Consider the following 57,671-nt stretch of genomic DNA (forward strand, 5'->3'; position numbering starts at 1 on the left):
TATCTGTTTTCACAGATCTACTGTTTTAAGGTTGTTCTGTCGCACTAGTTTTACTTATGCTAAGAACTTATATTTTACTAAGATATGAAACAAACTTTTGCTTATTTATATCAAGTAAAAATGCATCTGAAACTTCATCATATTTATATTATATGTAACACCGTCGTCTCGCTACGCTCGACGAGGTGCGCTATTTTTCTAAATTCAAGTTTCGCTTACGCTCACTTTCATTAAGAAAAATATGCGAAATATGCAAATTTTCAGGGTTGTGTGTACTGTTTAATCTTAAATTATCAAGGTTCATTATTGCTGTTTCAAAACAGCCTGTGTATTATATCAAGCTCATTTTATCTTGTCAACAACTTTTTAAGTTATTTTCAAAAGTTTTCTTTAAGCCTGTTTGCTCTCCTTGAGCAACTTTTGTATAATACCAAATTCTTAAATCTTTGTCAATAACTTTTTTAATTTTTTATTTCAAAAATTTTGATTTTCCTTTAAAAATTTGTCCGCCTCAAAAGCGGTGAATGTAGTATATACTTTATCTCATACTCTGTCAATAACTTTTTAAAAATATTTTTAAAGGTTTGTCAAACCTAACTTAAGCCACATTTTGCTGAAATACTCTCAGTTTACACTGGAGCCTTTTTCTCATTCATGTTATAATCTTCCACATGAAAGTATTAAATAATGATTTGAAAACTTCCACATTCAAAGGCATTTATGTACTGTCAGGTGATGATGAATTTTTGAAGAACAGCTATAAGAAAAGGCTTAAATCAGCTATTGTAGGTGAAGACCAAATGAACTTTGCTTATTTTGAGGGAAAAGGAATAGATGTAGACGTTGTTATCGAATTTGCCAATACTCTTCCTTTCTTTTCAGAATATCGATGTATTCTTATAGAAGAAAGTCTATGGTTCAAATCAGGCAACGAAAAATTTTTAAACTATATATCAGCCAAGCCTGATAGCACAAAAATCATTTTTGTGGAAAAGGACTTGGATAAACGCTCCAAGCTCTACAAAAAGGTAAAAGAACTGGGATATATTACAGAACTGAATCATCCTACCAATGATGAACTGATGAACTGGACAGGTAATATCATAAATAAATCCGGTAAAAAGATTACCGTTTCAAATATGAACCTCTTTATCGCCAGAGTCGGGAATGATATGGAAAGACTAAAGAGCGAATTGGATAAGCTGTTGTCATTTACCCTTGACAAAGATATTATAGAAGAGGAAGATATAATTGCTGTAACAAGTATAAGTCTGACCAATAGAATCTTTGAATTGGTAAAATCAATTACCAACAATAAGATACAGGATGCATTGGATATATATGAAGATTTGGTCGCTTTAAAGGAACCTCCACTGAAGATAATGATTCTCATCACAAGACAGTTTAACCAACTCTTGCAAATCAAAGAATTGGCAACAGCCGGTTTTAGTGAAAAGGATATAATCTCAAGTATGAAATTAAATCCGTATGTGGTCAAGAATCTGATGCGCAGGGCAAGAGGTTTTGATATGGCTATGCTTTTGTCATATGTAAAAAATGCAATTGAGTTGGAGGAAGCTATAAAACAAGGTAATATTAACGATAAGCTGGCACTTGAGATGCTGATGCTTACAAGATAAACACTTATGTGTTTTTTAGGAGAGGATTTTTCATGAAACTGTTAGAAGAGCGTATCAGAAAAGATGGAGTTATCAAAGAGGGCAATGTCTTAAAAGTGGATTCCTTTTTAAACCATCAGATGGATATACAACTCTTTTTAGAGATGGCAAAGGAGTTTAAGTCAAAGTTTGCTTCCAAAGATATAAACAAGATTTTGACAATAGAGTCTTCAGGCATAGGCATTGCGGCTATAGTCGCATTGGAATTTGATGTACCTGTAGTATTTGCCAAAAAATCAAAATCCATCAATATTGATGGAGATATGTATACCGCAGAAGTGGAAAGCTTTACACATAAATGCAAGAATCAGGTAATTGTTTCAAAGAAGTTCTTAAGTCCAAATGACAGAGTACTTATCATTGACGACTTCCTTGCAAACGGCTGTGCATTACAGGGACTTATCTCTATAGTTAATGAGTCAGGTGCCGATATAGAGGGTATAGGTATTGCAATCGAAAAGGGCTTCCAGAGCGGAGGTCGTGCTATAAGAAACTTAGGTTTTCACCTTGAATCACTTGCAATAGTAGATTCTATGGATGCCGCTACACAGACAATTGATTTCAGACAGCAGGAAGCATAATATGAGATATTTTTTTGCATCAGATATTCATGGCTCATCATTTTATACAAAGAAGATTATTGAAAAGTACAAGGAAAGTAATGCTTCAAAGCTGATACTGCTTGGTGACCTTCTATACCATGGTCCAAGAAATGACTTACCGAAAGACTACTGTCCGAAAGAAGTCTTTACACTGCTCAATGAATTCAAAGATGATATTATTGCGGTCAGAGGAAACTGTGATTCTGAAGTTGATCAGATGGTTTTGGATTTTCCTATGCAAGCCGACTACTGTATCGGTATATTTAATGATATCTACTTCTTTATAACACATGGACATATCTATGGTGAGGAACATATGCCGAATCTTGCCAAAGGAAGTGCATTCATATATGGTCATGTACATCTCCCGATAGCAAAAAAAGTAGACGGTATCTATATACTGAATCCGGGATCAGCATCACTGCCAAAGGAACAAAATCCTAATTCCTATGCAATACTTGATAATGATATTTTTACCATATATGACTTTAACGGCAATGTATTAAAGGAGATAAAACTTGAAAAAGATATTTGAGCTATATGCACCATGCCACTTCGGTCTTGAAGCTGTTCTTAAAAAAGAAGTCATAGATATAGGTTATGATATCACAAAAGTAGAGGACGGAAGAGTGTACTTTGAAGGTGATGATGAAGCCGTTGCCAGAGCTAATATGTGGCTTAGAACTGCGGAAAGAGTATTAATCAATATTGCACAGTTTAAGGCAATATCTTTTAGTGAATTGTTTGACCGGGTTGCGGATATCCCATGGGAAGAATATATACCTGCTGACGGAAAGTTTTGGGTCAGTAAAGCCACCTCCGTAAAAAGCAAGTTGTTTTCTCCCTCCGATATTCAGTCAATCGTAAAGAAAGCAATTGTTGAAAGACTTAAGCGTATCTATAAAAAAGAATGGTTTGAAGAAACCGGTGCCGATTATCCGCTTCGAGTTTCTATAAATAAAGATATAGTCACTATCGGTCTTGATACTACCGGCGTATCACTTCACAAAAGAGGTTATAGAACAATGACTGCCAAGGCTCCTATCACAGAGACTCTTGCAGCCGCACTTATTATGCTTACTCCATGGAAAAAGGGCAGGATACTGGTAGATCCTTTTTGTGGAAGCGGCACATTTGTTATAGAGGCAGCTATGATAGCCGCCAATATTGCCCCCGGACTAAGGAGAGGATTCTTAAGCGGTAAATGGTCAAATCTTATTCCAAAAAAAGTTTGGGATAATACTTATGAAGAAGCTAAAGAAATGGTATATATCGATACCGATACAGATATTCAAGGCTATGATATTGACAGAAATATTGTAGAGGCGGCCAGAAGCAATGCCGCAAGAGCCGGTGTCACAGATATGTTGCACCTCCAGTGCAGAGATGTTTCAAATCTTTCACATCCCAAAAAATACGGCTTTATCATTACGAATCCGCCTTATGGAGAAAGACTTGAAGAAAAGGAAAATCTCCCGGCTATATACAAATCACTGGGTGAGAGGTATGCAAATCTTGACTCCTGGTCACTTTATCTTATAACTTCATATAATGATGCCTGTAAATATATCGGCAAAGAGCCTGACAAAAATCGAAAGATTTACAACGGTATGCTGCAAACAAGATTTTATCAATATATGGGTCCTCGTCCACCTAAGAAAAATAAATAGAGGTTGTTGTGCATATGAAAAGAATTATTTTTGCAACCGGAAATCAACATAAATTAGAAGAAATCAGAGCTATTTTGCCTACATTTGATATAATCTCTGCAAAAGAGGCAGGTATATCACTTGATATTGAAGAAACCGGAACCACATTCAAGGAAAACGCCTATATAAAGGCCAAAGCCATTTGGAATATTACAGGCGGAATAGTGCTGTCTGACGATTCAGGGCTTGAAGTAGACTATATCGGTGGCGAACCCGGAGTGTACTCATCAAGATATATGGGTGAGGATACCTCCTATACTGTAAAGAATCAAAATATTATTGAAAGACTACATAATGCCAAAGGTACTGAAAGAAGTGCAAGATTCAGAGCCTGTATTTGTGCTATACTTGAGGACGGCAGTACGATATTTACTGAAGGAATTATGGAAGGTCTGATAGCTGACTATATCTTGGGAACAAGCGGCTTCGGATATGATCCGATACTTTACTTACCCGAATATAATAAAACAAGTGCCGAAATAAGTCCTGAAGAGAAAAATAAGATAAGCCACAGAGGTAAAGCACTTATAGCAATGAAGCAAAAACTAGAGGAAAACTATGAAAATATTGATTGTTAGTGATACACATAGAGTGGATGATATTTTGAAGAAAGTAATATCAATAGAAAAGCCTTTTGATATGTTCATCCACCTGGGTGACGGTGAAGGCAGTGAAACCAAGATCAGCCTAATGCTTGACCCGACATGTTCCTGTCTTATGGTACAGGGAAACAATGATTTCTTTTCACAACTTCCCAGAGAAAAAGAAATCAGTATAAAGAATCACAAGGCACTTCTTGTCCATGGCCACCAATATGGCGTAAGCATGGGTGTCGAAATATTAAAAGATGAGGCAATCTCAAGAGGTTGTGACTTTGCAATGTTCGGACATACTCACAGACCATATCTAAAGACTATAGACGGAGTGACTGTCCTAAATCCCGGTTCACTCGGCTATCCAAGGCAGGCAGGCCATATCCCTACATACATGGTTATGAATGTAGATGATGACGGCAAATTCACAATAGAAACCAAGGAAATAATGGGAGCATAATAAAAGGGGCTGCACGCTTTGTGTAAGCCCCTTTAAAAAGGTTCTATAGCACAAAATAAGAAGAGAGCATTAACCTTTCACATTAATGCTCTCTTCAACACGTTCCTGGCTCCAATGGACTAATCCTCTCTTTCTAAAAAACCAGTTTTTCTATATCCAATGCCATTTAAAAAATATTGACATCCGGTATATTCATCTCTATTCAGTTTTTAAAATTTATCCTCCTATAAGTTTCCTTTCACTTCTAATACATGGTTGTTATCAATCTATCTACACGGTCTACCTCTCGTATGAACCCTACTTTCTCGTCATAAGACTTATACGAATACTATCCTAACCGATTTTTCAGATAGTAACTTTTTAGAGTTTTCAATAATATATTATCTAAATAATCTTCTTATAGGTTCCGGATCAGATCAAAGTCTAATCATTACTTAAGTTTTCTTTGGACTGTACCTCCTTTCATAAATTTCCACTTAGCAAATCTTTTTGCTTTCTCCTCGTGGATGCGTTCATCAAACTTTCTAAGAATATATTCTTTTTTGTTTATGTCTATAGTATATCAGATTTTTTCTTATTGTCAATACTATTTTAAAAAAAATTATTTTAAAACTATATTTTATTTTATTATTATCTTTTACTTTATATTTATATCTGTTTTAATTGTATATATTATTTTAATTATCTGAAAATTATATACAATTCACTCTTCTATGATGCTATACCATATTAAAGGGGCTGTTGCATCGCAACAGCCCTACCTCTTTCTTTTAAAAATCTTCTCTTATTATCTTCCACACAGCATCTATACTGTGCTTATTCTTTACATACTCTATCGCTTCTTGGTGCATATTCTTTAGAGCTTGCTTATTGATATAGAGTGCAACGCACTTTTTTATAAACTCGCTCGACTCATCCGCTACAAGCATCTGATTATATGAGTTGTCAATGCCCTCCGCACCTACACTTGTTGTGATTACCGGGTCGCCGTAGTAGAGTGCCTCTATTACCTTGCCCTTTACTCCTGCTCCATATCTTAGAGGTACTACTACAAGCCTCACCTTCTCATATAGCTCTTTAAGTTCCTCCTCACTGACAAAACCCTTAAAGATAATACCCTTTGCCTCATTGTGCATTGCCTTGATCTCATCTGTAGCATTGGAGCCGACTATATAAAACGGTGCTTTTATCTGTGCGTATATATCATCCCACATATTATCAAGGAAATACTTTAGAGCATCCGCATTCGGCGGATGTGAGAATCCTCCGACAAACAATACGCCCTCTCTGATATCAGGATTGTAATCTATATCCATAAACTTATCAAAGACATAGGCGGTGATTGCCTTGGCATTTATCTTCTTATCAAAGGTATGTATATAGTCCACCTCTACATTTGACGGATAGTAGCTTATGCTTGCCTTTCTCATTATATCAAGCTCCATACTCTTCCAGTATGCACTTGCATTCTTTCTCTCCACATCCCCGGTAAGCTCATACTCACGCCTCTCACGCAGAAAATGTAAATCATGACCATAGTATATAACCTTAATATCCGTATTTTCCTTGATGAAATCAATATATTTTGTTGCAATATGCGGTCTGTTAAGGTAGGCAATATCAATATTTGACTGATTGTTTTTTATCCACTCAAAGATATTTGTCATCATCTCATTGCCGTAGAGTACCTCAACTCCCATCTGCTCCAATACGGTAGTGTACGGCTCCGACTTGGCAAAATTGTCAGGTAGGAATTTCACCACATATCCTCTTTCAATAAACATCTTTATATACTGAAATGTAGTCTTTGAGCCGGCATCCTTGTCAAATGTAGGCACATAGTGATCCACAAACAAAATAACCTTTTTTCCTCTGCTTCTTTCTCTGGCTCTGAAGGCATTCGGCACACCAACATTGTCATATTGATTTTTAAACTCACAGCTCCACTTTTCCTGAAGCTTTTTATTGTTCTCCACCTGATATCTCTTAAGCCCCGTACCGTTGACATCAGTGCCGTTTGACACACCCTCAAAATGAACCACTACGCTAAGAGGCTGATATACCACTCTAAGATTTCTTTTTCTTACCTCAAATGCAAGGTCAGAATCTTCACAGTAGGCAGGTGCATATCTTGTATCAAATCCGCCTATCTCTTCCCAAAGTTTTCTGCTAAGCATTATCGCGGCACCTGATATATAGTCCACATCTCTTACATAGTTGTACTCAGGCTTATTTGGGTCATCACATCTGCCGTAGTTCCATCCGCTGCCGTCACTCCATATAATGCCTCCCGCCTCTTGAAGTCTGCCATCAGGATATATAAGCTTGGAGCCTACCATACCGATACCCTCATCGGACTCAAGCAGCTTTATAAGTGGAGGAAGCCAATTCTTTTCCACTGTCGTATCATTGTTTAAGAAAAATATATATTCTCCTCTTGCTTTTCTTGCAGCATTATTGCAATTTTTTAAAAAGCCTTGATTGGTTTCATTTCTTGCAACTACAAGCCCCGATACAAACTTATCTATTTCAATTGTTGCATCTGTTGAAACATCATCCGCAATGATTATCTCATAACTGTATTCATCGGTATTTTCAAGTATTGATGCAAGACAGGCATATGTATAATGAATCTGGTTGTATACAGGTATTATAATACTTACCTTCGGATTTTCCACATATGGAAAATTCAGCTTACCCTTTTCTCTGTATATATCGCCTATCTTAAATTCACCCTCAATCAGATTCTTTCCCGCTTTTGAATGTGTCAGTCTAAAATACTTTATAGGATGAATAATGCTCATTATCCTATAGTTTAACTTCTTTCTCTCAACACTTCCCTTAGGATACTTTCTGTTATAGATAGTACTGAGCTTTCTTCTGATTCTAAACGGTATGGAGAGATTGCCGTTATACACATTTAAAGTCTTTGCAAGCTCTTCATTCTCATGCCTTAAGTTGTCTATGATTATGCCCAGATTATTGACATGATTATCTGTCAGAGTTTTCAGCCTTGTCATCTCTCTTATAGCCAGCTCTCTGTCCTGATTTATTGCATCAAGCTCAATTATCTTATTCTTTGCAGGCGGCAACTCTTTAAGTGCAATAAGCCCCTCATTTAAAGTATCACGACTTACAGTTTCTACAAAGTAGTTGCCAAGATATACTTCCTGATAATCTCCATGTATATACTCTTGAAACTGCCTTTCAATAAAATCAAATCCGTCAATATCATCTATCTCAAACTTTGATAAGAATTCCTCTTCATTCAGATTAAACTTATCTTTAATCTTCTTTGCATTGTTTTGATAAAAATTATGCAATGCACGATACTTTATAAAATTCTTTCTGTCCTTTATAAAGTCCATCGAGCTGTCATATACCCATTCACAATCTATTGCTGTCAATCTGTCGCCTTCAAGAATAAAGTTGTCAAATATCGCATCAAGGTTTAGTGCATCTTTATCTATTATCTTACCAAGATACTCATCAAGTCTCTTTATAAATGTATCAGGGCTATATTCAATGCACTCGACACATATATTACTTAAAGACTTTCCCTCAATAAATGTGAAGTTTATCTCTCCGGCATTTTTAAAAGTTCCCTCAAGCACCGTTATATTGTCATTTTTTATAAGTTTCGCCTTATCATACATACCTAAGATATGTGGAATGCCTTCTTTTTTAAGGGCGGACTTTACAACATATTTTTTATTATCTCTAAGTCTGATTTCCGTCTTTATCTGATATTTCGGAAGTCTGGTTCTGTTGTATTTGATATATATATTTTCCTCACTGCCACCTGATACTATGACATATGAGTTTGCAAAGCTGTCAAAATCATTTGATTTTGCTGCTTCACAAAATCTTTCTCCTATATCCTTAAATGCAAACTTAGGATAATCATATGCCTTTATTTGTGAAAGTTCATCTGCACCCGGCATCTTATTATCTGAAAAAAGCTTGTACACATACCTGTAATTCGGATACGGATAATATGTGCTGCTCTTGCCAATCCAATTTCTCACATCTTTTACGCTCAGTGCATCCTTATCACCAAACTCGTCTTCAAAGTAATTTATTCCGTACTTGTTATCAAAGACCAGCACAATTTTTTTATCAGGTTTTTTTACGCTCATAAGCTTAGATACCATATTTCCGCCATAGGCAATGACTGTATCAAACTCATTAAAATCTATATTTTCAAAAGCTGAAATATACTCTATATTGTTTTCAAAAACAGCTTTTATACTTTCCAGTTTTTCAAGCTCTTCTTCATAAATATATACTTTCGATTTTTTAATCAAATCATCCAGTATGGCCGTCTGACTTCCCAGAAATAATGTCCTTCCCTCTATATTCAGCCACTCTGTATTTCCAAGTGCCAGAGACGAAAAGAATGACAAATTATAAAGACTCGGATTTTCCTTTAAAAGTCTGTATTCATCTTTTCCATACTTTTTTGCAAGTTCTAAAAGACCCATTTTTTCTCCCATTATCTGCTGTTTTGAGTAAGCTTTACTTTTGATTCCATATCATAGACACCTACCGTATTTTTATTTGAGATAACTGTAATGAATGTAATATCATATAATCTGTGGTATACCACATGCGTACCGTTCTCAAAACCGGTACAGCTCATACTTAGAAGATACTCTCCACCCTGTAAGTTCATCTTTTGCTTAAACTCTACCACCGCATCATCTCCGGACTTTACAGGTTTTACCTCTACACCTTCAAACATTGTATTTGTCCCTGTAAGTTCGGTACCTTTTTTGTCCTTGATGGTAAATGTAAATATCGGTGACTCTATATTTGCATTGAATTTTATCTTCTCTCTGATTGTAAACTCTTCACCTTTCAACAAAAGATTGGTCAACTCACCCTTGGAGTCCAATATTCCAAGGTCATAAATCTCTGCCCTGCCGTCACCATACTCCGTCTTATTCGGATTGATTGACATCTTCTCCTTCATAAGACCGTCATGTTCTTTTACATGAGTTTTATTGATATCATTGTTTAATTCCATCATATCCGCAAAGTTACTGTCAAGTCTCTTTGCAAGATCCGCTTCAAGATCATCCATTCTTCCTGCCAGTATTTTCTTATACAAGTCCACCATTTCTCCGGCAGGACCCTCTGCTAAGAACTTTCCCTTATTAAGAAGTATTACCTTATCACAGTATTTTATTACACTTCCCATATCATGAGTTACCATAAGTATTGTTGTACCTGTCTTTCTTATCTCTTCCATTCTCCTGTAACATTTGGCCTGAAAGAAAACATCTCCTACAGAAAGAGCCTCATCCACTATCAATATTTCAGGTTCTACATTGATTGCAAGTGCAAAGGCAAGTCGCACAAACATACCTGATGAATAGGTCTTTACAGGTTGATATACAAAGTCACCTATATCTGCAAACTCAAGTATCTCATCAAGTTTTTCATCCATCTGTGCTTTTGAAAAACCCATCATAGTGCCGTTCATATAGATATTTTCAATACCTGTATAATCCATGTTAAAACCTGCCCCAAGTTCCAACAGTGCGGATATATTTCCGTCCACTTCCACACTTCCTGTGGTGGGATTTAATACACCTGTTATTATTTTCAGTATAGTGGACTTTCCCGAACCGTTTGTTCCGATAATGCCCACTGTAGAACCTTTCTCCACGCAAAAGGATATTTTATCCAAGGCAAAAAACTCTTTATGATATTTTTTATGTGTAAGAGAAATACTCTCCTTTAACCTGTCTATCGGCTTATCATACAGTCTGTAAATTTTTGTCACATCACAGACATTTATTGCTAAATTGCTCTGCATACTTCTCCTTATAATACGTCTGAAAAATGTGGTCTTAACTTATTGAAAAGTCTAAGTCCGATAAATAACAGTACTATGGTAACCGCCCAAAAGTATATTGTAAGTCCCGGCCTCTCAAAAAAGTAGTTCCCTCTAAGGATACTGTCCCTATATCCCACCACCACATAGTAAACAGGATTTAATTTCATTATTTTTTCCACCTTTATCGGGAAATCCTTAAACATTGTAGGATCCCACATAATCGGTGTCATCCACATCCCGAACTGTAGTGCAATACCTACTATCTGTGCCATATCTTTAAAGAATACATTGATTGCACATGTGATATATATAATTGCAAGCGCAAACACTGAGAGGCAGAAACTGTAATATATTATTCCGATCCAGCTAATCATCGGCAGTCTGCCGAATGCCAATGTCATTACAAGCATTATTATCACAAAGATTCCATGTACTATCAGGCATGAAATCACCTTTATAACCGGAAGTATCGAAACATTAAATACTACCTTTTTTACAAGATAATTATATTCCGAAAGTACCGCCGTACCTAAGTTAAGTGTTTCGGCAAAGAAAAACCATGGCACTATTCCCGGCACAAGCCATACTACATAAGGAACTTCCGGCACCGGAGGCACACTTTTAAATCCCATTTGAAAAATCAAAAAGTATATAAGTACCGTGACCACAGGCTGTACAAACATCCATGCCACGCCAAAATAGGACCCGACAAAGCGTTTCCTAAAATCGGCCTTTGCCAAATCCCATATAATATTTTTTGATTTCAGTATTTCACGTATAAGCGATATTATATTCATATCCGTTTCCATTCGTTATTTTATTAGAACTTGAATGTCTCCTTCAGTCCTTTCCACTTTGTATCCTTATCAGACATTATAAGCTTTAATCCTTCTATCGGCCAGTCAATACCTATATCAGGATCATCATACTTGAGTCCGCCCTCATCATTAGGATGATAAAAGTCGGTGCATTTGTATGCAAATACAGCCTCGTCGGAAAGTACTGCAAATCCATGTGCAAAACCTTCAGGTATATAAAACTGCTTCTTGTTCTCATCTGAAAGTATTACACCGAAATATTTGCCGTATGTCTTTGAGTCTTTTCTTAAGTCCACCGCTACATCATAAACCTCACCGCTTAGAACTCTTACAAGCTTACCCTGTGGATGTTCCTTTTGAAAATGCAGTCCGCGAAGTACTCCCTTAGATGATTTTGACTGATTGTCCTGCACAAATTCCATGTTCAAACCGGCTTCTGCAAAATCATTTTTATTATATGTCTCTACAAAGTAACCCCTGTCATCCTTAAATACTGTTGGAGTGATTACACAGAGTCCTTCTATATCACATCTTTCAACTTTAATTTTTCCCATAAATACACCTCGTTATCAGCTTTATTCTGTACTAAATTATACTTCACAGTAGTATTTCCGTCAAATATGAACATAAAAAAACCACGAGGCCGCCCTCGCAGTTTTTATCAAATTATTTATTCATTAATTTACTTATTCATTGCAGCATCAAAAGCCTCAAGTGCAGCCTTCTGTTCTCTTGTAAGCTTGGTAGGCACCGATACCACCAAAGTGATGTAGTGGTCGCCTCGCACATTCTTATTTCTGAGAGAAGGAACACCCTTGCCCTTTAATCTGACTCTGCTGTCCGTCTGTGTACCCGCCTTAACAGATACATCCACCTCACCGTCTACAGTCTTTACTCTGACACTGCCTCCAAGTGCAGCCTTTGTAAAGCTGATCGGCACTGTAGAATATATATTTGTGTCCTGACGTTTGAATATAGGATGTGGACTTACCAATACCTCTACAAGCAGATCGCCTCTGGGTCCGCCGTTTGTTCCCGGCTCGCCTCCGCCTGCAACTCTTACAGACATACCGTTATCCACACCTGCCGGTATATTTACCTCAAAGTTCTTCTTGGTCTGGACATATCCGTTTCCATGGCAGTCAGGACATTTATCCTTGATAATCTTTCCGCTGCCTCCACAATCCGGACATGTCTTTACATTCTGCATAGTTCCGAAAATGGTCTGCTGTGAATATCTTATCTGTCCCTTACCGTTACATTTCGGACAAGTAGTAGGTGAAGTACCTGCCTTTGCACCGCTTCCATGACAGGTAGGACATTCGTCCTTGTAGTTGATCTTAACTTCCCTCTTACATCCGAATACAGCCTCTTCAAATGTAAGTCTTACCGTAACTCCGACATTGGCTCCCTTCATAGGACCGTTTCTTGCAGTTCTACCTGTACCTCCGCCACCGAACATTCCGCCAAAGAGGTCACCGAAGATATCATCACCGCCGAAGTCAAAGCTTGAAAAGCCTCCAAATCCTCCAAAACCGCCGGCACCTGCGCCTGCACCACCGTCAAAGGCAGCATGACCGAATTGGTCATACTGTCTTCTCTTTTCAGGATCGCTTAGTACCGCATATGCCTCACCGGCTTCTTTGAATTTTTTTTCAGCTTCAGGATTGTTAGGATTTGCATCAGGATGATACTTCTTTGCCAGCGCTCTATATGCTTTTTTTATTGCAGAGTCATCAGCGTTTTTGTCAACACCGAGTACTTCATAGTAATCTCTTTTACTCTCTGCCATCCTTTGCTCTCCTTATTATACCTCTTTGTAATCAGCATCTATAACGTCATCATCACTTGATGAGCCTGTTGCCTCGCCGCCTGCCTGTGCAGCACCCCCGGCACCTGTTGCTCCCTGTGCTCCCGACTTCTCATATACCTTTGCAAACAGTTTTTGAGCACTTTCCATAAGCTTCTCTTTGCCTGCCTTGATATCATTTACCTGATCTTCCGTCATTGCATCGATTGGAGCTCTGTTTATAGCTTCCTTAAGTGTATTAAGGTCCGCCTCAACTGCCGCCTTATCACTTGCATCCAAACTCTCTCCGACTTCCTTAAGTGCATTCTCTGTCTGGAATACCATAGAGTCGGCCTCATTTCTTGCATCGATGCCTTCTTTTCTCTTCTTATCCTGAGCCTCAAACTCGGCAGCTTCCTTTACAGCCTTATCTATATCGCTCTCAGACATATTTGAACCTGATGTGATTGTGATATGCTGCTCCTTACCTGTTCCAAGGTCCTTAGCAGAAACATTGACGATACCGTTTGCATCAATATCAAATGTAACTTCAATCTGTGGAACACCTCTCTTTGCAGGAAGGATTCCGTCAAGTCTGAACTGACCCAGAGTCTTATTATCTCTTGCAAACTGTCTCTCACCCTGTACTACATGGATATCAACAGCTTCCTGATTGTCTGCCGCTGTAGAGAATATCTGGCTCTTCTTTGTAGGTATTGTAGTATTTCTCTCGATAAGCTTTGTAGCTACACCGCCCATTGTTTCAATTGAAAGTGAAAGCGGAGTAACATCAAGAAGCAATACATCTCCTGCACCTGAATCACCTGAAAGCTTACCGCCCTGTATACTTGCACCGATTGCAACACCCTCATCAGGGTTAATACTCTTTGAAGGCTCCTTACCTGTAAGAGCTTTTACCTTCTCCTGTGCGTTGATCATTCTTGTAGAACCGCCTACAAGCAATACTTTACCAAGCTCACTTGCTGTAATACCTGCATCCTTAAGTGCGTTCTGTACAGGGACTGCCGTTTTCTCAATAAGGTCACGTGTAAGCTCATCAAACTTGGCTCTTGTAAGAGTCATATCAAGATGCTTAGGTCCCTCAGCTGTAGCTGTGATGAAAGGCAGATTGATATTTGTAGTTGTTGATGTTGAAAGTTCTTTTTTAGCCTTCTCGGCAGCTTCTTTTAATCTCTGAAGTGCCATCTTATCAGCTGAAAGATCTACTCCCTCAGCCTTCTTGAACTCACTTACAAGCCATTCAGTAATCTTATTGTCAAAGTCGTCACCACCTAAGTGTGTATCACCGTTTGTAGCCAAAACTTCTATAACACCTTCACCGATCTCAATGATTGAAACATCAAATGTACCGCCGCCAAGGTCGTATACCATAATCTTTTGCTCGGCATCATTGTCAAGACCGTATGCCAATGCCGCCGCTGTAGGCTCGTTGATAATTCTCTTTACGTCAAGACCTGCAATCTTACCTGCATCCTTTGTTGCCTGACGCTGTGCATCATTAAAATATGCAGGAACCGTGATAACAGCCTCTGTAACCTTCTCACCCAAATAGCTTTCCGCATCCGCCTTAAGCTTTTGAAGAATCATTGCTGAAATCTCCTGCGGTGTGTATGACTTACCGTCAATTGTTACCTTGTAATCTGTACCCATATGTCTCTTAATTGAAGAGATTGTTCTGTCGGCATTTGTAACCGCCTGACGTTTTGCAGGCTCACCTATAAGTCTCTCGCCTGTCTTTGTAAATGCTACAACTGAAGGTGTTGTTCTTGAACCTTCCGAGTTTGGAATAACTACAGGCTTTCCACCCTCCATAACTGCTACACAGCTGTTTGTTGTACCTAAATCTATACCGATAATCTTGCTCATTATAATTTCCTCCAAATAATAAAATATTTAATCTATATAAAATATTTAACACCTTTTACAGTATTAAATATGTTGTCAAATCAGTTCGCAACCTTTACCATACTATGTCTAAGAACACTATCCTTATACATATATCCCTTTAAAAGTTCCTCTGCAACGACATTCTCACCGAGACTTTCATCTTCAACATGCATCACCGCATTGTGAAAATTCGGGTCAAACGGCTGTCCGACACAATCAATAGGCTTCACTCCCAAATCCTCAAGAGTCTTTTTTAATTGATTGTATATCATTGCAATTCCTTCAGCAAACGCCTTACCGTCTCCTTCCTTAGGTGCCGCCGCCATTGCACGCTCAAAATTGTCAACAACCGGCAAAATCTTTTCCGCAATGCTTCCTACACCCATATCAAACATGGTCGCTTTTTCTTTTTCACTTCGCTTTCTGAAATTGTCAAACTCCGCCATGCTTCTTTTAAGTCTGTCTGTCAAATCCGCAATGGCAATATCTTTTTTATCCTGCTTTTCTTCAAGGTTTTCATCACTGAAGGCTTCTTTTACTTCAGCTTCCATAGCCGCCGCCTTTGCAGCCGCCTCCTCAGGCGTTTCTTCAGATTCCAAATCAGGTTGTACCGTTTCTTCGCCTTCCAAAACCTCTTTACTCTCTTCCTGTTCTTTTTTTAAATCTTTTTCTTCCACAGCCCTCTCCTTCTATTCATCATTTTTGAACTGTTCATCGAGTGATGCCATTACAGTTCTTATAGTCTTTAATACCTTCTCATAGTCCATTCTCTTCGGTCCCACTATACCGATGGTACCTCGAAGCCCTTCACCAATCTCATAATTGGCAGTGACTACCGAAAGGTCTTTCATATCTGAAACCGGCACTTCATTCCCTATATATACCTTGACACCGTTCTCACAACCTTCATTTACATCTGAAAGTATTTCCTTTAACTTATCCTTTTCCTCAAAGGCATTTACAAGTCTACTTGCCTTCTCCCTGTCGGAAATCTCAGGATATTTGAAAATATTTGTGGTGCCGCTTGTATATATCTCAAGGTTGTCGGTAGCACTTTCAAATACCGCCGCCACTTCTCGTAAAACCTTGTCCACTATATCACCGTAAACCCCTGCATCAGCTCTCAACTTATTCATAATGCCGAGATTTATTTCCTCTATAGTGAGTCCGTTTAAAGAAGTATTTATAAGCAGATTCAAATTTAAAATCTCACTGTCGGATATTTCACTGTCAATATCTATTATCCTGTTATTGATAATATTTCCTTCAGCTACCGTAACCAACAAAAGCTTAAATCTGTCTATCTTTGAGAGCTGTAAAAACTTGACTTTATTTGAATGAATACTCGGTCCTGATATCATGGCGGCATAGTTGGTATCCCTTGCAATTATCTTTGCCAACTGTTTTAAGAGCGTTTCCAATCTGTCCACCCTTTTGAACATCAGCTCCTTGAATTCGTCAGTCTCTATCTGCTTCTCCCTAAGTATCTCATCTACATAGAACCTATATCCCTTATCTGAAGGAATACGCCCTGCCGAGGTATGCGGTTGTAAAATATAACCCATCTCCTCCAGGTCGCTCATCTCATTTCTGATAGTTGCAGAGCTTAAGTTTAATTCAGGGAGCTTTGAAATAGTTCTTGAACCGACCGGCTCACCGGTTTCCATATAATTCTTTATGATAGCTTTTAAAATAACAGCTTTCCTGTCTTCTGAATCCATTCACACCTCCCCTTTTTATTTGTTAGCACTCATTTGTATAGAGTGCTAATTTCTATTAGCTACTATATTCTATATAAATAGATTTGTCAACAACTTTTTTCAAAAAAATTATACAAAAAACTCTCAACCCTTTTCAGGCTGAGAGTTTTATAAAATATAATAATAAAATCAACCGATTCCGCCATAGAATGCGCCGGCTATAAGTGCCAGCAATGCAAGTCCCGTGTACACATACTTGCCGAGGAAAAACCATGTATCTCCTTTTTGCTTCTTTGCACCGGTATTTACAGCTTCCATTGTATACTTCTTTCCAAATACAAAGAACAACATTACCGAAGCAAGTACCGCACCTATCGGGCAGATATAGATAGATACCGCATCCATCCAGTTTGAAACTATTCCCTGTATAAGCACCGCAACAACTACGCCGATTACTCCTATAATTCCTACAGACTGTATTCTGCCAAGCTTAAACTGCTGCTGCAAAGTGGCTACAGGTGCCTCATACAAGTTTACCAAAGAACTGAGTCCCGCAAATGTAACACATACAAAGAATACTATTCCGACTATCATTCCGCCGGGCATCTGATTCATAATATTTACAAGGTAGATAAACATAAGTCCCGGGCCGCCTTCACTAAGTTCCGCACCTGATGTAGCCATAGCCGGAATGATAACAAGAGCCGCCAAAAGCGCCGCACAGGTATCAAATATAGCTATATTCATTGCGGAAAAAGGTATATCCTCTTTTTTACTCAGGTATGAACCGTAGATAACGGTACCGTTTCCTGCAATAGATAATGAGAAGAATGCCTGTCCGAATGCAAATATCCAAAGTCTGATATCTTTTAATCCTTCCGGGTTTACAGTAAAGATATACTTATATCCGTTAACCGCTCCGGGCTGTATACCTATATAAACAGCCAGACCTATCATCATTACAAAAAGCAGAGGCATCATAAACTTATTTGCCTTCTCAATACCGTCTGCAACTCCAAACGCCATTATTGCAAAGTTTACAACAAGTGCAATGACTATCCACATATTGTTTCCAAAGGCACTTGCCGTAGTACCGAAGGTACTGCCTATAACATCCATATCACTGCCCATTGCAAATACCTTACCTGTAAATGCCATTACTACATATTTGAATATCCAACCGACCACACATGAATATCCGATAGCAAGTGCCAAAGAACCAAGAGTAGGTATGATACCAATGCTCTCACCTACTTTTTTACTTTTACCCGCATGTGCCATAGCCGCACCGAAGGCACCTATAGGACCTTTACCTGTGCTCCTTCCAAGTGCGATTTCCTCAACTACTCCTGTACTTCCTATCAATATAACAAATATAAAGTAAGGAATCAGAAAAGTCATTCCCCCCCAAGCCGACACAAGCACCGGAAATCTCCACAGATTTCCCATACCTACGGCAGAGCCTACACATGCTATAATAAAACCTATTTGTGAGTTAAAACCATCCTGCTTTGCAGGTGTATTATCCAAACTCATAAACTTCCTCCATCTTGTTAAAAACAAGTCTCCCTTTGTCGGATAATGATCCGGCCTCTAAGACCGGATCGCTTTATATCTTATCTGCTTTCCCAGTATTTGAAGTTTGCTTCATCACACATCTCTTCCTTACTTGGAGCATAAGGCTCGGCCCAAGCATGGAAATGTCTCATAGGCAATGTATGTCCGAATGTAATCTTCAGATTCGGAACGGTATCTCTATCCTTATAAAGCTGTGTCAACGCCGCAATGATATAGTCCATATGCTGCTTACTGAACTGGCTTCTGTTGATAGCCAGACGAACAACATTACATACCTCTTTTTGCTGTTCAGGAGACTTAAGATCATACTCCATAGAGAAATCTCCAAGCTCTGAACAACGTATACCGTAGCGATGAATCATCTCAAGTGAAAGTGCCTGACCTGCAAAGCTTTCATGTCCTCTCTTGTAGTCAAAGAACTTATCGACATCAATATAGATTCCATGTCCGCCTGCCGGCTGTACTACAGGAACACCGTTTGCAGTAAGTCCGTCCGCCAGGTACTGGCACTGTCTTACTCTCTCATCCTGATAGTCAAATCTTGCCTCTTCATACATTCCCTGACAAAGTGCCATAATATCATGTCCCGACATTCCGCCATAGGAGTCGTTACCGTAAGCTGATATCTGACGAACCTTTAAAAGATGACCTATATCCGTCTTTACACTGCCGTCCTCATTAAACTCTGAAAACTTCTGCCAGAATAATCCTTTGTCACGGAAAGCTAATATACCGCCCATATTTGCATGTCCGTTTTTCTTAAGTGATGCGGAAACAACATCAAAGTAAGAGAACATCTCTTTTGCAATCTCACAGATTGACTTATCCTTGTATCCCTCTTCATTCATCTTAATGAAGTAGCAATTCTCCGCCCATCTTGCACCGTCCATAACAAAAGGTATATTGTACTTATGTGCAATCTTTGAAACTTCTCTGATATTGCCCATAGATACCGCCTGTCCGCATACCGAGTTATTGGTCACTGTTGAATATATAAGCGGAATATTCTCAACACCTACAGCCTCGATAAGCTGATTCAGTTTATCAATATCCATATCTCCCTTAAAAGGATTCTTCTCATACTTTCCGCTCTTTGGCACCTCAAACAAAATTTCCTTATGGAATAAGTTTCTTGGAATATTTCCCATCTGCTTGATATTGCCCTCTGTTGTATCAAAGTGTGCATTTGACGGAATTGTAAATACTTTGCCGGGCCATCTTCTTGCAAACAGCGGCTTTAACACATCAAATAAAAGTGCTTCCGCGCAGCGTCCCTGCGGAACAATAAATGTATTTGGTCTGGAAAGCTGATACTTACCGCCGTTGATAAATCCTCCCTCATAATCAACCAAATACACTTCATTCATCATCTTTTCCACATCATCCTTATCAACGCCCTCTTTGATATAGTTGATAAGTCTCTTCTGGTCATCACCTCTTTCCCAAACATCTCTGAATGCATCCAGTAAAACATAGTATCCCTTGTTTCTACCATATGACTCATCTGCAAGGAACATAGCCGACCACTGAGTATCTGTCATTGATGTAGTACCTGAGTCTGAAAGACAGTCTATATACAAAAGACCTGCCGGGAAAGCAAACTCATTGTAATGAGTCATCTCTAATGCCTTTTTTCTTTGCTCCTGTGTAACTGTAGGAACTTCCCTGACTACATGTGTCCATGACTTCGGCGCCTCTACACCTAACATTTTCTCATACTCCATTTTAATACCTCCAAATATATTTATTTGATACCCCGGTCATCGTAAATAACGACTGGCGGACGGTATTACAATCAATTTAATACGGCAGACAATACTCATATATGTATATTTATCGAATACTGTATACACATATTTTACAAATTATTTTACTTTTGCGTTTTATTATCCAAATATCTCTATGAGAATAATTTATCACTATTTTCTATTATTGTCAATATTGATTAATTAGAAGTTCTATATAGAGTATTTTTAGTATATTTCTGTGCAATATGCCCTAAAATATGATTCTCTCAATTTTCTCAAAAAGAACAAAACTCTCATGTGATAAAATTTTTGGGATATTATCATCAAAACAATATTTTGAGTTTATAAAAATACGATTTAAAACTCCTCTATATATCTATGTTTTATCTATATTCTATCTATATTTTTACATTCGCCAATAATATACTTTTGACTTCCAAGCTTATATGAGAATTTTTACGAGAATTTTTTTCTTATGTGTTTCTCTTCTTAATTTCTCTTTGTTTTTCTTATTTTATCTATTCTGTACAAATTTTATTTTTCTGTTATATCCTTTCAAATTTTGATATAATAGGTATAGAATATTTATTTTATAATCCGCATTCAACTGACTGAATAAACATATGGGGGTAATATGAATGAATTTGATATAAACAGATATATTGATATTTCAAACTTTTTAGGAACACTGCTTGGACCTGACTATGAAATTATAATATATGACCTTAATTATATATTGCATACAGTAAACGGTGAAATAAGCGGCAGAAAAGCAGGTGATACAATCAGTCCCGCCATGAAAACTATACTGAGTATAAAAAAGTCCTTTGATAAGAAATGGATTTCAAACTACCGCGCCCTCTCGGGCAACGGTAAGATTCTCAGATGTTCCACTTTTTATATAAGAGATACAGGTAATAATCTTGTAGGAGCAATGAATATAAGTTTTGATGATAACAGATATAAGGAGCTTTCAAATCTTGTATTCTCACTATGTCATCCTGACAACTATGTCAGTAAAAATATCTCAATTGAGATAAAGGGAAATACCGAGCAGGAACTTTTTTCAGACAGCATTTCAAATGCTATTGATGAGATACTGCATCGCATTGACAGAGAGCTACCATTCAGTAAGCTGAGCCACATTGAAAAGCTGAATATTATAAAACAGCTCTATCAAAAAGGGATTTTTTCTATGAAAGGTGCTGTAAAAACTGTGGGGCATAGGCTGTCCTGTTCTACTGCAAGTATGTACAGATATCTGGATATAGTAAAGAAAGATAATAAAGTTTAAAAAAGAGTAAACTATATTTAATTAATTTTAATATAAAGTATTGACTTTATATGCTAGAATAGGTCTGTAAGTGTGAGACAAATAGAACTTATAAAAGAAAGGATATTTATGAAGAAACTAATTTTAATGTTATCCATGGTTTTTTCACTCTTTATGAGTATGTCTGTTTTTGCGGCAGGCGACTATTCTATAGGTGGTGCATCATGGGACACAGGAGACAGAGCTCTTGCAACCTGGGATGAAGCTGAGGATAAGACAAAGTACAAGGTACAGCTTTACAAGGGTAATAAGAAAATCGGATCCAACAACAGTACAAGTGCTGCAAAGTATGACTTTACAAAACTTATCAGCGACAATGGTGTCGGAAACTATTCATTTAAGGTTTACCCTCTTAAAGGCGGTCCCGATATGACTATAGAATCCGAATCCGAATATTTTGATTCAGATGTTGTAGCCGGATTTAAGAAGAGCAGAAGCAGCAATACTTCAAATAACAGTACTTCAACCAATAATACTTCCGGTTCTTCAAGTACTACAAACAACGGATGGTATCAGTCTAACGGCTCATGGTATTATAGAAAAGCTGACGGTACACATGCTACAAACTGGTTTATGGTAAACAATCTTTGGTATTACTTTGATGCCAACGGTGTTATGCAGACAGGATGGATTACAGATTCCAAGGGATTTAGATATTACCTCAATCAACCGAACGGAGATATGCCTGTAGGCTGGGCACTTATCAACAACAAGTGGTATTATTTTGATGAATCCGGACTTTACAGAAAAGGCTGGATAGAGGACAAAGGACTTTGGTACTATCTTGATGCCAACGGAGAAATGGTTACAAATACAACCGTTGACGGGTATAATATCAACGCAGACGGTGTATTGGTTAAGTAAGGAGTGGCTATGCTGAAGAAACATTTATTTTGGGCGGCTGTAGCAGTGGTAGGACTTGTTATGTGTTTTATAACAGGTCATGCTATGATAAATAAAGCGGCAAAAACAGTTAATGAATAATTTTTTAATAGTTTTAAAGAAAAGGGCAGCCTATACGGCTGCTCTTTTTAATATGTTAAATACAATTTTTCTATATCATTTCATCATCAAGCCCTTTGCAATAAATGCCATACCTCCGAAAATAAGTACAAGCATCAGCACCCAATCAAACAATGATACGTACTGAAGATAAAATCTGGTAGACTGTATAAGGCTTGCTATAATCAAGATAACACTTAGTACAATAGCTATCTTGGAGCCTTTATTAGGCCTTATAAATAGCCAGATTAAAGAAAATATAAGCGGAACTATTACAAGCCCTGAGTTAACATGTACCCCCATCATGCGAAACCCGCTACCCCAAAACAAATTGGTCACAGTCACCTTTTGTGATAAGAAGAATAAGCCTACCACCATCATTATAAGCCCACCCCAGAAAAATAAATAAAAATCACTTCTTTTACCCATTGTTTTGTCTCCTCTCTATTCTGTTTGTTTCTTATGATTATCTTGGCTTTATTTTATCATAGTATACAAATTATGCAAATTAATTTTTATTTAACTTTTGTATCTACAGTTTTTTATAAATTGTACCTATTGAAGGTTTATCACAATGTATTTTATATATTAAAAGAGACAGGTCTATGACCTGCCTCTCCTTTAAATTAATCAAACTTTTTGTCCGACTATTACTTATTCTGATTTACCAAGATGTTTCCGTTTCCTGCATCCTTACCTGCATTGAACTGATCCCAAAGAAGATCCATTGAAAGCTGGATTCCCTTACCCTGGCTTAACTTATCATCATTATCTTTTCTGTCCTCTACAGTACCTGTTGTGAACTTACCTTCTGCATCAGGATCCATAGCAACACCTACGAACATATCAAGTCTCTGATCTGAAGCAGGAGCACACTTGATAACATTGTTCTGTAATGCCGCCTTTACATCTGCATCATTTAATGCTGACAATCTTACGAAGTCAACACCGCCAACCTTGAAGAACTTGCTTGAATCAACACCGTTGTCTGCAAGTGCCTTAGCAAGCTTAAATGTAGGCTCGTTACCTGTCTTGTTAGGCTCATACTGCTCTCTGTGAAGGAATACTGCAACACCGATCATCTCATCAAGATTACCTGACTCTTTTGCACCGTCAAGATTCTTTGACTCAAACTTGATATTGCTAAGCTTAGCTGCTATATCACCGACATTTACAATATCTGAACGGAATGCCTGAGCATATCCCGGATACATATTGTCAACTGTCAATACAACCTTACCGCTTGCATCTGTAACAGCCTTCTTATAAGCTCTTCCGATATCCTTTGTTAATTTTTCCTTATCCTTTAACTCAGCGTTAAAATCAACATTGTTGCTGCCCTTAGCTCTCTCCTTATAAGCATCAATGCTGCCCGGCTTAGCTATAATGTTGTAATCGCTTGCTCCTCTTAAGAAGAACTGATCACCAACATATGAATTGTCGCCGATACCGTCTACTATAGACCATCCGGCACCCTTGTTTGTCTCATCTCCATACTGTCCATACAATCCTAAGTCAACAAACTTAACACCGAAATCACCTGTTGTAGCCTTGGTTGTTACATTAAGTGAATCTGTCCAATAAGCATATGCTGTACCTGACAATACCAATCCTAATGCTACCATACCTCCAACCAGAGTGTTTCTTCTTGAACGCTTCATACCATCCTCCTGAAATATAAATTCTTTCTTACCTTTGTCGTTAATCATGATATTCATTTTTTTTAAACCAACAATAGGTTTGCTTACTTTGCTATTCTAACTTAATTAATGAATTATTAAAACATACTCAAGATATAATTCAACTACTCTTAAAGTAGTATTTATTATTGCTCTTTTATCCCCATATCATAAATATATACATATTGCTTTGCAAATATATATACTCTTCCGTCTTTGGGCAAATCATTCTCTCCCTCCACGTAAAACAGCGGCTCTCTGATTTGTTCTGAAATCTCCAACATATCCAGTATACCCCTTACTTCTATCAGAGGTCTTTCTCCAAATGCAGGCAAATCTTCTATACATATCATCCTGCTGCCATATTTTCTCATAAACTGTATAAGCTTTTTAACCTTAAGCTCTTCTCCTACAGCCTCCATACTGAAGAATTTTACAAAAGCTATAAGCAGGACGGCTATAAGCAACAGCAGTATATATACCGCATAATCCTTAAATCCCACCTTTGAACTTACTGTAGTGCTTTCCTTTATATCCCCTTTATCAGTAATTACATCATCCTTTTTGATTTGATAGAACTTTTCATTAGAAATAGGAATATACACCTTATAGGAGAATTCCTTTTCTTCACCTCCTATATTATATTTACCGCCAAACTGTATATAAAAGTCCTTCTCAGTTTCACCGCCAAGCTTTCCTTCTATCTCCTGTGCATAATTTTTATAGACCATACGGTCTATATCCAGATTTTTGTCTATCCTTACATTGTCGGTCACATCCTCGTCCAACTTACCGTCCGCAAGCGGATAAACCTTTTCATATATTACACTTTTTTCATCGTTATCACTTGCCTGATAGCCTTGTAAGACTGCGTTTATAGTATACTCTCCGGATATATTTACGGCATTTGTCAATATGGCTTCAGATATAAAATCAATATTTACAGTATCCGTAATTGCACTTGGATAAACTCTTCCCCCCTCTAAAAACTCACCCTCAAATATGTCGTTATTTTGTAAATGCACCTTATACTCCGCCTGTGTAGTAATATTATAGTCATTTACAACCATCTCTTTTGTCTGTTTATGTGGTCTAAGTTTTATAACCAGAGCCGCTACACTTGCTAATAAAAGTATAACACCTACAACATATAGAAGTAACCTTGTTGTTTTTGTCAATTTAATACAGATTTTATTATCAATGCCTATCAATTTGTCTTTTATATTTTTCATTTTTTGTCTACAACTCCTTCCGGGATTTTATCCTGTTCTCTTAGTATTAATGCCGGTAAGCCTATTTTAGGAACCACTTTTATAACAATGCCTTTGACGTCATTAGGTTCAACCTTATTTTCATCAGCAGCACTGTTATTGTCTCCCTTTGTTTCAAAGCTTATATTACCCGCTTTATCTTTTAACACTTTTTTTATTCTATGAGTTATAGTTATATTTCCTCTTTTAAAACTGATAATCTCACCCACAGTAAGAGTATTTATCTGTTCTTCTTTTTCTATTTTTTGTACCAGTACCACATCTCCCGGCATTATCAGAGGCTCCATACTTCCGGTAAGTATTACCGAAGGATAAACCGGGAACACCCCTACATTAAACCATACAAATGCTGTAGCCAGAAGCAATGATACCAAATACTTTATATCGGACTTTCTGTCTGTAATCTCATGACTGCTTCCTGCAAATACATGGTCAACTACAAAAGTTCCATATATTACCGGAAATGCAATACCGATAGAACCCTCAATAAGCCATGACAATGCAGGCAGTACAGGAAAACACTTTTCAAAAAGCTGTATTATACCGATATATACTACACTTGGCAGTACTCCTCCATAAAATACAAGTACCGACATCAAAATATTTCTTGTTATTATCGGCGCTACCGTCTGTATAGTATATATAGACAAATCCTTAACAGTCTTTGTAGTCAATAAACTTCCAAAATTGATTTCTATTAAACAGAATATAACAGTTATAGCGACTATCGCCACTCTCTTATATCTTAATGTCTTATATGCACCGGCAAATGAGTACTGCCTTACCATTTCCCTTGCTAAAATCTGTGGAAATATGGTAATTATATTCATCATTATTCCAAATAAAGATGTATCATAAGGGCTTGCAGCAAGCTTTTTCATCATTACCGCCGTCACAAACTGTAAAGCTATGAAAATTATTCCACCTGAAAATCCATAACCTACCAGATATTTATCTCCCTTTGTCGGAATATACAGCCATGGCAGAATAAAGAATATAATACCTATAATAACACACCAATAGGCCGACATGAGTAAAGGCACACTATTAAGCCTTCCTTTAATATATGGCAAAGACGGCATTACAACACATATTAAAAGCAGGCTTGCATATATAATATATCTTTTTTCAGTGCTTGATTTACTCATGGTTTGCTTCTACTTCTACCTTACTTTCGACATTATATTCATTATCTTTTGTACTCTCTTTTTTATCGGATTCCTCTTTCACACTCTCCTTTTTATCGGATTCTTCTTTCACACTCTCTTTTTTATCGGTTTCTTCTTTCACACTCTCTTTTGTAGCGGATTCTTCCTTTATACTCTCCTTTGTAGCGGATTCCTCTTTTATGCTTTCCGTATTCGATTGTTCACTTTGTTCGGGTTTTATAGTTATATCCTTTTGCTCAGGCACTTCACTTTCATTATTTTTCTGTTCTTTGGCATCACCTTTTACTTCTATTTCCACATTATATAAAAGCGGAATACCGGCCTTTACTTTTAATTCGTCCTTCCAATATGCAAAGGCTGTTATACCGGATACTGTTACCATAAATGCCACCAATATACCTAATACTATTTTTTTCATATCGCCTCCTATTTTGAACTCTTATTTACTTTAGATCCGCTCTGGAATACATCATAAGGAATTTCAAGTGAGTACTTCACCAGTACGCCATTATGTTTATACAAACTTTCACCTGTCATCTCATCAGTATTATCAGCATCCGCATCTATATCAGTATTATCAGCATCCATATCAACATCTTCAGCATCTATATCAAGCTTGGTAGGAAAATTTCTAATCATATCGGCACTGTCTGCACTAAGTTTTAAATAAATCTGACCTATATTGTCATTCGTATTTTCCTTACTCAAAATTTCATATACTTCAAACTGAAGAGGTTGTACAAATGTAGACTCATTCTCTCCAAGTGAATAACTTTCTCCCTTGTAAATAAGTTCCGCACTTTCCGCCTGTAGCTCTACACTCTGTCCGGGCTTTGACAAATCCAGATTGCTATGATTCAGTTTATCCACAGTACTGTCTTTTGAAGGTGTTACAGGAAACTCTAATTTTAACATTTTACCTTCAAGCAATGAATTGACAGGAAGACCCTCATCAAATGATATTTGCAAATCTCTGTCTGTAGGATTGAACTCAGCTTTAACAGGAGTCTCCAAATTACCGCTTGCATCTGTAATACCTGCAGAATATCTATCACTATGTTTACCGAATACTACATCCATAGTACCGCTTGTAAACTTTGCCTCTGCATTGATATTGGTATACCAGCTGGAGTAACTTCCTCCTATTGCAAGCAACCAGTCCAAAGAACAGGGTCAAAAAAATATAAGACTTTTTAAAAATTTTTTTTCTATGCATATTTGCTATTCTCCTAAAATATATTTTAAAATCTCTGGTTCATCTCCAAAGAGTTTAATGCTAATTGAAATCTTTCTATATGCTTTTCAACAAATACCAAAACTTCAGTTCTGGTATATATTTCCAGCTTACTGAATATATTTGAAATATGTTTCTTTACGGTGCCTTCTGATATTGACAAAATATTTGCCAACTTTGCATTAGAATATCCCTCCCGCAAAAGCAATGCCACTTCTAACTCTCGCCTTGTCAATGTATCGATTTTCTTTTCTTCATCTGAAGTATTGCCTACATTTGCCATTAAATCAGACGAATAAAACTTCCCGCCCCTGTCTACGACTTTCAAGCCGTATACAATATCATCTACAAAAGCATCTTTAAGTATATATGCATCTATACCCATATTCTTGGCTTTCATAAAATCTATTTCACTGGAGGAAGATGTTATAACAAAAGTTTTTATATTTTTATTTTTATCATGGTTTTGATTCTGTATCCACTCTAAAAAGTCAAAACCGCTTTCATTATTTAGATTCAAGTCTACAAATACACTGTCTATTGATTTTTCTCTTGCCAAATCAATAGCTTCCTTGACTGTACCGGCCTGTACAGTCTCCTCTTCGGGTTTGTGCAATTTTATAATAGACTCCAAACCCTGTCTTGCAATAGGATGATCATCCAAAACAAGTACCATATATGCCTCCCTATCTTGGTAAACTAAGTTTTACTCTAACCCCACTTTTTTCACCATGCACTATACTTAAAAAACCTTTAAGTAAAACTGCTATACTTCTCATATTCTTTAACCCGTTACCCTCGTGGAAATCTTTGTCATCCTTAGAAAAGCCTAACCCGTCATCTTCAACCACCAGTTCAATCGAATTGGCATTTAACTTCAAATTGACTTCCACGTTTTTTGCCTGTCCATGTTTTATTGCATTATTGACTGCCTCACAGGCTACTCTATATAGTGCTATCTTCTGTGCAATAGCTATATAATCCGACTGTTCATCCAGATTAACCTTTATACTTACCTCATTCAGCCTTTCCACTTCCTCCATATATGCATATATTGTATGAATAAAAGTATTCAGATTATCTTTAAATCTCTTGCCGTATATACTCTCACGTAACTCCGCCATAGTATTTTCTACAGAATCTCTTAACATCTTTATAGCTTCTACATAATCTTCTTTATTTTTTATCTTGCTTTCCAATAATATCAAGCTACAGTCAATTCCAAAAAGCTTCTGTATTACAGTATCATGAATCTCATTTGCAATGCGATTCTGCTCCTCTACCGCAACGAATCTCTCTATCTGAGAATACATATCCAAATTGTTGAAAACAGTCTTTATAAGATGTCTGTAAAAATCTTTTTCCTCTTTAGATGTATCTACCACCTTTCTTACCAGAACTCCGCTGATATAAGTACTCTCTCCAAAAGCTGTCAATTCATAGCTTTTTCCTCCTGAATATATATAACATATATCTTTGTTATCTTCAACATTTAATGTACCATGTTTTTCATTCCAATCTTGTACCTTAACCAGTATATCATCATATACCGTTTTATCCACACCATAACTTTCTATAATTTCCGGTGCATCATCATGCTCAAACTTTATAAGCACAAATTCCGAATACATCTTATCTTTTTTTAATGCAAGTGACAACTTCTCCATAATTTTCTTAGGGTCGGTCATTGCAAAAAGTCCGAAGCTCTCACTCAGCTCTGCAAGTATTGTAAATGCATAATTGCTCAGTTCCTTTTCTTTTTGTAATTCCGTATTCAGACTTTCCAGCTCTTCCTTCTGTTCATCAATACATTTTATATAATAGCGAACAATATAAAACTCAACCATAAGCATCAGCATTCCCAAAACAATATTTGCTTCCTTATAAACCGAGCCTTCTATATTATCCCCTGTTAAAGTGCAAATCCAACACCAAATACAGGCTATAAATGTTATTAATATATTTTTGTCCAAGGCTACCATCAACAGTATACAGTTAACCTCATACCACAGATATGGACTGTTTAAACCGCCGCTTAAGAATATAAAAATCCCGTATGCAAACACTTCCAAGCTGAACATCACTCGAAAGTGCAATACATTCTCACAAACTCTTTTGTATAACCAGCAGCTTAAAGCACATGACACAAACATACCTGTAAAAATATATCTGTTTATATCCTCTCTGTTATAGATCGATACAAAAATATAAAACACTGTAGATACTATAAACGATATTACTCTCCACAGTACATTTATATTAACATAAGTAGAACTTTCTTTGTCGTTAGTCATATTGTCCTTACTCTCAAGCATAAAAGTTTTTAGACGATTAAAGTTTTTATATAATACTCTGAAAATTATTTATGAGTTAATTACACTCAATACTATAACACCCTAATCCTATTATTATTTACCTATATAATCACTTTTAACTTGTAATTTTTATTTTGTATATACAAGTTTTTGCCAAATATATGTACTAAATATATACGTAATTAGTATATCACAATTTTGTAAAAAAGGTTATATTTCTTTAAAAATCCAAGTAATATCTTTTTGGCTGCACTAATTCTTGATTGGTGTATAATACAGATTAATATATGCTTTATCTTATATGTTTACAACACTCTGATTTTATATTATTGTATATTTAAACAGTCGGCTTTTCTGAAGCTATAATACTTATTTATTCATATTAACAAAAGGAGGTTATAATGGCAAATATTTTTGACTATATAAAATGGCGTGGAGATCTGTCTTTTGATGTCTCTCCGTTTAATGAACTTGATAATGCGGTTTTTTCATTATTTTCCTATCTTGATTTAAAAGACTTGCAAAAAGAGATAAATTCCATAGGTATTTCTCTTTCAGATGTCTGTAGATACCTGATTAATCATGATTATCACTATGGCTACATGAACAAAATAACTACAGATTTTTTAAATACACTTGCAAATTCCGAAAGATTCGGAAAAGTTATTATAGTTGATTATATAGACCTCTATCATAAGAAAAAGTATCAATTTTCATCAACAGGATTTTTGTATGATGACAGTCAGATATATATTGCATTTAGAGGAACCGATAACAGTATTGTTGCATGGAAAGAGGACTTTATGATGAGCTTTTCAGTTATCCCGGCTCAGAAATTTGCTCTAAGTTTTCTAAAGAAGGTTATTTCAAAGCATCCGAATACGGATTTTATAGTAGGTGGACATAGTAAGGGCGGTAATCTTGCAATTTACTCATGTGCTATGTGTGAGAAAAAATTTCAAGACAGAATCACTACCATATATAATAATGACGGACCCGATCTTTGTGAGGAAGTAATTAATACTGATGTTATGAAGGCTATTGAGGACAGAATAGTCAAGATAGTTCCTGATTTTTGCATAGTAGGAATGATTTTTAACAATACAAAAAATATAAAGGTTGTAAAAGCGGATAATCCGGCTTTTTTACAGCATGATATATTAAACTGGAATTGCATAGGTACAAACTTTGAGTATGTTGATGATGTAAGCAAGAATGCAAACAGATTCAACAGTCTGATCGACAAAGTATTGGAAAATACCGATTTGAGCAAGCGCAAGGAATATGTAAATAATTTTTTTGACAAGATAATAGATTCCGGCACAACCAGACTGCCTTGGGGCGAGAACAATCCTACAACTTAAGTAAATATTTATTATACTGTTATCCCAAGCTCTGCAACCAATGCCGAAAGAACCTTTTATCAGCAGCTATTTCCTGTTTGATACCGATGTTTGAACCCTTTATCTTTTATTTTGAAATCCGCTACAGCAAAACAGTGATTTTAGACATTAAATTTAATGTGAAATCCCTTACTTTTGCCTATAGCTAAGATAAAAAACAAAAGGGATTTGAATCAATGCACGGTTCAAATCTCTAAATTAAAAGAGCAGGAGAATCTTTCCTTCCCCTGCTCCGGATAATTTTATATTGTTCCTCAATATACGATATCAGATTATTTCACCCATGTATTAGTTACATAACTTCCGTTAGAGTCTTTATATTTCCATCCTCCATCGGTATTTTCCCAACCCTGAGATGATGTATTTGCAGGTGAACCCATATCTGCATAAAAATAAAACCTACTTTATTTGCATTTTGCTCCTTGAAGAGGTTTCCACCATAATATGATCCTGCCGCATTGCTGCCTGTATTCTTAGAAAAAGATATTATTACATCCTGTCCGTTGTATCCTTTATATGTACTTCTGTCTAATATTGTTTTACCGACATTATAACTGCTTATTGTAAGTGGGTGAATACTCCGTTGACCTTTCCAAATCCAATGTAGGAGCCGCAAAAGCTGAATCTTTATAGTTATACATAATAACATTGTTTTGCCTGTTAATTGCTCCCAAAGGTTCATAGAAATATGTCTACATATTTTGAATCCACCTGATTCACGCTTAGAACGACATCTTTTGTAATGACAGGCATAGTTATTTCTGTTCCAAGCGTTGAGTTACAAGTGTAAGTCCTTCCGGTATCTCTGCTTTTTATTGTGATATAGGGATTACTTGAAGTAAAAGCAAATGCATTAAAGCACATAAGCACAGAAAAAGGGGGTGTTAATAACAGTTTCTTCATAAATACTCCTTTCTCCTGCCGCTTCATTAAACAGCTTTGACTGCTCCATTATGTCAAAAGGTAATATTCATAATCTTTCTGTTCATATAAGCCCTAACAGTTTCAGAAAACTCTTTATTACGACATAATCGGTAAAGTAGTAGGTAGCTTTACACCTATTGAGGTATAAATATCATAGGTAAAGTAGCGGAGCTTAGAGGGAAGTTTGATGATTGCATATAACCAGCAGAGCTGATGATACTGGAAGGAGGTGTATTAATATTCTTACTCAAGAAGAGGCAGAAATATTACTAAAGGCACTAAAGGAATCCCTTGTTAATTTTATTAGTATCCCTGATAACGGGACCAACCTGGATTTTAAAGTAAAAAGTAATCAGCCTTTGGAAATGTTTACCATTAACTTGTACAAAGGAAATATCGGAAAAAAATATAATATAGAAGCAAGAATAAGTAAAAACAATGTTCGTCTATTGGCACTACATATAAATGCTACAAACAAGCATTATAATCCACCCGAGCTTGGTGGGGATCTTATTACTGGATCTCACTGGCATATTTATAGAGAGGGTTTCAACCTTGCATTTGCATATCCGGCAAAGGATATAGCTGATAAGGATTTTTGCGAAAATACATTGGCTTTTTTTAGAGAGTTTAATATAATAGAAGTGCCAAAGCTTTCATCACAAATTGATTTATTAGGATAATTTTTAAAGAAAGGAGAATTACTATGGAGATTTCCAATCTAATCAACGAGTATACACAGTGGCTTAAGCAAGAAATCACTTTTGCAAAAACTGGAGATTTCTATGAAATAACCACTCCATTTCTTGATATGAACAATGATTATATTCAAATATATACCAAATTGAGTGATGATGATATTTATATGACTGATGATGGTTACACCTTACAAGTTCTGTTATCAAATGGATTGCGTATATCCGGTAAAAGGAAAGAATTATTAGATTATATAGTTAAACAATATGGTTTTAGTATCTCTAAGAATCTTGAAATAACCGGAAGTTGTGCACTAAGAGACTTTCCTTTATCTAAGCATCTTTTTGTGCAGTGCATAATGAAAGTTAATGATCTATTTATGGTGAAAAAAAGTACAAAAATAGAGTCTATATTCTTAGACGATGTTACTGATTTCTTCACTCAAAAGAACATAATGGCATCAGAGCAAGTTAGCATAATTGGAAAAACAGGATATAGCCACTCTTATGATTTTATATTTGCAAGAACTAAAAATCATCCTGAGAGACTATGCAACGCTATAAATAATCCTGATAAATCTCATATCAATAATGCTATATTCTCGTGGATTGATACTAAAGAAAATCGCAAGCCTGATAGTCAATTAATTTTAATAGTGAATGATTTGGATAAGAGAATACCTGGTAGCCTTGAAAAAGCCACTCAAAGTTATGATATCAACATGATACAGTGGACTGATAGAAACAGTAAAAAAAGCCTAGATTTACTGGCATCTTGATTTTTTATATTAAAAAAGCCACCCGGTACGCTAATACCAAGGCTTAATTAAAACTATGAAAGGAGGTGTTTTAATGTCCGGCGTTTCTGTAAAAGTAAACCCAACAATATTAAACTGGTTGATGCAAAAAGCCCAACAAAGCAATGTTGGCAGTTCTGTGACAGATTTAATAAAAAAATGGATATCCGGAGAAGAGGAGCCTACATTCAGTCAGATTGAGACCGTAAGTAAAAAAACAAACATTCCTTTTGGGTATTTTTTCCTTGAGAAGCCTCCGATAGAGGATTGCAAGATAGTTAATTTTCGTACAGTTGACAGTATCAGCATTCAGAATCCAAGTAGAGATTTAATAGATACTGTTGATATGATGTCCGGTGTTCAAGAATGGATGGCAGAGTACAATAAAGACAACGGAGCATCTAGGTATGAATTTGTCGAAAGCATAAAAATAACTGACGGATTGATACATGCATCTAATACCATTAGAAAAGGACTAAACTTAAATCCAAATTGGTTTGAAAGTTTCAGAAATGCAAAAGAGGCTTTTAACAGCCTGCGTAACACTATTTCCGACCTTGGCATTATTGTTATGATGAACGGTATAGTTGGTAATAATACGCACCGTACTCTTAATGTATCCGAGTTTAGAGCATTTGCCCTAACAGATCCATACGCACCACTAATTTTTATTAATTCCAGAGATACTGATAATGGAAAATTATTCTCTTTATTACATGAATTAGTACATGTTTTTATAGGTAAAGATGATTTTTATAATGACACACATGGAGTATCTCAAAAAGTCAGCAAAGAAGAACAATTCTGTAATGCTGTAGCGGCTGAAATTTTAGTTCCCGATTCTGCTTTTATAGCTGAATGGTCTAAGCAAAATGGAAACATTGAAACAATCATTTGTGCACTTGAAAAAAAATTCATATGCAGTCGCTTTACATTGCTTATAAAAGCATTTAATACCGGGAAAATAGGAAAAATTGAATTTAATAGGTTTTTAAATCTGTTTCAAGAACAATTTGAAGTTATGCAGAATCAAAAGCAGGATAGAGCATCCGACGGAGGAGATTTTTATCGCACCCTTTCCACAAAATGGGATAAAAAGGTTATCCAAGCAATGTATAGCAGCGCACAAAGCGGAAGAAATCAATATAGAGATGTGTATCGCCTTACAAATACTACCGGAAAAACCTTTCACGAACTTGTTAGAAAGGTGGGAGTTGTTTAATGTCAAAAATATTTTTACTTGACTCAAATGTTTTCATCACACCTTACAGACTTTATTACCCGTTTGATTTTGCACCCGGATATTGGCAACAATTAGAAGTTTCTTTACAACTTGATAATGTGAAAGTTCCGGATGTTGTTTTTAAGGAAGTTTCACGAATGGAAGATGAATTGTCTGTTTGGATAAAAAATTTGAGTAGCTTCAAACCCTTATCAACAAAGGCATCATCTGTCCTTGCCAATTACAGAAAAGTCCTTAGCTATGTACAGAACTGCGGCTTATATAAAGATGAGGCACTTAGAAATTGGGCACAAAAAGATATTGCCGATCCTTGGTTAATTGCCGTTGCAATGGAGTTAAAAGCCATTATAATCACTGAAGAAGTTTCTGTAGGTTCAGGGCTTTCAACAAAAAATCCGTCAAAAAATGCAAAGCTTCCTGATGTAGCAAATTATTTTGGTGTTAAATGTGAAAGGCTATTTTACTTTATGAGAGAAATGAATTTTAAACTCTGAAGCTGATTAAAAAAGCCACCCGGTACGCCAATACCAAGTGGCACGCATATACATTGTAAAGCTGTTACGCTTACAGTATAAGCCATCGACAAGCTATATTGTACCACTGTAACAGCTGTTTGACAATGCTGTTATTTTTATACCCAAAATTAAGGAGGTACATATGGCAAAGGCTAAATATACCAAAACAAAGTCCGGATATTTCCGTACTAAAGTATGGGATGGTACTTATAATGCTGACGGATCCAAGCACAGAATAGATGTTACATCTAAAAAGTCCTGTGCCGATCTGGAGCGTAAAGTAAATGAGATTAAGAATCGTGTAAGTCAGAATGACTTTATAGCTTCAAGTACATAGACAGTGTATGATTATGCTCTTTATTGGCTTGATACTTATAAATCTGTAAAATCAAGAAATACATACTTGTCATATAAGCGTACCATAGAATATCATTTGCAGGACTTCTACTCTCTTAAACTGCAATCCCTTACAAGAGGACACATACAACAACTTATAAACTCAAGATTTGATAAGCCTCGTACTTGTAAGCTTATAGCCCTTGTAATAAAACAGGTTGTAAAGTCTGCTATAAAGGACGGTATACTTGCTCCTGCTTCTTATGAGGTTATATGCACTGATATAGCATTACCTAAGTATGCCGCAAAAAAGAAAGCCATTATAAAGGCTGAAATACTCGACAGCATACTTGACATAGATTTTGCAGACAGAGAAAAATGTTTCTTGTACATCATATACGGCTGTGGCCTAAGACGTGAAGAGGCACTTGCACTTACTAAAGATGATATAGACTTTGATACAGCTGAGATAAGTGTATCTAAAGCTCTTTGCTTTGACGGGAACAATGCTTATATTAAAGAACCGAAATCCCAAAGAGGTTACAGGCGTGTACCTATGCCCGGCTTTCTTATTGATTTCTTGCAAGCCTACACACAGGTATCAGGCTATAATCTTATTACTAAGCGGGACGGCAGTATAATTACTGAAAGTAGCTATGTAAAAATGTGGAAATCTATAAAGAAAAAAATAGATAACAGTTTAGGTGCAGGAGTATCAAAGAATCTCACTGCACACTCTTTCAGGCATAACTACTGTACAAGACTCTGCTATCAAATACCTCTGATCAGCACAAAGATGATAGCTAAATTACTAGGAGATGATGAGAAAATGGTTATAGATGTATACAGTCATATACTGGAAGAAAAAGAAGATTGTCAGTCTGCAATTTCCAATATTTTTGAGTAAATCTGTGCGACAAAATTGCGACATGTTGGTTTTAAAAAAGCACTTTGCGACACTTTTGCGACATGAAATCAACTTAAAACCTATGTAAATCAATGTACTCTAACACACAAAAAGTGGCTCAAAGCCTTTATTTACAAGGTTTTAAGCCACTTTTATCAATCGGAATGACAAGACTTGAACTTGCGACCTCTTGACCCCCAGTCAAGCGTGCTACCAAACTGCACCACATCCCGTAAACTATCAATGCACTACCTATTATATAAGAATTTTTATTATTTGCCAACAAAATTTTTAATAAATTTATACTGTGCGGCTTTCAGCTATAGACGCGACTACACCATGAATAATTCAGGATAAAGAACTCTTTTAGTCTTTACCTTTTATGTCTGTTTTCTTTCAATACCTGCTTTTTATACTCCGCTCCGTCATATCCTATAACCCTAAGCGGCATCAGCTTTTCCGGTGTAGTCCGGTTTTCAAGGCCAAACAATGCTATATTGATTTGGCTGTTTTTCCAATACTTTGCAACATCTCTATCCTGTGAGTAAATATCACCGTCTATCTTTAATGCACTGCCGGTAGGCGTGTCTATCAATGCATTTTCTTCTATTATCTTTTTACTGTTAAATAACAATACATTTACTATATCTGCAAATACATCATTATATCTTTCAAGCATCTTCTGTGTTATATCCTTACTTTTCATACCCTTCTCCTTTATTATACCAAAGAAATTCAACCGATTCTATCTTAAAAATACCTATACGCAACTGTACAGCCAAGCAACCTGTTATACTTGACTGTACAGCTGAGTGCCCAAAGTCGATGCACCGACTATATCATGGTTTTTAGAACTTTTTAGAAACTTAGATTAAATAGAGCGGAAAGTGCATTTCCCATAGATTACATCAGATACCAAACCAAAAACCATGAAAAACATTTGATGGCTCTATTATACCAACTATGCCTATTTTGACAATAGATTACATTAATACTTAAGATTTAAAAATCACTTTTGGTGTATTGCATAAAAATATCAAGGAATATTGTGCAGTATCACGAATATTCCTTGTGCAATATGCTATAAAATACATCCTCTCTTTTGGCAGTATATTAAGCATATTGTAATGATCAATTTGTTACGTTAATTTGATATCACTTTAATTTGACAAATCAATATATAATAAAAGCCCTGTCAGGAAATAAAATTGTATGATTAATGTTTGGGTTGGGCATTACCAATCTCATCATTTTTTATTATATGTTAACTTCCTCTAATTTTACATCTAAAAATTTCTGCCTTGTATATTTTACACAAGGCAGAAATTTTCTATTCTTCAGTCAAATTATCAACTTTTATATATCTCAGAATTTCCTCGTAAGTTTTCTCACTCTTAAGTATCTCCTTCCAAAGCTCATCTTTTCTAACAGCATCTCGTTTATCAAGAAGTACCTGAAGGCTGCTTACTGATGATTCATATGCAGCTTTGCTCTTTACAACTTTTATCTGAGCCTTTTCAATCTGCTGTTCAATGGTATCTGAAAACTCATTTTTTCTTGTTCTTCCCATTTTCTTTGCCTCCTCCAGCTTGATACTTATTTCTTCTGCATAATGTTTTATAATACTTGCATCCATTCCAAATGCTTTTAGTATTATCTTCTGTGTTGCCTTTGCAGCATGGTCAAGTCTATATTTGTTATCTGTCAGTCGTACCATTTCTATCTTTTCCAGTTCCTTGAGTGCAGCCTGAACAGTCATAAAATTTGTTCTTTTGTCAAGCTTTCTCATTTTATCTTTCAGATAGCTATATATCCGGTTCCAGATAATTAATGCAATAAAAATCTTGGAATCGGCAGCCGAATCTCCATAGATCTAAGACTCTTATCTCCAAGATATGATTTATCTCCTCTAAAACAGCTTCTCTGATGCATCCCTGCTCTTATAAATGTTTAACGCTTCATTTGCTGTCATCTTTTCAGATGTGATAATACAGAAGTAACCACTAAGAGAATTCTCCCTCTCAATCACAGATGCTTTTTCTTAAGGGAAAAAATACCCCATTTTGTTCATTATAATGTAGTATAAAGTATTTGCTAAATTCGGGTTCAAAGGTGACAGCCTCATTTATGTGTTTCATAAGATAAGCTTTCATCTGCCTAAGTTTTTTGCAATGAACATCCGCTCACTGCTCTCTTTATTGATACTTGGGCGTTTGCGAAACGCCAAAAGCCGCATGATTACGGCACTATTTTAGTTATAAAATAAAACAACTCCTCATTGGTTTGTGTTAAAATAGGACTATCACGAAACTACTAACCATATCAACCAATAAAGGAGTCGTGCATATATGATAACATACAAACAGCTTTCTTTGGCAGATATTTTTACAGATTGCCAAAATAAATTTGATAATGATAAATATGAGTTTCTTTCTATTCTTGAACAAACCGTTGATCTTGACGAAATTGTTCCGCATTCTTTTGCTTTACATTTTCATGCTTCCACCGGCAGACCACGTAATCATCTTCTCTATCCTATGCTCAAGGCTCTGTTATTACAGCTTATTTTTTCAATCCCTACCACATCCCTTCTGATTGTATTCCTAAAGTACTCTAAGGCATTACGAGATTTCTGTGGCTTTGATGTCGTTCCGGATACCTCTAAAATTTACTCGTTTCAAACAGGATTTCCTTTTGGACTTACAAGTTATGTTCGACCATATGCTAGATCTTACAGAACCTATATGTCAAAAGATTGATAAACAAAAGGCTTCCATGTATTGATAAAGTATTGATAAACAAAAGGCTTCCATGCTGCTTTTTGATACTTCAGGTATTGAAGCATGGGTAACTGAGAATAATCCCAAATATGCCAACCGTATAATTAAACAATTAAAAACTTTTAAAAAGGCTAATGGACTTGATAACTCCTATGACCCTTATAAAGCCGCCTATTCTTCCATGCCCTCTCATTCATCAGCCAATCCCGCTATCAGGCAGATACATGTGAACGGTCATTTTTGTTATGCCTACAAATTCGGTATTTTAACAAACGGACTTGGCATTGTCAGGGATATCTGCTTTTACAACAAAAACTTTATTAAATTTCATCCTGAAATCGTAATAGAAAAAAAATCTGATTCTCCGGATGAGAATAAAAGCCTTGCGGATGCAAAAGCATTAATTCCCACATTAAAGGATTTTTTCAAAAAACATCATCTAATCAATCCTAAAACTTTTCTTGGTGATGCCGCTTTTGATTCCATCGAAATTTATAAATTCCTCCTTGAAAACACCTCCTTTGAAAAAGCCCATATTCCTCTTAAAACTAAGCTCAAAATCAAAGGTGCCAATTATGTCGTTAATGAAAACGGTATTCCTTGTTGTCCACATGATTCTTCACTTCTTATGAAACGAGAAGGTAGTAAATCACACCTACGATGTGGACTTCCAACCATGAAATTCGTTTGTTCCAAAATGAATTGGAAATGGAACAATGTGGCACAAAAATCAAAACGTGTATGCCACTGTGATAATCCTTGCACAACTTCATCCTGTAGTAGAATGATTTATATCTACTTTGAACAGAACCTTCGTGCTTATCCCGGATGTATCAGTGATACCGATGAATGGGATTCCACTTACAAAATACGCATAAATGTAGAAAAATCCATTAACCACTTCAAAGACATTCTTTGTGTTACAGGTCGTAAAACTCAAAACGAAAAAACTCTTCATGCTGATTTACTCCTTGCCGGGCTGCTTACTGTCATGGTTGCTGATAAAATTCATAATTACAAATATATTCGCAGCTTAAAGTCCCTAATTGCCTAAGTCTACTTTTTGTATATTCTCTTACAGGTGGCTGTCGCACTAAGTGATTAGTGTGCAGCCTCTTTTTAATAAAAAAATTACAGCCGGACTTAGAAAAGTTCGGCTGATGGTGTAAAATATATGTATGCAAACCCATATATTATTACACAAAGATTATACTTTGAACGAGGAAGGATATCAACTAAAACTTCCTTTAAATTTAGAAACTATCATTCCGGTAGATGATTCTGTGCGATTGCTGAGTCAGTTTGTGGAGGCTATGGATTTAACTGACTTATATTCTACTTATAAAAGAATAAATACAGTTTCGCCAAGAACTCTATTGAAGATTGTTTTATACTCTTATATGAATGGAGATTATTCTTCTCGTTCCATGGAACGAAACTGTAAACGAGATATTAATTTTATGTATCTTTTAGAAGGCAAGTCGGTTCCTGATCATGCTACTTTTGCACGTTTTCGCAGTATCCATTTTGCTCCATGTTCAAAAAGAATACTTGCCGAAATGTCTAACCTTCTTTACGAACTTGGAGAAATTTCAGGAGAAATGATTTTTATTGACGGTACAAAAATTGAAGCTTGTGCTAATAAATACACGTTTGTATGGAAAAAAGCAGTAACCAAAAATCAGGCGAAACTTCTCATTAAAATAGCTGATTTTATTGTAGAATGTGAGCAACTTTATGATATTCGTGTTGTTTATGGTGATATTGTTAAAATGAAACATGTAAAAAGGTTGAGAAAAAAACTATATACCTTGAAAAAGAAAGAAAATATTATATTTGTACATGGTATCGGAAAAAGAAAGCCACCACTACAAAAGAGTATAGAAACATTAGAAAAATATCTAAATCGTTTAAGAGGATACACACAAAAACTGCATCTTTGTGGGAAAAGAAACAGTTATTCAAAAACAGATCCTGATGCGACTTTCATGCGAATGAAAGAAGACGCAATGGGAAATGGGCAGCTAAAGCCGGCATTTAATTTGCAACATGGAGTTGATTCCGAATACATTACCTGGTTAACCATCGGACCACAGCCTACAGATACGACCACTTTGATTCCATTCTTAAAGGAAACAGAGAAATATTTGGCATTCAAATATCAGAAAGTCATTGCAGATGCCGGATACGAAAGTGAAGAGAATTATGTCTTCCTGGATCAGAATCAACAAATGGCATTTATTAAGCCATCGAATTATGAAATTTCAAAAAAGAGAAAATATAAAAAAGATATAGGTCGCGTAGAAAATATGGAATACAATGAAAAAAGTGACTCTTATATTTGTAAAAATAATAAAACACTATCATTTACACAGGTTCGGCGTTCTAAATCTAAAACCGGATATGTAAGTGAGAAAAATATTTATCAATGTGAGGAATGCTCAGGTTGTCCTTACAAGAAAGAATGCATCAAAGGAAACAATTGTAAAACTCCAATGGAAGAACGAAATAAAGTCCTTTCTGTAGCAAAGACATTTCTGAAATATCGAAAAGAAGATTTGGAACGAATTTTATCAGAAGAGGGTATTCTTCTCAGAATAAACAGAAGCATACAAGTAGAGGGCTCTTTTGGTGAGTTGAAACAGGATATGCAGTTTCGTAGATATTTGAGTCGTGGTACATCGAAAGTCCTTGCAGAAAGTGTATTACTTGCAATGGCAAAAAATGTGAATAAACTTCACAATAAGATACAAAAAGGAAAAACCGGAAGGCATTTATTTCCTTTGAAGGATGCATAAATTTAGAAAGTTCAAAAATTTAAAAAACCATTTTTGGGGCTTTATTAAAGTGCGCTTTTTTACAAAAAACTGTTTTTATATCATAGACTTTGCAGTTAAGGAATAAAAAAGAACTAAAAAGGAGCCGCCACCTAACGATTGATGAACCGTTAAAGCGACAGCCCCTTTGTTTTTGTGCTTCCATTTTCATTTTGCATATCTGTTATCAAAAAAATTACTATGAAAGTAGTTTTTTCTCTATACACACTCATAAAACAGGTTTGTTTCGCAATTACCTATTTATTGATACTGTGGAAGATATGAATGTATCTATCCCTTTCATCTGTCTCATACATCTTTTATTTTATGGTAATACCATAAACATCATATTCATCAATATGTTTAGACAATTTATTTTCAAATGTTCCTTTGTTATCTAAAACAATGTTGTTAATTAAGTCATACATTCCTTTTACCATTATAACAAAAGAATAACCAAGCCTATCCATCGTTTTGATATTTGATTTACTAAAATAACCCCTGTCCAAAATGAATCCCATCTTTTTGTATCCATAACCGGATGCTTTACCAAGCATTAATTGTAACTGTGAAACATAATTAATACTCCCCGGATGTTTCTCATAAAAATCTCCATTCCGCGGGCAAGCCGCGGCACAAATAGTAATGAAAGTGTTTTACATCTCAACTCTGTGATTTAAAATAGATAGCAAGAAGCTATACTACAAAGCACGAGAGGATGAGTTGTAAAAACTTTCTCTGTTTTAGACAGCATAAAAATCAGTGTAAGTTCTGCCTTTTCAAGCATAAATAAGTGGTATTATGAATTTGTACACTAAGAATTGTTAAAGCTCTTTGTTTTATTGTGTGGCAGTTCAGTCAATGGCTTCTTATCTTTTACAACAGGAGTTACACTATGAAAGTTACTTATCAAACCTGTTGTGGTGTCAATGTTCATAAATCTTTCCTCGTTACCACAATCATCAAACCTACCGCCGGTATTGAACCTTCTTATCAAAAGAAGATATTCTCTACCTTCAACAATTCTATTTTAGACTTTAAATCATGGCTTCTTGAAAATGAATGCCATGATGTATGTATGGAATCCAAAGGTAAATACCGGGGTCCTGTCTTTAATCTTCTCAAAGATCAAAGCAACGTTACCATTGCTAATCCCAAATTGGTTAAAGTTGTTAAGGGTAACAAGGACGATACCAAATATTCTAAATGGATTTGAGACTTATTCTAACCGGGACTTGTGAAAGGCAGCTACATTCCTTGTAAGTTGATCTGTATTCTTAGAGAATACACAAGATATCGTTACAAGCTTGTTCCTTGCCGTTCAAGTGAAAAGAATAGATATCAGAATGCTCTTACTGTTTGTAATATCGCATTAGATTCTGTTGTATTCGATATCTTTGGGAAGTCATCCTCATCCATTATCGATTATCTGCTTGAACAATCAGGTACTACGATTAACCACAAAGAAATCGCTTCAAAACTTCTTAAGAGCCTCAAATCCAAAGAATACGCTGTGATTTAATCTATCGAAGGATATCAGATGACTGATGCCCGGAAATATCGTATGCGCCTAGTACGTGCACATATAGATTATATCACAGCTGAAATCAATGATGTAGATAAACAGATTGAATATTTGATTTCTTCCTATCCTGATTATGATAAAGCTATCCGGTTATTAACTACCATTCCGGGTGTTAAACATGATAGTGCAATTACTATTATCTCCGAAATTGGTATTGATATGTCTCAGTTTTGTAATTCTAAACACTTATGTTGTTGAGCAGGTCTTACCCCCGGCAACAATGAATCTGCCGGTAAAAAGAAATCTGTCAGTATTACAAGTGCCGGTGTCTACCTCAAACCTGCATTAGTACAGTGTTCTCATGCAGCCGTGAAATCTGACAAGTCTCCTTACTACAAAAAGAAATATGAATCCATTGTTAAACGCCGTGGCAAGAAAAGAACTGTTATTGCCATTGCCTGTATGATTCTTACAGCTGTCTACCGGAGAGGTATGGAATCCAAGCGATCTTTACAAAATCGATATGCCTGCACCTTTAGTTGAAAAACAGAAGGCTAAGGCTATCAAGCAAGCAAAAAAACTTTTACAAAAGAAAGGACTGCTTCCTCCTGATGAACCTTTAGCTTCTTGATCAATCTACTAAATCTATATCCTCAAATAAGTTGCCCACTTAAGACAGCTTATTTAAGTACGCCGGTTTATGGCTTACCTCTACTTTCTTTCACACTACTCTTTCTTATGGAGGCAACTGCTACATAATTTAAATATGGTATATCTTGCCGTATGCACCACTTTTGCAACTACTTTTAGCAACTTTAAACGAATAGTATTGATTTGCAGCTTCCTCATATTTGAAGAGAATACAAGTCGTCTAAACCAATTAAACAGGTTATAGGCAAGAACATGCACCTGTAGACGATTTGCATTTACTACCTTGGAGCGACTGCTTACTGAGGAAAAATCAAATCCTGATTTTCCTTCCTTTATAAAGTTTTCCATCTTACCTCTACCACAATAAAACTGAATTACCTGATGTGGTTGTGATTCCATTGTAGTAACAACAAAAGTATATAGGTGAATAAACTGATTATAGGGTTTTTCTACTTTGAAAACTACTCTCCTTGGATGAGACCAACTTCCTGCCTGATAATAGAACTCACCATATTCCACCATATAATCTGTCTGATTTTCACGGGATACCCTAAATAGTGCCGCATCAGCATCTGCAACATATTCTATAAGAGTTTGATTTTGCTTTAAACGAATAGCATACTTACAGTCATTATCTTCACATGCTTTGTATAGATCAGGAGAAGCAAATCCGCTATCTCCACGAAGATAAAGAGGGAGCGATGGATATTTTGCACGGTATTCCTGCAACAGTGGAATCATGAATTTGTCAGCATCATTACTGCAATACTGTGTGCCGTTACGAAGTTCAGCCTTTAAAAGATCACCTGTGATTTTGTCATAGCAAAGTAATGGATGATAACCGTGAGCCTGATAATGAAAGTTAAAGCCTTCGCCTTCCTGCTTGCCATAAGTGTTAAGCAGTGTAGAATCAAGGTCAAACAACATATGCCCCGGTGTCTTAATAGAATAGACAATATCTCGCATTTTTGCATTTATAGAATCAAGCTGTGCAAGAGTATCGTTGTCCATTCTATTCCAAAAACGAGATAATGTAGGTTGAGAGGCCAAGGCCTCTTTTTCCAAAATAGAGGTTAATACCGGATCATTAGTCAGTTCATCTGAACAATCATCATTAAAATAGGCTGCTATAATTTGGTAGAGCATCTGCATAAGGTTATCAGAATATGGATGAATACGGCTGTTTGTATGGTCATTGGTTTTGAAGAGCTTTTTCACAAGCTTTATAAGACCTACCTTTGCAGCGAATTCTTTGATGAGAAGTAGCCCTCCATCAGAAGAGAGATTTCCGCTGTTAAAATTTATTTTTATTGCTTTCAAGTGAAATAGTGTTTAAAATTGACATATAAGGACTTCCTTTCCTTGGCATTGTTTTTTCCACATTAATTTTACCAAGAAAGAGGTCCTTTTTACATTCACTTTTTAGGTGAAAGTAAGAAGGTTTTGTAAATGCAGTAATTATGCGGCTCTTAGCTATAGAAGCAACTATGTTATGAATAATTTAGAAAAAATGCTGAGATTGGTAATACCCAACCCAAACATTAATCATACAATTTTATTTCCTGACAGGGCTTTTATTACATATTGATTTGTCAAATTAAAGTGATATCAAGTTAACACAACAAATTGATTATTACAATATGCTTAATATACTACCAAAAGAGAGGGTGTGTTTTATAGCATATTGCACAAGGAATATCCGTGATACTGCACAATATTCCTTGATATTTCTATGCAATACACCAAAAGTGCTTTTTAAATCTTAAGTATTAATGTAATCTATTGTCAAAATAGGCATAGTTGGTATAATAGAACCATCAAATGTTTTTCATGGTTTTTGGTTTGGTATCTGATGTAATCTATGGGAAATGCACTTTCCGCTCTAATTAATCTAAGTTTCTAAAAAGTTCTAAAAACCATGATATAGTCGGTGCATCGACTTTGGGCACGTAGCTGTACAGTCAAGTGTATAACAGATTGCTTGGCTGTACAGTTGCGTATAGGTATTTTAAGATAGAGTCGGTTGAATTTCTTTGGTATAATAAAGGAGAAGGGTATGAAAAGTAAGGATATAACACAGAAGATGCTTGAAAGATATAATGATGTATTTGCAGATATATTAAATGTATTGTTATTTAACGGTAAGAGGATAATAGAAGAAAGGTTGTATAATTAATGTTGGGGTTGGGTATTACAATTCTCAACATTTTTTATTATAATAAAAAACCTCCAAGTCCCCAGTTCAACACAAAAACTATACTTGGAGGAGGTGTCCATATGAACGACCTGAATAAGATTTTAGGCATTTATGATATAAAAGTCAATGTTAATTGTGTAAAAGACGATGATATCTCGTTTCTTATTACAACCGACCCTAAACCACATAAATGTCCGCAATGCAATAATGCAACTGCTAAGGTACACGATTACAGAACTCAAAAGATTAAAGATATACCTTTTCAAAATAAATCTTGTACCTTACGCCTTAAAAAGAGACATTATCATTGTCCTAACTGTGGCAAACACTTTTATGAATCATATGATTTCATTTCAAGGTATCTGCATAGAACTCAAAGACTGACCAAGTTTATTACTCATTCTTTCTATGACTCGATAAACATTAAGCATGCATCTGTCCGAGCTAATGTCTCTACCCACACTGTATATAAAGTACTTGGCACTCTTAACAATTCATCTGATAGGATTGGAGAAGCTATATCAATAAATGAGTTTAAAGGTAATGTAGGAACTGAAAAGTATCAAACTATCGTTGTCGATCCTATAAAACATAAGGTATTAGATATACTCTACTCCAGAAAGAGTACATGTTTGGTTGAATATTTTAAGTCTCTTGATAAGTCTAAACGTATGAATGTAAAATATTTCTCATGCGATATGAATAAGACTTTCATAGATATGGCTAAAACATATTTTCCAAATGCTAAAATAGTTATTGACAGGTACCATTTTATAAGGCAGGTATATTGGGCTCTTGAGAATGTAAGAAAGAATGTGCAAAAGAACATGTCAAAGACTCTTAGAAGGTACTACAAGCGAAGCAGGCACATCATAACGACAAGAGAATCAATTCTGTCTGAAGAAAATAAGGCAACACTTAGACTAATGTTAGAGTATTCAGAAGACTTAAGGAAAGCATATTTCATAAAAGAGCTGTTTATCAAGCTACTTGATGAAAAATCATACTCAAAACAACGAGTGCTCCTTCACGAATGGCTGCTTGAGGTAGAAAGTTCCGGTATAAAAGAGTTTAATGCAGCAATCACAGCATTCAGAAATAATTACAAATACATCTTAAATTCACTTAAGTACCGACATATATCAAATGGACCTACAGAAGGGTTTAATAACAAGATAAAAGTACTTAAAAGAATATCTTATGGTGTACGTAACTTTAAATATTTTAGGAATAGAATTTTAATGGCAACAGGTTAAAAAATGACCGGGGACGAGGTCTTTTTGTTGTGCAAAAAAATATTTATCAGATTTTAAATATATCCTGCCCGACAAAATAGTAAGTACAAAAAATTTCAAATATAAAAAGTGGGCTGAAAAATCAACCCACCCCAACACTTGACAAAGAACCTAATTTCCCTGCTCCAAATAAATTTATATTATAGCTCAATATATGCAATATCGAATTATTTTACCCATCTTCCTGAAGCGTCAAGTCTATATCCGTCTGAAGTAGTTGTATTGCTTAACATTGCTCCTGACGGACTCATGTAGTACCAATCATTTCCTGACTGTACCCAGCCTGTAGCCATAGCACCTGAAGGATTCATGTAATACCAGTCATTTCCTGACTGTACCCAACCTGTAAGCATTGCTCCGCTTGCATTAAAGAAGTACCATACTCCGTCTATTTGTCTCCAGCTTGTAGCAATATATCCATCTCCGTCAAAGAAGTACCATATGCCGTCAACCTGCTTCCATGTATTAGTTACATAGCTTCCGTTAGATTCTTTATACTTCCATCCTCTATCAGTGTTTTCCCAACCCTGAGATGATGTATTTGCAGATGAACCCATATCTACATAAAAGTAACCTACTCTATTTGCATTTTTTTCATTGAAGTAGCTTCCCTCAAAATCATATGGGAGTGCAGCATTTCTACCTGTGTCCTTAGAAAAAGATATTATAACATCCTGTCCGGTATATGCTTTATATCTGCTTCTTTGTAATATAGGGTCACCAATACTATAATTACTTATTGTAAGTGGTGAATACTCCGTTGCTCTTTCCAGAGACAATGCAGGAGCTGCAAAAGCCGAATTCTTATAGTTAAACATAATAATATTATTTTCTTTATTAATTGCTCCCGAAGGATCATAGAAATATGTCTGCATATACTTTGAATCGCCCACATTCATACTTAGAACAGCATCTTTCGTAATAACCGGCATGGTTATCTCTGTTCCAAGCGGTGAGGTCCAAGTGTAAGTCCTTCCGGTATCTCCGCTTTTTATTGTGACATCAGGATTGCTTGATGTAAAAGCAAATGCATTAAAGCACATAAGCGCAGAAAAAGCTGCTGTCAATAAAAATAGTTTCTTCATAAATACTCCTTTCAGCCATACCCGTCTTACTTAACTATACTTATATCTCACCTGGTAACAGTAATGAACCGCTACCTAGATATCTACGAAAAAGAAATGGATATAACTAAAAAATATATTTTCTAATAGTTTATAAAACTATAGAATACAATTATATACTCTTAACTTTCATTTTGTCCTTACTTACACAATACCAACTTTTCACATATAAAGGACTCCGGTACAATATCTCTCTTCTCAAAACTTTATGCAACGATTATATATATGTATATATATATTGTCAATATTGACTTATATATCTTAATATAAAATTAAAATTTCATATTCTTTGCTTGTATTTTATCCGATATATTTTCAGGTTCTACGCTCAATATCTCATTTCATAGCATTTGTTATCATTGACAGGATATGCACTTATTAAACTCATTTAATAAAATCTACTTACATTTTGGTAAACTACGGCAAAGTTCTCAATTATGTCCAAAATTGTGTCTTTTACCGAGATACTGCACTCAGAAATTAGTCAAATAAGAATATTTCCGTTCCATGGCTAATTGCAATGGCTTTAAATGCTACTATAATCACTGAAGAAAGTACAATTAACATAGGGCTTTCAACAAAAAATCCGTCAAGAAACACTAAAGTTTCTGATGTCAAAAAACATTTTGGAGTAAAGTGTGAAAATCTGTTTTACTTTATGATATGAATGAAGTTTGTGCTTTAAATTCTCACAATAGAAACAACCGTACTGCCTTGGTAGAAGAATTAATATTTAAATGTAAAGGGATTTGAATCAATAAACGGTTCAAATCCATTTTATATACTAAATTTATTTTCCTAAAATATCTTCACTCTCTTACCGGTTATTTCATCTATTTTGTAGAAATAATCCTTTACTATCCCTTTCTCATATCCACTGATATCTGCTGTTGGATACAGCTCATTCAGGTGCTTTCTTACTTCCATATCTCCTGCGTCAAGCCCTTTAAATTCATACCTTCTTTTATCCCACTCTTCATATGTGATTATTTTCATAAATTCTTCTTTCAAACTCATAATACTTACCTATATAAATTTTTATATGATATTTTTACTCAATACCATTATAGTAATTCTTTCTCTAAATCAAAGTCCAACCCAATTTCCTCTAAACTTATTTCTCTTACACTAAGTTCTGTCCTTAAAATATCCAATATTTCATAGTATGCCAATGCTCTTCCGTCCTTAAAACTGTCTTTTTTATCATCTTTTGATTCTTTGACTGCTTCTCTCGCTCTTTCTACTATTCTTCCCACAATATAGGCTATTCCATCAATACTTATGTTATCGGCCATATTCTCCTCCTTTACTCAAATATCTTTAACAGCTTCTCAATGGTGTTTCGTGCTTTCTTCCGATAGTAATATTTTCTCTTTTAAAATATTTTGCAATTTTTTCAGCTCTTCTTCTGCCGAAATTCTCTCGTAATTCCGAAAATAAATTCTGTTTTTATCATTTTTAAGTAAAAAAGTTTTCATTATGATATACAAACCTCCGTAAGAATTACTTTACCACAATATTGTCATCCCACTCGACGATTTCAAACATATCAGGAGGATACAAATAATCGTCACCTGAATCATCTATAATTCTATACCAACCACGTTCTATAGATATTACATCATAAATCTTATTATTTGTTAATGCTAAAAATCTGTTTTACCAAGCCATTTAACCTTCATTTCTTTATTCAAATCACCTTTTATTTACAAAGTTCACAATCAGGTATATAACCTATCTCTATCTCCTTTTCTCGGATCCTCACCCTCTTTAGGCTTAGGATATACTTCTGTAAATATTCCATTCTCAAATCCAATGCTATGTATTAATTTCGGATACAAACTATCTAAATGGTCTATAATATCTCTGTCTCTAAAATTTAGACTTTTAAATTCCTCTCTCCAAATATATTATTCGCAGCAATTCATTTTGGCAACTTACTTTCATTTTATCATCTATTCATAGCGTTTCAACTAATGTTTTTATTAATTATTGTAAATCACCCTTTACTTTGATTGTATTTAAATTAATTACTGGCGTAAATAACAAAAGAGACACCTATATCAAGTGTCTCTATACTTCCATTTTATCTATAGGAAAGTAAGTCGGAGTTGCACCGGCCTTTTCCCCGTAGGGCTGTATACCTCCTATACGATTACCTTCCGGTTGTATTATCTCATAATTATCAGAAATTGTCAATTCCTAATATATATGAAAAACGCACACTTCTTCTTATAATTTTTTTTTTTAGTGTTTCATATTTACAAATAAAGTTATATAATTACACTATCTTAATATAAAAGGCGTTCCGGAGATTAGAGAGTTATAGATCTTAGTGGGCTAATCAACATAAACAGGAATTGATTAAAATGTGGGAAACTCAGGAGTTTACAGAACTTCCACCATTAGGATAAATAGAAAGGTTATATATATGTTTCATACTATTAAAAGTATAAAACCATTAAATGATTATATCTTACTTGCTACATTTACTGACAACACAGTAAAAATATATGACGTAAAGCCACTTTTTACTACTATAGATGCCTTCAAGTCATTACAGCATACTCCGGGCTTATTTGAACAGGTAAAAGTAGATGTCGGTGGATATGGTATCTCTTGGAATGATTATTTGGATTTATCATGTGATGACATACGGGAAAAAGTAATAATACAAGACAAAGAAAAGATATTTAAATACGCTTAATCTATGCGACAAAATTGCGACATTAGGAAATTTGCGACACGTTTGCGATATAAAATTGTCGTAAATTTTGGTCAAATCAATGTACTACAATAAATCAAAAAACGGCTCAAAGCCTTGTAAATCAAAGCTTTGAGCCTTTTCACACTGATGAGACACCCGGGACTCGAACCCGGGACAACTTGATTAAAAGTCAGTACTTTAAAGTACCTTTAAGCCTCGTAAATACTGACTTTCTTCTCATTATATTAGACATTTATTAGACTTCGTATTTTTTACTCTATAACTTCATATTTACTTAGATCAGGCGCATCTGTATCAAGTTCTTTCTTATATACGCCATTTTCATCTACAAAGAAGTACAGCTTTTCGCTTGCGTCTTCTATATAGCCGCTTCTTGCCATAAGACCTGATTGAGTAAGGTAGTAAGACTTGCCGTCAACATCCACCCACTGTTCGCTGAGCATAGCACCGTCGGCAGGATTCATATAGTACCAGTCTTCTCCCTGCTTAAACCAGCCTCTAATCATAAAGCCTTTTTGGTCAAAGACGTACCAACGACCATTTATGTATGCCCACCTGCCTGCGACAATACTCTGTGGTGTGTCGGCATACCACCACTGGCCGTCGCTAGAGACATTCCAGCCAAGCGGATATTCTACCTGCACAGGTTTAGTCTTCTCCGCTTTCTTTCCATTTTCAAGTGCTATGGCGGTATGGTGAAATTCGTACAGAAGTATATCTCCACGCTTTAAGTACTCATCCGATAGCAAGTACTTAGGAGCAGATAAGAGCTCAAATTCTCCAGTTTGTAAAAGAGCCTTAGCCTCATTACCTGTATAGATATCGCCCGATACTTTTATGCCCGCTGCATTAACACATACCGCCACCAAAGCACTACAATCAGTTTCGCAAAGTGTTTTTACATCTTCTATCTTCCAGCCGTTAGACTTTGCAATGCTATATAGGGTGGTTCTCTGATTTTGGTCGTATCCAATATAGTCGTTTTTGCAGGCTTTTTCCATAGTTACTGCTATCTTCTCTGCCTTTGCGACATCTTTGCACCTCAAAACCTTGTTCCATGGTCTGCTGTACCACTCACGGATTGCGACCTCTCTACCATCCTGATCGCCTGCTATACCACCACTGTATCTGCCTCTTTCATCTCTACTTGCCTGTCCAATTTTAATCATATCTTTTTATCCTTTCTCGAATTAAAAAAGAGAGCCAAAGCCCTCTTTATTCTTTTTCCTCAATCTCTATAAATTCCCCTGTGTTCTTCTTTAAAAAGGCTTTTACTGTAATCCATACCCTACGTACAGGTAAACCTGACAAGGTCATATTCTTAAGTACTGAAAGCACCTCATACACTATGTAAAGTAGTGCAAAAAACTCCATCACTGTAATATCCTGCAAGTGTATATACTCTCTTAAAGTATCAGGTACAAACCCTATAAGATTTACCGGACATAAAATATCCACAAATACCAGGCATACCAAAGATAAAAGCATTCCCACCTTACGGATACCACCGTCAATACCTACACTGGAGTTAAAAGCCCTATCCTTAGCGGCTCTTAGACTACCGAAAATTACATCCATTACAATCATAATCACTACAAGTTGAAAAAGAGTATTCCCCCTCATTACAGTAAAAACCGGTCTAAAAATATCAAAATGCATATTGCTCCTTTCTTTGCAATAAAAAAGCACCCTTTTTGGTGCTTTAAAATAATTATAAAATCTGCTGTTTTAGTGCTTCCTGTAACACTTGCGAAAAGTTTATATTTCTTTCAAGTGCCGCCGCATTTAGCCAAGCAGGCAATGTTACTGTTCTGTTTACAGATTTATTTACATTAGCATTTCTAATGCTTGGCATGTAAACATCCACCAACACAGCTCTTTCATTATCCTCTAATTCCATATCGCACAACCTGCTTGCAGGTGGTATAGGTTCTCCATCCTCTTCAAGGCCATTAAGTACACATCCCAGTAAATCTCTGGCGGATAAAAGTGCGTCTTTCTCGTCCTCACCACTTGTAGCACAATCTAAGTCGGGAAATGTTACCGCTATCTCTTTTCCGTCCTCATATGTAAATATAGCAGGATAATAATATCTATCAACTTTCTTCATATAGCTCTCCTTATATAAAAATATGTAAATCATCAAGAGGGAAGCCCCCGTCAGGGCTATTGAAACTTTAACCCTGACTGTCTTTCAATGCTTCTAAGTGTTTTAGGTGGTATATCCTTGTCCGGATGCTTAACCGTTGTTCTCCCTTTTTTAGTTGGGTGTTTGAACTGTAAGTGACTGGTTCCGTTTTTAGGTAATTCATACCATCCATCTTCTTTTAACATCTTTATGACTTCCCTTGATGAGTAACTTTTCATTTCTTACCTCCTTATGACTATACAATAACACATATAATTATATTTGTCAATAAGGTTTACACATATTTTTATATTTGCCATATAAAGTTAGCTTGCATTAGAAGGTGTTGCCTGAGCTTCATCCTCTATTGCAAGTTCTCCGGCATCCAAATCTATCAATGCCTGCTTTACATAAGGCTTTAGCTTAGCAGGTACACTCTTAAAAGTCCTCTTGCCTCTAATAATCAGCTGTGCATATAAAATACTTAAATTCTCAAACATATACTTTCTTTCCTTTCTTGAAAATAAAATTGTTACTATATAGAAAAACATTCTCATGCTTTACTACCGCCATTCATAACTACATCTGTCAACTCTGCAATACCTGCTGAATTAAGTTCAGCCTGCTTTTTTACAGCCGCCAGCTCTGCCGCATTTGTCATAGGTGTTGCATGTGACACCGCAACATGTTCTTTTTTGCTTGTGTCTATACTGTCTATGACATTACCGTCAGGCACTTCGAATGTTCCTATCCTAATATTTTCTATATCCGCCTGTTCAGATGCTATCGACACCACCGTGCCGTCAGTTTTATAAAATACTGTATATTTCATGTTTTTACCTCTTTCTTAAAGCCTAAATGATATTGAGCTGTGAGCATAAATGTAAACATTGAGTTTTGTCACACCAAGCAACTGATTCGGTCCGTGATGAACCAGGCTTATATTGCCTGCTCCATCCCTTATGATTTCAATCTGTACAGGTACATTTCTTATATACGTCCCTATAAGATTGCTATCACTTTTGGATACCGGGATTCTCCCAATCAAGTAATGACCGTTCCCCTTATCTCTCCTCAAAAAACCGTCATAGACATCCTCTCCTACAAGGTCTACCCCAAAGAAAACTGTTTCACTTCCCGAATATGCATTGCCCAACGAAATTACCTGTTCAAGATTAGACATACTTATTTCCAGATTCGCCGCAACTGTATAGTCATTAACCTTGTCAGTGAAGTCTCTCGTGCCTGTAACGCCGTTGATATTGATACCTTTAACAACGTTCTGCGGATATAGGTTTGGTGAGGGTAGGAAAGCATAGTTTGCACCTGCTAAAACATGCCCATTTGCTATTTTTACAACTATTCCACGTCCACGGCCTGCATAGGTATCATCCCATGCAAAGCCTTCGTTATTTACAGCACTTATTACATCACCTGTATTACATACCCAGTAAGGTATATTGCCTTGAATGCCTAATATATTTATATCATTGAGCATCTTATCGGCTCTTATTCCTAAAGCATTAGCTAAATCTCCATAATTTACTTCTACGATAGGAGGATATTGTCCTGAATTTGGATAGTATCCTTGTTGAAATCGGAACCCAAACTTTTTAGGATTAGTCCAGTTAATATTGACTATTTCTAACGCCATATTTTCATTCGGATGTGACACTATCTGGCCGAGTACGCCTGCCACATTGTGCCCCTGTAACATCTTAGACCCGTCAATCCCAAACAGATTTTTTAATTGCTCATAAGTAAGATAAAGATAAGCCTCATGAGTATGACCTTGAGGGTCAGTCCATGGGGCTCTGTGATACCAACCGTTTTTGAATAGTATATATAGTCTGCCGCTACCGTCTTCTCTAATCTGATAATAGCTTACACCCGCACTTTCTCCTCTATCCGAGATTTGACCCCGTTCGCCTAAAGTGGTTATAGTGTCTATAGTTAATTCAGGGTGATAATTAATACTGCTTTTTATCAAGGTTCTTTTTATTCGTATCCATGGATTCCAGCTCTGCGTTCTGTCCGCATTCCAATACCTTATATAAGCCGCTTCCGGGATACGGGTTACATAACTATCATTGCCATGATCGTTATAGTACCAAAGTTCCTCCATTGAATCGGCATCACTGGTAACAGGAAAACTACCTTGAAAATTTACACCGTTTTTACTTGTAGCCGTAGCTCCTGACAGCACTTGATTGGGGCTTGCATTTCCTAAAACATCCGCATCTACTTCTACATGTGGAATATTGTCATTTCTAGTGTAGTATGCACTACGCTGTGGCAAGTGCATGTAGAAAGCATTTCTATTTTTGTCCAACCCGTATTCAGTAGTCCTTGTTTTACTATAGTTATCTTGAGCTGTGTCTACTACCCGAATTGCTCCTTCCACCACCTCATCATCACTATCTCTGGTGACCGTCTTATATCCTTTCAGCACTTGAGCTTTGCCTGCCGTCACGTCATCAGACGTAACTCCGCCTCCAAAACTTCCTGGTATTAAAATCTTACCCATATCACACCCCCTTTAAGCCAACCTTTATATCGGCACCGGGCTTTTTATAAGCATAAAAAATGACACTACTGTTTTTAGTGTCACCGTCAAAAATAAAAGAAAAGTTCTTTTCATACACTTTCACAAGCCTGTCATTGTTTTGAATACTCTTATCAATCCTTTTTACCAAAGTGGGATTGTCATCCGCCTTGATGCCGAATACGGCAACCTCCTGTTCGTAAAAATCCCCTTCAGCCACCCAGCCATTGACTGTAAGAGTAACATCTATTACTCTTCCGATTTCATCAGCCTTGCCCCTAAGCTCTTTAATTGACTTATATATCCTGTTAAACAGCCAATTAAAAAATGCCGCCGGTGGCTTATATCCCGCCACAAAGCCTGTGTTTTGAAGCGACTCGGGCGGTGCACTTCCTACAGCTTCCCACTTCGGTAAATCTTCATTAAATTGCATACATACTCCTCTCTAGCTCAAAGGCAAAACAGGTGCGTTATCATCGTCTCCCAGCATAAGCCCAAGGTATCCTCCAAAACTGTTGTTCAAATCTGCAAAACCTTTAGACTCGTCATATACATTCTCACTGCTGTCAAATTCAAAAGTCCCCTCAAAACCATCCGTTATAATTCCAACACCTATAGGTAAGAGCTGCT

Annotated in this window: 53 protein-coding genes, 1 tRNA gene and 4 pseudogenes (1 of these 58 running past the window's edge); 21 read left to right on the plus strand and 37 right to left on the minus strand. The window is 36.1% G+C overall.

What is annotated here, in order from left to right; all coding sequences use genetic code 11:
• Positions 1–671 precede the first annotated feature (671 nt).
• From holA to HMPREF0381_RS00030, 6 genes are read left to right on the plus strand one after another with little or no spacing between them, the layout of a single operon-like run.
• Positions 672–1,640: a DNA polymerase III subunit delta gene (holA, locus tag HMPREF0381_RS00005; protein ID WP_008749775.1), complete on the plus strand. Its 969-nt coding sequence runs from the start codon at positions 672–674 to the stop codon at positions 1,638–1,640.
• A gap of 32 nt (positions 1,641–1,672) precedes the next feature.
• Complete coding sequence (locus HMPREF0381_RS00010) at positions 1,673–2,260, plus strand: xanthine phosphoribosyltransferase (protein ID WP_008749776.1); 588 nt, start codon at positions 1,673–1,675, stop codon at positions 2,258–2,260.
• Between the two features lies 1 nt (position 2,261).
• A complete protein-coding gene (gene yfcE, locus HMPREF0381_RS00015; protein WP_008749777.1) occupies positions 2,262–2,816 on the plus strand; it encodes a phosphodiesterase in 555 nt (184 codons plus the stop codon).
• Complete coding sequence (locus HMPREF0381_RS00020; RefSeq protein ID WP_008749778.1) at positions 2,800–3,951, plus strand: THUMP domain-containing class I SAM-dependent RNA methyltransferase; 1,152 nt, start codon at positions 2,800–2,802, stop codon at positions 3,949–3,951. The genes yfcE and HMPREF0381_RS00020 overlap by 17 nt, the downstream gene beginning before the upstream one ends.
• A gap of 14 nt (positions 3,952–3,965) precedes the next feature.
• Entirely contained in the window at positions 3,966–4,568 is a 603-nt protein-coding gene (gene rdgB, locus HMPREF0381_RS00025; protein WP_008749779.1) for an RdgB/HAM1 family non-canonical purine NTP pyrophosphatase, read from the plus strand.
• Positions 4,549–5,043 carry a YfcE family phosphodiesterase gene (locus tag HMPREF0381_RS00030; protein WP_008749780.1) on the plus strand — a complete coding sequence of 165 codons (495 nt, stop codon included), beginning with the start codon at positions 4,549–4,551 and terminating at the stop codon, positions 5,041–5,043. The genes rdgB and HMPREF0381_RS00030 overlap by 20 nt, the downstream gene beginning before the upstream one ends.
• Positions 5,044–5,813: 770 nt before the next feature.
• Here HMPREF0381_RS00030 and HMPREF0381_RS00035 read toward each other — a convergent pair.
• From HMPREF0381_RS00035 to HMPREF0381_RS00080, 10 genes are all read right to left on the minus strand, one after another.
• A complete protein-coding gene (locus tag HMPREF0381_RS00035; RefSeq protein WP_040461574.1) occupies positions 5,814–9,527 on the minus strand; it encodes a glycosyltransferase in 3,714 nt (1,237 codons plus the stop codon).
• A gap of 11 nt (positions 9,528–9,538) precedes the next feature.
• A complete protein-coding gene (locus HMPREF0381_RS00040) occupies positions 9,539–10,867 on the minus strand; it encodes an ABC transporter ATP-binding protein (protein ID WP_008749783.1) in 1,329 nt (442 codons plus the stop codon).
• Between the two features lie 8 nt (positions 10,868–10,875).
• Positions 10,876–11,697 carry an ABC transporter permease gene (locus tag HMPREF0381_RS00045; protein ID WP_008749784.1) on the minus strand — a complete coding sequence of 274 codons (822 nt, stop codon included), beginning with the start codon at positions 11,695–11,697 and terminating at the stop codon, positions 10,876–10,878.
• Positions 11,698–11,708: 11 nt separating this feature from the next.
• A complete protein-coding gene (gene rfbC, locus HMPREF0381_RS00050; RefSeq protein WP_008749785.1) occupies positions 11,709–12,260 on the minus strand; it encodes a dTDP-4-dehydrorhamnose 3,5-epimerase in 552 nt (183 codons plus the stop codon).
• Between the two features lie 128 nt (positions 12,261–12,388).
• Entirely contained in the window at positions 12,389–13,498 is a 1,110-nt protein-coding gene (gene dnaJ, locus HMPREF0381_RS00055; protein WP_008749786.1) for a molecular chaperone DnaJ, read from the minus strand.
• Positions 13,499–13,513: 15 nt separating this feature from the next.
• Complete coding sequence (gene dnaK / locus HMPREF0381_RS00060; RefSeq protein WP_008749787.1) at positions 13,514–15,382, minus strand: molecular chaperone DnaK; 1,869 nt, start codon at positions 15,380–15,382, stop codon at positions 13,514–13,516.
• 80 nt (positions 15,383–15,462) lie between these two features.
• On the minus strand, positions 15,463–16,080 hold the full coding sequence (gene grpE, locus HMPREF0381_RS00065; protein ID WP_008749788.1) for a nucleotide exchange factor GrpE: 618 nt from the start codon (positions 16,078–16,080) through the stop codon (positions 15,463–15,465).
• Between the two features lie 12 nt (positions 16,081–16,092).
• Entirely contained in the window at positions 16,093–17,124 is a 1,032-nt protein-coding gene (gene hrcA, locus HMPREF0381_RS00070; RefSeq protein ID WP_008749789.1) for a heat-inducible transcriptional repressor HrcA, read from the minus strand.
• 168 nt (positions 17,125–17,292) lie between these two features.
• Positions 17,293–18,639 (minus strand): sodium-dependent transporter, encoded by a 1,347-nt coding sequence (locus HMPREF0381_RS00075; RefSeq protein ID WP_008749790.1) that lies wholly within the window; start codon positions 18,637–18,639, stop codon positions 17,293–17,295.
• Positions 18,640–18,719: 80 nt separating this feature from the next.
• Positions 18,720–20,405 carry a tryptophanase gene (locus HMPREF0381_RS00080; protein WP_008749791.1) on the minus strand — a complete coding sequence of 562 codons (1,686 nt, stop codon included), beginning with the start codon at positions 20,403–20,405 and terminating at the stop codon, positions 18,720–18,722.
• Positions 20,406–21,063: 658 nt separating this feature from the next.
• On the opposite strand from HMPREF0381_RS00080, the gene HMPREF0381_RS00085 reads away from it, so the two are divergent.
• Together HMPREF0381_RS00085 and HMPREF0381_RS00090 are read left to right on the plus strand one after the other, a co-directional pair.
• Positions 21,064–21,723: a helix-turn-helix transcriptional regulator gene (locus HMPREF0381_RS00085; RefSeq protein WP_008749792.1), complete on the plus strand. Its 660-nt coding sequence runs from the start codon at positions 21,064–21,066 to the stop codon at positions 21,721–21,723.
• A gap of 108 nt (positions 21,724–21,831) precedes the next feature.
• Positions 21,832–22,626, plus strand: coding sequence for an N-acetylmuramoyl-L-alanine amidase family protein (locus HMPREF0381_RS00090; RefSeq protein WP_034772632.1), 795 nt, complete (start codon positions 21,832–21,834; stop codon positions 22,624–22,626).
• A 195-nt stretch (positions 22,627–22,821) separates the two neighbouring features.
• Here HMPREF0381_RS00090 and HMPREF0381_RS00095 read toward each other — a convergent pair whose 3' ends face one another.
• The 8 genes from HMPREF0381_RS00095 to HMPREF0381_RS00130 all read right to left on the minus strand — a co-directional run bounded on the left by HMPREF0381_RS00095 (position 22,822) and on the right by HMPREF0381_RS00130 (position 30,432).
• Positions 22,822–23,193 (minus strand): hypothetical protein, encoded by a 372-nt coding sequence (locus HMPREF0381_RS00095; protein ID WP_008749794.1) that lies wholly within the window; start codon positions 23,191–23,193, stop codon positions 22,822–22,824.
• 221 nt (positions 23,194–23,414) lie between these two features.
• Positions 23,415–24,425, minus strand: coding sequence for a SipW-dependent-type signal peptide-containing protein (locus HMPREF0381_RS00100; protein WP_040460949.1), 1,011 nt, complete (start codon positions 24,423–24,425; stop codon positions 23,415–23,417).
• Positions 24,426–24,589: 164 nt separating this feature from the next.
• A complete protein-coding gene (locus HMPREF0381_RS00105; protein ID WP_008749796.1) occupies positions 24,590–25,675 on the minus strand; it encodes a DUF5305 family protein in 1,086 nt (361 codons plus the stop codon).
• Positions 25,672–26,862, minus strand: coding sequence for a signal peptidase I (locus HMPREF0381_RS00110; protein ID WP_008749797.1), 1,191 nt, complete (start codon positions 26,860–26,862; stop codon positions 25,672–25,674). Before HMPREF0381_RS00110 ends, HMPREF0381_RS00105 begins: the two co-directional genes overlap by 4 nt.
• Positions 26,855–27,301: a hypothetical protein gene (locus HMPREF0381_RS00115; protein WP_008749798.1), complete on the minus strand. Its 447-nt coding sequence runs from the start codon at positions 27,299–27,301 to the stop codon at positions 26,855–26,857. The genes HMPREF0381_RS00110 and HMPREF0381_RS00115 overlap by 8 nt, the downstream gene beginning before the upstream one ends.
• An 8-nt stretch (positions 27,302–27,309) precedes the next feature.
• A complete protein-coding gene (locus HMPREF0381_RS00120; protein WP_008749799.1) occupies positions 27,310–28,047 on the minus strand; it encodes a hypothetical protein in 738 nt (245 codons plus the stop codon).
• 77 nt (positions 28,048–28,124) lie between these two features.
• Positions 28,125–28,793 carry a response regulator transcription factor gene (locus HMPREF0381_RS00125; RefSeq protein WP_008749800.1) on the minus strand — a complete coding sequence of 223 codons (669 nt, stop codon included), beginning with the start codon at positions 28,791–28,793 and terminating at the stop codon, positions 28,125–28,127.
• Positions 28,794–28,803: 10 nt separating this feature from the next.
• A complete protein-coding gene (locus HMPREF0381_RS00130; protein WP_008749801.1) occupies positions 28,804–30,432 on the minus strand; it encodes a sensor histidine kinase in 1,629 nt (542 codons plus the stop codon).
• 401 nt (positions 30,433–30,833) lie between these two features.
• Here HMPREF0381_RS00130 and HMPREF0381_RS00135 point away from each other — a divergent pair, with 401 nt between their 5' ends.
• Positions 30,834–31,796 (plus strand): Mbeg1-like protein, encoded by a 963-nt coding sequence (locus tag HMPREF0381_RS00135; RefSeq protein ID WP_008749802.1) that lies wholly within the window; start codon positions 30,834–30,836, stop codon positions 31,794–31,796.
• Between the two features lie 331 nt (positions 31,797–32,127).
• Here HMPREF0381_RS00135 and HMPREF0381_RS15215 read toward each other — a convergent pair whose 3' ends face one another.
• Positions 32,128–32,484: a hypothetical protein gene (locus HMPREF0381_RS15215; protein WP_242824362.1), complete on the minus strand. Its 357-nt coding sequence runs from the start codon at positions 32,482–32,484 to the stop codon at positions 32,128–32,130.
• A gap of 29 nt (positions 32,485–32,513) precedes the next feature.
• Positions 32,514–32,738: a hypothetical protein gene (locus tag HMPREF0381_RS15220; protein WP_242824363.1), complete on the minus strand. Its 225-nt coding sequence runs from the start codon at positions 32,736–32,738 to the stop codon at positions 32,514–32,516.
• A 212-nt stretch (positions 32,739–32,950) separates the two neighbouring features.
• On the opposite strand from HMPREF0381_RS15220, the gene HMPREF0381_RS00145 reads away from it, so the two are divergent.
• The 6 genes from HMPREF0381_RS00145 (at position 32,951) to HMPREF0381_RS00165 (ending at position 37,252) form a co-directional block, all read left to right on the plus strand.
• Positions 32,951–33,442, plus strand: a complete 492-nt coding sequence (locus HMPREF0381_RS00145) for a DUF6978 family protein (RefSeq protein ID WP_008749805.1) — start codon at positions 32,951–32,953, stop codon at positions 33,440–33,442.
• A 23-nt stretch (positions 33,443–33,465) separates the two neighbouring features.
• A complete protein-coding gene (locus tag HMPREF0381_RS00150) occupies positions 33,466–34,233 on the plus strand; it encodes a DUF1829 domain-containing protein (RefSeq protein WP_008749806.1) in 768 nt (255 codons plus the stop codon).
• 55 nt (positions 34,234–34,288) lie between these two features.
• A complete protein-coding gene (locus tag HMPREF0381_RS00155; protein ID WP_008749807.1) occupies positions 34,289–35,473 on the plus strand; it encodes an ImmA/IrrE family metallo-endopeptidase in 1,185 nt (394 codons plus the stop codon).
• Positions 35,473–35,988 (plus strand): DUF4411 family protein, encoded by a 516-nt coding sequence (locus tag HMPREF0381_RS00160; RefSeq protein ID WP_008749808.1) that lies wholly within the window; start codon positions 35,473–35,475, stop codon positions 35,986–35,988. The genes HMPREF0381_RS00155 and HMPREF0381_RS00160 overlap by 1 nt, the downstream gene beginning before the upstream one ends.
• 163 nt (positions 35,989–36,151) lie before the next feature.
• Entirely contained in the window at positions 36,152–36,346 is a 195-nt protein-coding gene (locus HMPREF0381_RS15225) for a hypothetical protein (protein ID WP_008749809.1), read from the plus strand.
• Between the two features lie 3 nt (positions 36,347–36,349).
• Positions 36,350–37,252: a tyrosine-type recombinase/integrase gene (locus HMPREF0381_RS00165; protein WP_008749810.1), complete on the plus strand. Its 903-nt coding sequence runs from the start codon at positions 36,350–36,352 to the stop codon at positions 37,250–37,252.
• 159 nt (positions 37,253–37,411) lie between these two features.
• On the opposite strand, the gene HMPREF0381_RS00170 is transcribed toward HMPREF0381_RS00165, so the two are convergent.
• The 3 genes and pseudogenes from HMPREF0381_RS00170 to HMPREF0381_RS14270 form a co-directional block, all read right to left on the minus strand.
• A tRNA-Pro gene (locus HMPREF0381_RS00170) sits at positions 37,412–37,485 on the minus strand.
• Between the two features lie 146 nt (positions 37,486–37,631).
• Positions 37,632–37,958, minus strand: a pseudogene (locus HMPREF0381_RS00175) (hypothetical protein); the annotation flags it as partial.
• A 624-nt stretch (positions 37,959–38,582) separates the two neighbouring features.
• Entirely contained in the window at positions 38,583–39,041 is a 459-nt protein-coding gene (locus HMPREF0381_RS14270) for a hypothetical protein (RefSeq protein ID WP_008749812.1), read from the minus strand.
• Positions 39,042–39,600: 559 nt separating this feature from the next.
• Here HMPREF0381_RS14270 and HMPREF0381_RS00190 point away from each other — a divergent pair.
• Both HMPREF0381_RS00190 and HMPREF0381_RS00195 read left to right on the plus strand, forming a co-directional pair.
• A pseudogene (locus HMPREF0381_RS00190) lies at positions 39,601–41,000 on the plus strand (transposase); the annotation flags it as partial.
• Positions 41,001–41,210: 210 nt separating this feature from the next.
• Complete coding sequence (locus HMPREF0381_RS00195; protein ID WP_008749815.1) at positions 41,211–42,830, plus strand: IS1182 family transposase; 1,620 nt, start codon at positions 41,211–41,213, stop codon at positions 42,828–42,830.
• Between the two features lie 338 nt (positions 42,831–43,168).
• On the opposite strand, the gene HMPREF0381_RS00200 is transcribed toward HMPREF0381_RS00195, so the two are convergent.
• A complete protein-coding gene (locus HMPREF0381_RS00200; protein WP_008749816.1) occupies positions 43,169–43,405 on the minus strand; it encodes a hypothetical protein in 237 nt (78 codons plus the stop codon).
• A 338-nt stretch (positions 43,406–43,743) separates the two neighbouring features.
• Here HMPREF0381_RS00200 and HMPREF0381_RS15815 point away from each other — a divergent pair.
• Positions 43,744–45,004, plus strand: a pseudogene (locus HMPREF0381_RS15815) (IS110 family RNA-guided transposase).
• Between the two features lie 95 nt (positions 45,005–45,099).
• Here HMPREF0381_RS15815 and HMPREF0381_RS00210 read toward each other — a convergent pair.
• A pseudogene (locus tag HMPREF0381_RS00210) lies at positions 45,100–46,369 on the minus strand (IS1380 family transposase).
• Positions 46,370–47,301: 932 nt separating this feature from the next.
• Here HMPREF0381_RS00210 and HMPREF0381_RS00215 point away from each other — a divergent pair.
• Complete coding sequence (locus HMPREF0381_RS00215; protein WP_040461583.1) at positions 47,302–48,477, plus strand: ISL3 family transposase; 1,176 nt, start codon at positions 47,302–47,304, stop codon at positions 48,475–48,477.
• Positions 48,478–48,683: 206 nt separating this feature from the next.
• On the opposite strand, the gene HMPREF0381_RS00220 is transcribed toward HMPREF0381_RS00215, so the two are convergent.
• Entirely contained in the window at positions 48,684–49,601 is a 918-nt protein-coding gene (locus tag HMPREF0381_RS00220; RefSeq protein ID WP_008749823.1) for an N-acetylmuramoyl-L-alanine amidase family protein, read from the minus strand.
• Positions 49,602–50,160: 559 nt separating this feature from the next.
• Here HMPREF0381_RS00220 and HMPREF0381_RS15965 point away from each other — a divergent pair.
• The gene (locus HMPREF0381_RS15965) at positions 50,161–50,307 is read left to right on the plus strand and encodes a PIN domain-containing protein (RefSeq protein WP_008749824.1); all 147 of its coding nucleotides are present in this window, start codon (positions 50,161–50,163) and stop codon (positions 50,305–50,307) included.
• Positions 50,308–50,438: 131 nt separating this feature from the next.
• Here the strand turns inward: HMPREF0381_RS15965 and HMPREF0381_RS00225 are convergent, their stop codons facing one another.
• Both HMPREF0381_RS00225 and HMPREF0381_RS00230 read right to left on the minus strand, forming a co-directional pair.
• A complete protein-coding gene (locus HMPREF0381_RS00225; RefSeq protein WP_008749825.1) occupies positions 50,439–50,657 on the minus strand; it encodes a hypothetical protein in 219 nt (72 codons plus the stop codon).
• 47 nt (positions 50,658–50,704) lie between these two features.
• Positions 50,705–50,935, minus strand: coding sequence for a hypothetical protein (locus tag HMPREF0381_RS00230; RefSeq protein WP_008749826.1), 231 nt, complete (start codon positions 50,933–50,935; stop codon positions 50,705–50,707).
• A 1,076-nt stretch (positions 50,936–52,011) separates the two neighbouring features.
• Here HMPREF0381_RS00230 and HMPREF0381_RS00240 point away from each other — a divergent pair.
• Positions 52,012–52,347, plus strand: a complete 336-nt coding sequence (locus HMPREF0381_RS00240) for a DUF2442 domain-containing protein (protein WP_242824365.1) — start codon at positions 52,012–52,014, stop codon at positions 52,345–52,347.
• A 272-nt stretch (positions 52,348–52,619) separates the two neighbouring features.
• On the opposite strand, the gene HMPREF0381_RS00245 is transcribed toward HMPREF0381_RS00240, so the two are convergent.
• From HMPREF0381_RS00245 to HMPREF0381_RS00285, 9 genes are all read right to left on the minus strand, one after another.
• Positions 52,620–53,537 (minus strand): N-acetylmuramoyl-L-alanine amidase family protein, encoded by a 918-nt coding sequence (locus tag HMPREF0381_RS00245; protein WP_008749830.1) that lies wholly within the window; start codon positions 53,535–53,537, stop codon positions 52,620–52,622.
• 46 nt (positions 53,538–53,583) lie between these two features.
• Positions 53,584–54,027, minus strand: a complete 444-nt coding sequence (locus tag HMPREF0381_RS00250; protein WP_008749831.1) for a phage holin family protein — start codon at positions 54,025–54,027, stop codon at positions 53,584–53,586.
• A gap of 52 nt (positions 54,028–54,079) precedes the next feature.
• Positions 54,080–54,478: a type II toxin-antitoxin system HicB family antitoxin gene (locus HMPREF0381_RS00255; protein ID WP_040460955.1), complete on the minus strand. Its 399-nt coding sequence runs from the start codon at positions 54,476–54,478 to the stop codon at positions 54,080–54,082.
• A 56-nt stretch (positions 54,479–54,534) separates the two neighbouring features.
• Positions 54,535–54,735, minus strand: a complete 201-nt coding sequence (locus tag HMPREF0381_RS00260; RefSeq protein ID WP_008749833.1) for a type II toxin-antitoxin system HicA family toxin — start codon at positions 54,733–54,735, stop codon at positions 54,535–54,537.
• Positions 54,736–54,822: 87 nt separating this feature from the next.
• Positions 54,823–54,996: a CD1375 family protein gene (locus HMPREF0381_RS00265; RefSeq protein WP_242824366.1), complete on the minus strand. Its 174-nt coding sequence runs from the start codon at positions 54,994–54,996 to the stop codon at positions 54,823–54,825.
• A gap of 53 nt (positions 54,997–55,049) precedes the next feature.
• Entirely contained in the window at positions 55,050–55,328 is a 279-nt protein-coding gene (locus HMPREF0381_RS00270; protein ID WP_008749835.1) for a hypothetical protein, read from the minus strand.
• Between the two features lie 15 nt (positions 55,329–55,343).
• Positions 55,344–57,023 carry a hypothetical protein gene (locus HMPREF0381_RS00275; protein ID WP_008749836.1) on the minus strand — a complete coding sequence of 560 codons (1,680 nt, stop codon included), beginning with the start codon at positions 57,021–57,023 and terminating at the stop codon, positions 55,344–55,346.
• A gap of 1 nt (position 57,024) precedes the next feature.
• The gene (locus HMPREF0381_RS00280) at positions 57,025–57,474 is read right to left on the minus strand and encodes a hypothetical protein (protein ID WP_008749837.1); all 450 of its coding nucleotides are present in this window, start codon (positions 57,472–57,474) and stop codon (positions 57,025–57,027) included.
• 12 nt (positions 57,475–57,486) lie between these two features.
• A protein-coding gene (locus tag HMPREF0381_RS00285; RefSeq protein ID WP_008749838.1) for a hypothetical protein crosses the window boundary here: on the minus strand, positions 57,487–57,671 show its 3' end. The gene runs 433 nt beyond the window's last position; 185 of the gene's 618 nt are visible here — the last part of the coding sequence; the start codon falls outside the window, past its right edge; the stop codon is at positions 57,487–57,489.

The sequence above is a fragment of the Lachnoanaerobaculum saburreum DSM 3986 genome (assembly GCF_000185385.1).
GTDB lineage: Bacteria > Bacillota > Clostridia > Lachnospirales > Lachnospiraceae > Lachnoanaerobaculum > Lachnoanaerobaculum saburreum.

Excerpts from the sequence above, each read along its gene's own strand:
- holA (WP_008749775.1), top strand. The coding sequence starts at position 672 with ATGAAAGTATTAAATAATGATTTGAAAACTTCCACATTCAAAGGCATT.
- HMPREF0381_RS00010 (WP_008749776.1), top strand. The coding sequence starts at position 1,673 with ATGAAACTGTTAGAAGAGCGTATCAGAAAAGATGGAGTTATCAAAGAG.
- yfcE (WP_008749777.1), top strand. The coding sequence starts at position 2,262 with ATGAGATATTTTTTTGCATCAGATATTCATGGCTCATCATTTTATACA.
- rdgB (WP_008749779.1), top strand. The coding sequence starts at position 3,966 with ATGAAAAGAATTATTTTTGCAACCGGAAATCAACATAAATTAGAAGAA.
- HMPREF0381_RS00030 (WP_008749780.1), top strand. The coding sequence starts at position 4,549 with ATGAAAATATTGATTGTTAGTGATACACATAGAGTGGATGATATTTTG.
- HMPREF0381_RS00035 (WP_040461574.1), bottom strand. The coding sequence starts at position 9,527 with ATGGGTCTTTTAGAACTTGCAAAAAAGTATGGAAAAGATGAATACAGA.
- HMPREF0381_RS00040 (WP_008749783.1), bottom strand. The coding sequence starts at position 10,867 with ATGCAGAGCAATTTAGCAATAAATGTCTGTGATGTGACAAAAATTTAC.
- HMPREF0381_RS00045 (WP_008749784.1), bottom strand. The coding sequence starts at position 11,697 with ATGGAAACGGATATGAATATAATATCGCTTATACGTGAAATACTGAAA.
- rfbC (WP_008749785.1), bottom strand. The coding sequence starts at position 12,260 with ATGGGAAAAATTAAAGTTGAAAGATGTGATATAGAAGGACTCTGTGTA.
- dnaJ (WP_008749786.1), bottom strand. The coding sequence starts at position 13,498 with ATGGCAGAGAGTAAAAGAGATTACTATGAAGTACTCGGTGTTGACAAA.
- dnaK (WP_008749787.1), bottom strand. The coding sequence starts at position 15,382 with ATGAGCAAGATTATCGGTATAGATTTAGGTACAACAAACAGCTGTGTA.
- hrcA (WP_008749789.1), bottom strand. The coding sequence starts at position 17,124 with ATGGATTCAGAAGACAGGAAAGCTGTTATTTTAAAAGCTATCATAAAG.
- HMPREF0381_RS00075 (WP_008749790.1), bottom strand. The coding sequence starts at position 18,639 with ATGAGTTTGGATAATACACCTGCAAAGCAGGATGGTTTTAACTCACAA.
- HMPREF0381_RS00080 (WP_008749791.1), bottom strand. The coding sequence starts at position 20,405 with ATGGAGTATGAGAAAATGTTAGGTGTAGAGGCGCCGAAGTCATGGACA.
- HMPREF0381_RS00085 (WP_008749792.1), top strand. The coding sequence starts at position 21,064 with ATGAATGAATTTGATATAAACAGATATATTGATATTTCAAACTTTTTA.
- HMPREF0381_RS00090 (WP_034772632.1), top strand. The coding sequence starts at position 21,832 with ATGAAGAAACTAATTTTAATGTTATCCATGGTTTTTTCACTCTTTATG.
- HMPREF0381_RS00095 (WP_008749794.1), bottom strand. The coding sequence starts at position 23,193 with ATGGGTAAAAGAAGTGATTTTTATTTATTTTTCTGGGGTGGGCTTATA.
- HMPREF0381_RS00100 (WP_040460949.1), bottom strand. The coding sequence starts at position 24,425 with ATGAAGCGTTCAAGAAGAAACACTCTGGTTGGAGGTATGGTAGCATTA.
- HMPREF0381_RS00105 (WP_008749796.1), bottom strand. The coding sequence starts at position 25,675 with ATGAAAAATATAAAAGACAAATTGATAGGCATTGATAATAAAATCTGT.
- HMPREF0381_RS00110 (WP_008749797.1), bottom strand. The coding sequence starts at position 26,862 with ATGAGTAAATCAAGCACTGAAAAAAGATATATTATATATGCAAGCCTG.
- HMPREF0381_RS00115 (WP_008749798.1), bottom strand. The coding sequence starts at position 27,301 with ATGAAAAAAATAGTATTAGGTATATTGGTGGCATTTATGGTAACAGTA.
- HMPREF0381_RS00125 (WP_008749800.1), bottom strand. The coding sequence starts at position 28,793 with ATGGTACTTGTTTTGGATGATCATCCTATTGCAAGACAGGGTTTGGAG.
- HMPREF0381_RS00130 (WP_008749801.1), bottom strand. The coding sequence starts at position 30,432 with ATGCTTGAGAGTAAGGACAATATGACTAACGACAAAGAAAGTTCTACT.
- HMPREF0381_RS00135 (WP_008749802.1), top strand. The coding sequence starts at position 30,834 with ATGGCAAATATTTTTGACTATATAAAATGGCGTGGAGATCTGTCTTTT.
- HMPREF0381_RS15215 (WP_242824362.1), bottom strand. The coding sequence starts at position 32,484 with ATGTTATTATGTATAACTATAAAGATTCAGCTTTTGCGGCTCCTACAT.
- HMPREF0381_RS15220 (WP_242824363.1), bottom strand. The coding sequence starts at position 32,738 with ATGAAGAAACTGTTATTAACACCCCCTTTTTCTGTGCTTATGTGCTTT.
- HMPREF0381_RS00150 (WP_008749806.1), top strand. The coding sequence starts at position 33,466 with ATGGAGATTTCCAATCTAATCAACGAGTATACACAGTGGCTTAAGCAA.
- HMPREF0381_RS00155 (WP_008749807.1), top strand. The coding sequence starts at position 34,289 with ATGAAAGGAGGTGTTTTAATGTCCGGCGTTTCTGTAAAAGTAAACCCA.
- HMPREF0381_RS00160 (WP_008749808.1), top strand. The coding sequence starts at position 35,473 with ATGTCAAAAATATTTTTACTTGACTCAAATGTTTTCATCACACCTTAC.
- HMPREF0381_RS15225 (WP_008749809.1), top strand. The coding sequence starts at position 36,152 with ATGGCAAAGGCTAAATATACCAAAACAAAGTCCGGATATTTCCGTACT.
- HMPREF0381_RS14270 (WP_008749812.1), bottom strand. The coding sequence starts at position 39,041 with ATGAGAAAGCTTGACAAAAGAACAAATTTTATGACTGTTCAGGCTGCA.
- HMPREF0381_RS00195 (WP_008749815.1), top strand. The coding sequence starts at position 41,211 with ATGCAAACCCATATATTATTACACAAAGATTATACTTTGAACGAGGAA.
- HMPREF0381_RS00200 (WP_008749816.1), bottom strand. The coding sequence starts at position 43,405 with ATGCTTGGTAAAGCATCCGGTTATGGATACAAAAAGATGGGATTCATT.
- HMPREF0381_RS00215 (WP_040461583.1), top strand. The coding sequence starts at position 47,302 with ATGAACGACCTGAATAAGATTTTAGGCATTTATGATATAAAAGTCAAT.
- HMPREF0381_RS00220 (WP_008749823.1), bottom strand. The coding sequence starts at position 49,601 with ATGAAGAAACTATTTTTATTGACAGCAGCTTTTTCTGCGCTTATGTGC.
- HMPREF0381_RS15965 (WP_008749824.1), top strand. The coding sequence starts at position 50,161 with ATGGCTTTAAATGCTACTATAATCACTGAAGAAAGTACAATTAACATA.
- HMPREF0381_RS00225 (WP_008749825.1), bottom strand. The coding sequence starts at position 50,657 with ATGAGTTTGAAAGAAGAATTTATGAAAATAATCACATATGAAGAGTGG.
- HMPREF0381_RS00230 (WP_008749826.1), bottom strand. The coding sequence starts at position 50,935 with ATGGCCGATAACATAAGTATTGATGGAATAGCCTATATTGTGGGAAGA.
- HMPREF0381_RS00245 (WP_008749830.1), bottom strand. The coding sequence starts at position 53,537 with ATGATTAAAATTGGACAGGCAAGTAGAGATGAAAGAGGCAGATACAGT.
- HMPREF0381_RS00250 (WP_008749831.1), bottom strand. The coding sequence starts at position 54,027 with ATGCATTTTGATATTTTTAGACCGGTTTTTACTGTAATGAGGGGGAAT.
- HMPREF0381_RS00255 (WP_040460955.1), bottom strand. The coding sequence starts at position 54,478 with ATGAAGAAAGTTGATAGATATTATTATCCTGCTATATTTACATATGAG.
- HMPREF0381_RS00260 (WP_008749833.1), bottom strand. The coding sequence starts at position 54,735 with ATGAAAAGTTACTCATCAAGGGAAGTCATAAAGATGTTAAAAGAAGAT.
- HMPREF0381_RS00265 (WP_242824366.1), bottom strand. The coding sequence starts at position 54,996 with ATGTTTGAGAATTTAAGTATTTTATATGCACAGCTGATTATTAGAGGC.
- HMPREF0381_RS00270 (WP_008749835.1), bottom strand. The coding sequence starts at position 55,328 with ATGAAATATACAGTATTTTATAAAACTGACGGCACGGTGGTGTCGATA.
- HMPREF0381_RS00275 (WP_008749836.1), bottom strand. The coding sequence starts at position 57,023 with ATGGGTAAGATTTTAATACCAGGAAGTTTTGGAGGCGGAGTTACGTCT.
- HMPREF0381_RS00280 (WP_008749837.1), bottom strand. The coding sequence starts at position 57,474 with ATGCAATTTAATGAAGATTTACCGAAGTGGGAAGCTGTAGGAAGTGCA.